The 57,671-nt window shown below is 39.1% G+C and carries 49 protein-coding genes and 1 pseudogene (2 of these 50 running past the window's edge); 43 read left to right on the top strand and 7 right to left on the bottom strand.

Annotated features, from left to right (window positions below; translation table 11 throughout):
- On the bottom strand, window positions 1–1,485 hold the 5' portion of the coding sequence (locus IGJ45_RS11000; RefSeq protein WP_138372155.1) for a response regulator transcription factor. It extends 33 nt beyond the left edge of the window; the window shows 1,485 of its 1,518 coding nt (coding positions 1–1,485); its start codon is at window positions 1,483–1,485; its stop codon lies beyond the left edge, outside the window.
- A 168-nt stretch (window positions 1,486–1,653) separates the two neighbouring features.
- Here IGJ45_RS11000 and IGJ45_RS10995 point away from each other — a divergent pair, with 168 nt between their 5' ends.
- The 6 genes and pseudogenes from IGJ45_RS10995 (at window position 1,654) to IGJ45_RS10970 (ending at window position 7,858) form a co-directional block, all read left to right on the top strand.
- Window positions 1,654–2,940: an ABC transporter substrate-binding protein gene (locus IGJ45_RS10995; RefSeq protein WP_138372154.1), complete on the top strand. Its 1,287-nt coding sequence runs from the start codon at window positions 1,654–1,656 to the stop codon at window positions 2,938–2,940.
- 154 nt (window positions 2,941–3,094) lie between these two features.
- Window positions 3,095–3,970: a carbohydrate ABC transporter permease gene (locus IGJ45_RS10990; RefSeq protein ID WP_349703868.1), complete on the top strand. Its 876-nt coding sequence runs from the start codon at window positions 3,095–3,097 to the stop codon at window positions 3,968–3,970.
- A complete protein-coding gene (locus IGJ45_RS10985; protein ID WP_138372152.1) occupies window positions 3,967–4,788 on the top strand; it encodes a carbohydrate ABC transporter permease in 822 nt (273 codons plus the stop codon). The genes IGJ45_RS10990 and IGJ45_RS10985 overlap by 4 nt, the downstream gene beginning before the upstream one ends.
- A 25-nt stretch (window positions 4,789–4,813) precedes the next feature.
- On the top strand, window positions 4,814–7,003 hold the full coding sequence (locus IGJ45_RS10980; protein ID WP_195957032.1) for an alpha-galactosidase: 2,190 nt from the start codon (window positions 4,814–4,816) through the stop codon (window positions 7,001–7,003).
- Window positions 7,004–7,358: 355 nt separating this feature from the next.
- Window positions 7,359–7,586 (top strand): annotated as a pseudogene (locus IGJ45_RS10975) ((4Fe-4S)-binding protein).
- Entirely contained in the window at window positions 7,586–7,858 is a 273-nt protein-coding gene (locus IGJ45_RS10970; protein ID WP_003126008.1) for a GNAT family N-acetyltransferase, read from the top strand. Before IGJ45_RS10975 ends, IGJ45_RS10970 begins: the two are co-directional and overlap by 1 nt.
- A gap of 78 nt (window positions 7,859–7,936) precedes the next feature.
- Here IGJ45_RS10970 and IGJ45_RS10965 read toward each other — a convergent pair whose 3' ends face one another.
- Window positions 7,937–9,691 carry an ABC transporter ATP-binding protein gene (locus tag IGJ45_RS10965; protein ID WP_103299508.1) on the bottom strand — a complete coding sequence of 585 codons (1,755 nt, stop codon included), beginning with the start codon at window positions 9,689–9,691 and terminating at the stop codon, window positions 7,937–7,939.
- Window positions 9,688–11,412, bottom strand: a complete 1,725-nt coding sequence (locus tag IGJ45_RS10960) for an ABC transporter ATP-binding protein (protein WP_349703867.1) — start codon at window positions 11,410–11,412, stop codon at window positions 9,688–9,690. Before IGJ45_RS10960 ends, IGJ45_RS10965 begins: the two co-directional genes overlap by 4 nt.
- Window positions 11,413–11,826: 414 nt before the next feature.
- On the opposite strand from IGJ45_RS10960, the gene IGJ45_RS10955 reads away from it, so the two are divergent.
- The 13 genes from IGJ45_RS10955 to IGJ45_RS10895 all read left to right on the top strand — a co-directional run bounded on the left by IGJ45_RS10955 (window position 11,827) and on the right by IGJ45_RS10895 (window position 27,076).
- A complete protein-coding gene (locus IGJ45_RS10955; RefSeq protein ID WP_081131461.1) occupies window positions 11,827–12,888 on the top strand; it encodes an LCP family protein in 1,062 nt (353 codons plus the stop codon).
- Between the two features lie 560 nt (window positions 12,889–13,448).
- Window positions 13,449–14,861: an arginine-ornithine antiporter gene (arcD, locus tag IGJ45_RS10950; RefSeq protein ID WP_156247929.1), complete on the top strand. Its 1,413-nt coding sequence runs from the start codon at window positions 13,449–13,451 to the stop codon at window positions 14,859–14,861.
- Between the two features lie 11 nt (window positions 14,862–14,872).
- Window positions 14,873–15,988 carry an aminotransferase gene (locus IGJ45_RS10945; RefSeq protein ID WP_021150069.1) on the top strand — a complete coding sequence of 372 codons (1,116 nt, stop codon included), beginning with the start codon at window positions 14,873–14,875 and terminating at the stop codon, window positions 15,986–15,988.
- A gap of 42 nt (window positions 15,989–16,030) precedes the next feature.
- Complete coding sequence (gene arcA, locus IGJ45_RS10940) at window positions 16,031–17,254, top strand: arginine deiminase (protein ID WP_029486596.1); 1,224 nt, start codon at window positions 16,031–16,033, stop codon at window positions 17,252–17,254.
- 51 nt (window positions 17,255–17,305) lie between these two features.
- On the top strand, window positions 17,306–18,328 hold the full coding sequence (gene argF / locus IGJ45_RS10935; RefSeq protein WP_349703888.1) for an ornithine carbamoyltransferase: 1,023 nt from the start codon (window positions 17,306–17,308) through the stop codon (window positions 18,326–18,328).
- Between the two features lie 16 nt (window positions 18,329–18,344).
- Entirely contained in the window at window positions 18,345–19,280 is a 936-nt protein-coding gene (gene arcC, locus IGJ45_RS10930; RefSeq protein WP_349703866.1) for a carbamate kinase, read from the top strand.
- A gap of 23 nt (window positions 19,281–19,303) precedes the next feature.
- On the top strand, window positions 19,304–19,993 hold the full coding sequence (locus tag IGJ45_RS10925) for a Crp/Fnr family transcriptional regulator (protein ID WP_156232261.1): 690 nt from the start codon (window positions 19,304–19,306) through the stop codon (window positions 19,991–19,993).
- A 184-nt stretch (window positions 19,994–20,177) separates the two neighbouring features.
- Window positions 20,178–20,639, top strand: coding sequence for an arginine repressor (locus tag IGJ45_RS10920; RefSeq protein WP_225585845.1), 462 nt, complete (start codon window positions 20,178–20,180; stop codon window positions 20,637–20,639).
- 346 nt (window positions 20,640–20,985) lie between these two features.
- A complete protein-coding gene (locus IGJ45_RS10915) occupies window positions 20,986–21,930 on the top strand; it encodes a cation diffusion facilitator family transporter (protein ID WP_349703865.1) in 945 nt (314 codons plus the stop codon).
- Between the two features lie 808 nt (window positions 21,931–22,738).
- A complete protein-coding gene (locus IGJ45_RS10910; protein ID WP_349703864.1) occupies window positions 22,739–25,393 on the top strand; it encodes a cation-translocating P-type ATPase in 2,655 nt (884 codons plus the stop codon).
- Between the two features lie 144 nt (window positions 25,394–25,537).
- Window positions 25,538–25,939, top strand: a complete 402-nt coding sequence (locus tag IGJ45_RS10905) for a MarR family winged helix-turn-helix transcriptional regulator (protein WP_060813924.1) — start codon at window positions 25,538–25,540, stop codon at window positions 25,937–25,939.
- Window positions 25,940–25,953: 14 nt separating this feature from the next.
- Window positions 25,954–26,592, top strand: a complete 639-nt coding sequence (locus IGJ45_RS10900) for a nitroreductase family protein (protein WP_034704225.1) — start codon at window positions 25,954–25,956, stop codon at window positions 26,590–26,592.
- A gap of 124 nt (window positions 26,593–26,716) precedes the next feature.
- On the top strand, window positions 26,717–27,076 hold the full coding sequence (locus IGJ45_RS10895; RefSeq protein ID WP_005470923.1) for a DUF1304 domain-containing protein: 360 nt from the start codon (window positions 26,717–26,719) through the stop codon (window positions 27,074–27,076).
- Window positions 27,077–27,257: 181 nt separating this feature from the next.
- On the opposite strand, the gene IGJ45_RS10890 is transcribed toward IGJ45_RS10895, so the two are convergent.
- On the bottom strand, window positions 27,258–27,860 hold the full coding sequence (locus IGJ45_RS10890; RefSeq protein WP_349703863.1) for an ECF transporter S component: 603 nt from the start codon (window positions 27,858–27,860) through the stop codon (window positions 27,258–27,260).
- Between the two features lie 103 nt (window positions 27,861–27,963).
- On the opposite strand from IGJ45_RS10890, the gene IGJ45_RS10885 reads away from it, so the two are divergent.
- From IGJ45_RS10885 to IGJ45_RS10875, 3 genes are all read left to right on the top strand, one after another.
- The gene (locus IGJ45_RS10885) at window positions 27,964–28,560 is read left to right on the top strand and encodes a TetR/AcrR family transcriptional regulator (RefSeq protein ID WP_003126028.1); all 597 of its coding nucleotides are present in this window, start codon (window positions 27,964–27,966) and stop codon (window positions 28,558–28,560) included.
- A gap of 415 nt (window positions 28,561–28,975) precedes the next feature.
- Entirely contained in the window at window positions 28,976–30,340 is a 1,365-nt protein-coding gene (locus IGJ45_RS10880; RefSeq protein WP_349703862.1) for a C40 family peptidase, read from the top strand.
- A gap of 92 nt (window positions 30,341–30,432) precedes the next feature.
- A complete protein-coding gene (locus tag IGJ45_RS10875) occupies window positions 30,433–32,511 on the top strand; it encodes an SH3 domain-containing protein (protein WP_349703861.1) in 2,079 nt (692 codons plus the stop codon).
- A gap of 218 nt (window positions 32,512–32,729) precedes the next feature.
- Here the strand turns inward: IGJ45_RS10875 and IGJ45_RS10870 are convergent, their stop codons facing one another.
- Complete coding sequence (locus tag IGJ45_RS10870) at window positions 32,730–33,353, bottom strand: hypothetical protein (RefSeq protein ID WP_103299520.1); 624 nt, start codon at window positions 33,351–33,353, stop codon at window positions 32,730–32,732.
- Window positions 33,354–33,721: 368 nt separating this feature from the next.
- Between IGJ45_RS10870 and IGJ45_RS10865 the strand changes: the two genes are divergently transcribed.
- The 3 genes from IGJ45_RS10865 to IGJ45_RS10855 all read left to right on the top strand — a co-directional run bounded on the left by IGJ45_RS10865 (window position 33,722) and on the right by IGJ45_RS10855 (window position 36,419).
- Window positions 33,722–34,108, top strand: coding sequence for a DUF7006 family protein (locus tag IGJ45_RS10865; RefSeq protein ID WP_225585844.1), 387 nt, complete (start codon window positions 33,722–33,724; stop codon window positions 34,106–34,108).
- Window positions 34,109–34,251: 143 nt separating this feature from the next.
- A complete protein-coding gene (locus IGJ45_RS10860) occupies window positions 34,252–35,022 on the top strand; it encodes a putative ABC transporter permease (RefSeq protein ID WP_081131452.1) in 771 nt (256 codons plus the stop codon).
- Window positions 35,023–35,225: 203 nt separating this feature from the next.
- Window positions 35,226–36,419: a 3D domain-containing protein gene (locus IGJ45_RS10855; protein ID WP_349703860.1), complete on the top strand. Its 1,194-nt coding sequence runs from the start codon at window positions 35,226–35,228 to the stop codon at window positions 36,417–36,419.
- 106 nt (window positions 36,420–36,525) lie between these two features.
- Here IGJ45_RS10855 and IGJ45_RS10850 read toward each other — a convergent pair whose 3' ends face one another.
- Together IGJ45_RS10850 and IGJ45_RS10845 are read right to left on the bottom strand one after the other, a co-directional pair.
- Window positions 36,526–37,458 (bottom strand): L-lactate dehydrogenase, encoded by a 933-nt coding sequence (locus IGJ45_RS10850; protein WP_349703859.1) that lies wholly within the window; start codon window positions 37,456–37,458, stop codon window positions 36,526–36,528.
- 159 nt (window positions 37,459–37,617) lie between these two features.
- Entirely contained in the window at window positions 37,618–39,087 is a 1,470-nt protein-coding gene (locus tag IGJ45_RS10845; RefSeq protein WP_195957042.1) for a helix-turn-helix domain-containing protein, read from the bottom strand.
- 730 nt (window positions 39,088–39,817) lie between these two features.
- Here IGJ45_RS10845 and IGJ45_RS10840 point away from each other — a divergent pair.
- From IGJ45_RS10840 to IGJ45_RS10755, 18 genes are all read left to right on the top strand, one after another.
- Complete coding sequence (locus tag IGJ45_RS10840; RefSeq protein ID WP_349703858.1) at window positions 39,818–40,681, top strand: hypothetical protein; 864 nt, start codon at window positions 39,818–39,820, stop codon at window positions 40,679–40,681.
- Between the two features lie 27 nt (window positions 40,682–40,708).
- On the top strand, window positions 40,709–41,641 hold the full coding sequence (locus IGJ45_RS10835; RefSeq protein ID WP_349703857.1) for an LCP family glycopolymer transferase: 933 nt from the start codon (window positions 40,709–40,711) through the stop codon (window positions 41,639–41,641).
- A gap of 15 nt (window positions 41,642–41,656) precedes the next feature.
- Entirely contained in the window at window positions 41,657–42,436 is a 780-nt protein-coding gene (locus tag IGJ45_RS10830; RefSeq protein ID WP_349703856.1) for a YveK family protein, read from the top strand.
- A gap of 11 nt (window positions 42,437–42,447) precedes the next feature.
- Complete coding sequence (locus IGJ45_RS10825) at window positions 42,448–43,152, top strand: CpsD/CapB family tyrosine-protein kinase (protein WP_409531456.1); 705 nt, start codon at window positions 42,448–42,450, stop codon at window positions 43,150–43,152.
- 20 nt (window positions 43,153–43,172) lie between these two features.
- Entirely contained in the window at window positions 43,173–43,937 is a 765-nt protein-coding gene (locus IGJ45_RS10820) for a tyrosine-protein phosphatase (RefSeq protein WP_349703854.1), read from the top strand.
- Between the two features lie 12 nt (window positions 43,938–43,949).
- Window positions 43,950–45,767 (top strand): polysaccharide biosynthesis protein, encoded by a 1,818-nt coding sequence (locus IGJ45_RS10815; RefSeq protein WP_349703853.1) that lies wholly within the window; start codon window positions 43,950–43,952, stop codon window positions 45,765–45,767.
- A gap of 11 nt (window positions 45,768–45,778) precedes the next feature.
- A complete protein-coding gene (locus IGJ45_RS10810) occupies window positions 45,779–46,393 on the top strand; it encodes a sugar transferase (protein ID WP_041118904.1) in 615 nt (204 codons plus the stop codon).
- Window positions 46,390–47,220, top strand: a complete 831-nt coding sequence (locus tag IGJ45_RS10805; protein WP_349703852.1) for an NAD-dependent epimerase/dehydratase family protein — start codon at window positions 46,390–46,392, stop codon at window positions 47,218–47,220. The genes IGJ45_RS10810 and IGJ45_RS10805 overlap by 4 nt, the downstream gene beginning before the upstream one ends.
- Window positions 47,221–47,223: 3 nt before the next feature.
- Window positions 47,224–48,369 (top strand): glycosyltransferase family 4 protein, encoded by a 1,146-nt coding sequence (locus IGJ45_RS10800; RefSeq protein ID WP_349703851.1) that lies wholly within the window; start codon window positions 47,224–47,226, stop codon window positions 48,367–48,369.
- A gap of 9 nt (window positions 48,370–48,378) precedes the next feature.
- Window positions 48,379–49,395 (top strand): glycosyltransferase, encoded by a 1,017-nt coding sequence (locus IGJ45_RS10795; RefSeq protein WP_349703850.1) that lies wholly within the window; start codon window positions 48,379–48,381, stop codon window positions 49,393–49,395.
- On the top strand, window positions 49,379–50,641 hold the full coding sequence (locus IGJ45_RS10790; RefSeq protein ID WP_349703849.1) for a hypothetical protein: 1,263 nt from the start codon (window positions 49,379–49,381) through the stop codon (window positions 50,639–50,641). The genes IGJ45_RS10795 and IGJ45_RS10790 overlap by 17 nt, the downstream gene beginning before the upstream one ends.
- Entirely contained in the window at window positions 50,631–51,668 is a 1,038-nt protein-coding gene (locus tag IGJ45_RS10785) for a glycosyltransferase (RefSeq protein WP_349703848.1), read from the top strand. Before IGJ45_RS10790 ends, IGJ45_RS10785 begins: the two co-directional genes overlap by 11 nt.
- Complete coding sequence (locus tag IGJ45_RS10780; protein WP_349703847.1) at window positions 51,622–52,695, top strand: polysaccharide pyruvyl transferase family protein; 1,074 nt, start codon at window positions 51,622–51,624, stop codon at window positions 52,693–52,695. Before IGJ45_RS10785 ends, IGJ45_RS10780 begins: the two co-directional genes overlap by 47 nt.
- 76 nt (window positions 52,696–52,771) lie before the next feature.
- A complete protein-coding gene (locus tag IGJ45_RS10775; RefSeq protein ID WP_349703846.1) occupies window positions 52,772–54,169 on the top strand; it encodes an oligosaccharide flippase family protein in 1,398 nt (465 codons plus the stop codon).
- A gap of 665 nt (window positions 54,170–54,834) precedes the next feature.
- Complete coding sequence (locus IGJ45_RS10770; protein ID WP_349703845.1) at window positions 54,835–55,596, top strand: PTS sugar transporter subunit IIC; 762 nt, start codon at window positions 54,835–54,837, stop codon at window positions 55,594–55,596.
- Entirely contained in the window at window positions 55,597–56,454 is an 858-nt protein-coding gene (locus IGJ45_RS10765; protein WP_005470996.1) for a PTS system mannose/fructose/sorbose family transporter subunit IID, read from the top strand. It abuts the gene before it with no gap.
- Window positions 56,455–56,475: 21 nt separating this feature from the next.
- Complete coding sequence (locus IGJ45_RS10760; protein ID WP_103299558.1) at window positions 56,476–56,946, top strand: PTS sugar transporter subunit IIB; 471 nt, start codon at window positions 56,476–56,478, stop codon at window positions 56,944–56,946.
- A gap of 11 nt (window positions 56,947–56,957) precedes the next feature.
- Window positions 56,958–57,671, top strand: partial view of a D-isomer specific 2-hydroxyacid dehydrogenase family protein gene (locus IGJ45_RS10755; protein ID WP_349703844.1) — the 5' portion only. The gene runs 276 nt beyond the window's last position; only the first 714 of its 990 coding nucleotides appear in the window; it begins with the start codon at window positions 56,958–56,960; its stop codon lies off the right edge, out of view.

The raw sequence follows: 57,671 nt of genomic DNA, 5'->3' as shown, positions 1-57,671 counted from the left end.
AGTGACTTGAAATTCTTTTTTAAAGATTCGAGAAAAATAGCTGATATCGGAATAACCAACTGCTTCACTGATTTCTGACAAATTCAACTCAGATTGGGTCAGCAACTCTTTGGCTTTTTCTAGACGTGTATTTTTTAGATAATCAGAGAAACTCATTTTTAATTTTGAAGAAAGGAAAGCTGACAAGTAGGTATAACTAAAGTGGAACGTTTCTGCCAACTCAGATAGTGAGAGGCTCTTCATATAATTGTCTTGAATGAAGCGCTGGATCGAGACCAGTAAGTCATCTTCATCCATAGGGGAAAGAGTCGTCAATTGCAGACGTATCTCATCGATCGTTGACAATAACAAATCGGAAAAATCTTCTAAATACAAGACATGACCGATCTCATGGAGAAATTCCGCTCGCAAGCGACTAAAGCGGGAAGCTGTTGGAAATTCTTCTTCTAAGCGGGACAACAGCGTATAAAAAATACTGCTGGCCTGCTGCTTCAGAAAGTTAGGATCGACATTTGATAGAATCATTTCATTGAAATAGTCTTCGATACGTGTAATCCCCAATAAAAAATTATTGTCTAATAATGCCCGTAAAAATTTTTTTGTATCAAAACGATCACTTTCCATATACAAAAAAAGCTCTTGTTCCAAGACAAGCCGCTGCTGCTTATAAAAAAAGGATTGTTCACGACTTTTATCTTTTAGAGTCAGAAAAGCCGAACGCAAGTCTTCAATCGATTCAAACGGGCATCCAAGGGTAAAAAAGGCATTCGGTTCGGTATAGTTCAACTGGTCCAAACAATTTTTCAAAGAAGCAAAAAAATCACTTTCTTCTGCGTAACTGATCAATAGTCCCGCATCATTATTACTGGTCTTGAACGCCAATGTTTTCAAGCGAGAATTCGATTGCGAAAATTCTGTCAATGCATGAAAAAGCTGTTCAGTGGAACGAAAATAACTGACATTCGTATAAAGAAAACATAGTTGCTGTTTCATAGCTATTTCAAGATAGTCAGCAAAAGGAGTAAGTGGTTCTTCATACCCAGCCAGATAGCGATTCAAAGATTCTTGCAATGGGACCTCAGCGGTTATTTGGCGGGTATCAGATATTTTTTCGCGGATGGTGTTTAGGGCTTTCATCAACAAAGCAGGCGTCAATGTTGGCTTTAGCAAGTAATCAATGGCACCGTTCTTAAAAGACTGACTGACATAGTGAAAATCATCATAACTGCTCAATACCAGAAAATGGATAGATGGGTATTGTTGTTGAATGATGGTTGTTAATTGGATGCCGTCCATTTGCGGCATTTTTAAATCTGTGATCACGATCTCTGGCTGTAATTGCTGGATCAGGGTTAGAGCCTCCTGTCCGTTTGCTGCATCTCCTAGCAAGCGAAAACCTTCTTGCTCCCAACGAATCATATGTTTTAAACCATCACGAATAGTGGTCTCGTCATCCACAAGCAAGACTGTATGTAAATGATGCATGGTATCCCCCCTATTTCTTTATTCTAGTATAAACGCTTTCATAAAAGAAAGGTATTGGTAAAAATTTTCTATTTTTGGACTATTTTAGTAAGCTCTTCCACGCGTATTGTATCCGTTTACAACTCCAGTGTATAGTAAAAATGTAATTAAAAGGAAAGAGGGAGAAAAATGAAAAAATTGCTTGTATCACTTGTGACTGCCGCTACTGTATTGACATTGACAGCTTGTGGCAGCAACAACGAAAGTACTGGTGACACTGGAGGTTCTTCTGATAAGGTTACAGTTTGGGCTTGGGATGAGACTTTCAATATCAAAGCTGTCAATGAAGCGAAAAAGGTTTACGAAAACAAGGATGTTGATGTGGAAGTAGTGACCATGTCACAGGATGACATCGTTCAAAAGTTGAACACTAGTCTAGCATCAGGCAATACGGATGGCTTGCCAAATATCGTTTTGATCGAAGACTATCGTATTCAAGGCTATTTATCTTCCTATCCGGATGCTTTCAGCGACTTAACTGATATTGTCAATGAAGATGACTTTTCCAGCTACAAATTCGCCGTCAACAAAATCGATGATGTGATCTACGGTGTACCTTTTGATAGTGGGGTAGCAGGGCTGTTTTATCGTACAGATTATTTAGCAGATGCAGGATATGAAGCTGCTGATCTCCAAGATATTACCTGGGATGACTTTATTCAAATTGCCAAAGATGTCAAGGAGAAAACGGGACATGCCATGATGTCTCTGGATCCAAGCGATTTGGGATTGGCACGGATCATCATGCAGTCAGCTGGTGAATGGTATACCGGTGAAGACGGCACTACAGTAACGATTAAAGACAACGAATCATTCAAAGCCGGCTTGAATGTATTGGCGACACTACTGAATGAAGGATTAGTTGAACAAGTCTCTGATTGGGATGGCGGCGTCAATGCAGTCCAATCCGGAAATGTTGCTGCAGCACCAACAGGTGCTTGGTATTCTAGTACGATTCAAGGGGCTGAAGATCAAAGCGGCAAATGGGCGATTGCACCGATTCCGGCACTAGCTGGTGGCAATTCAGTGAACGCATCAAGTATTGGCGGAGCAGGATGGTATGTCATTAAAGGCGTAGCTGGTGAAGAGAATGCGAAAGACTTTTTAGCGAAAACGTTTGCTTCAAATAAAGAATTGATGGGAACATTGGCAACTGAAATTGGGCTGGTTTCAACGATGAATGCTGCCGAAGAGACAAAAGAATATACTTCAGGACTTGATTTTTATGGAGGACAAAAAGTTTTCCAAGACTTCTCTCAATGGTCACAAGAGATCCCGGCCGTCAACTACGGCAATCATACTTATGCGATCGAATCTGTATTGACAGAAAGCTTGCAGCGAGTAATCAATGGGGAAGATATCGATAAAGTACTAGAAGATGCACAAACACAAGTAGAAGCACAAATCGCAAACTAAGCAAATCATTTAGCTATGGTTTCATAATCAACAAATCAGATACGAACGATAGCTGCTGGTACCAATAATTTCCCATTAGAGGAGATTGTTAAGCAGCAATCGTTCGTATAGTCATTAGATTGGTGCCATAGTGTCGTTTGAAGGAGGAATCACCATGAAAAATAAATCGAAAAATTGGTTTGCGAATGGAAACGCGTTTATTTCTTTGCCTGTGATCTTGATTACACTATTAGTATTTGTTCCTATGATTTCAGCTCTTTTTACGTCTTTCCAGTCGGGACCGCCGACAACGATGTCATTCAACGGTTTGGGAAACTATCAGCGGATGCTGAGTGACTCAACCTTTAAGAAAGCTTTTGGTAATACATTTTTATACTTATTGATCCAAGTACCGATCATGCTGTTTTTGGCTTTGATCGTCTCGAACATACTAAATGACAAAAAATTAAAATTCAAAGGTCTTTTCCGAACGGCCTTGTTTTTACCTTGTATCACTTCATTGGTCTCTTACTCGTTGATCATGAAAAGTTTATTCTCAGCGAATGGGTTAGTCAATAATTTATTAATGCAAATTCATTTGATTGAGGTGCCGATTCAATGGCTAACGGATCCTTTGTGGGCAAAAGTCTTGATTATTTTTGCCATTACTTGGCGCTGGACAGGCTATAATATGATTTTCTTTATTTCTGGTATGCAAAACATTGATCCTAGCATCTATGAAGCTGCTGAAATTGATGGTGCGACTAAATGGGATCAACTTTTCAAGATAACTATTCCTAATTTGCGGCCAATTATTTTATTCACGACAATTACTTCAACGATCGGAACATTGCAATTATTTGACGAAGTACAAAATATTACAGGTGGGGGACCTGCCAATGCAACCACCACGCTCTCGCAGTACATTTATAATTTAAGTTATAAATTCACCCCGAACTTTGGCTATGCGGCGGCAGTATCCTTTGTGATCGTGATCGCTATTGTGGTCTTATCCGTCATCCAAACAAAATTAGGAGGGAAAGAAAATTGAAAACACTCTCTTTAAGCTTAAAGTATCTTTTCTTAGGTCTTTTGGCCTTTATTTCCGTCTTTCCATTTGTCTGGATGGTATTGGGAATGACCAATCAAACCTTTGACATTGTGGCAGGAAAAATCATGATCGGTGATCAGCTGGTGATCAATTTCCAAAATTTATTTGCTTCTGAACTGAACTTTACTCGTGCTTTGGGCAACTCTGCAGTGATCGCGGTCATTACGACCGTCTTCGCGTTGCTGTTTTCTTCCATGGCGGGCTATGGGTTTGAGATCTATCGAACCAAAACAAAAGATCGCATTTTCAATATTTTACTCTTATCGATGATGGTTCCTTTTGCGGCTTTGATGATTCCGTTATACCGCATGTTTAGTCAGCTTAGCGGAACCCCAATCGGAATCAATACTTTTGCAGTGGTCATTTTACCTTCTGTTTGTACAGCGTTCCTGATTTTCTTTTTCCGCCAAAATATCAAAGCTTTCCCTAAAGAATTAGTAGAAGCAGCCCGCATTGATGGGCTAAATGAGTTAAGTATTTTCTTCCGAGTCTATATGCCTACTGCTAAAAATACTTATGCAGCAGCAGCGATCATTACCTTTATGAATAGCTGGAACAACTACTTGTGGCCATTAGTTGCCTTGCAATCACCGGATAAACGGACAGTTCCGTTGGTTTTATCTGCGATGGGGGCTTCCTATACACCGGATTACGGCATGATGATGTGCGGGATCGTGATCGCCACTTTGCCAACAGCGATTATCTTTTTCGTATTACAAAAACAATTCGTACAAGGCATGTTAGGTTCTGTGAAGTGAAGAAAAGAGAAAACGAGGAAATGAAATGATCCATTTTGATAAAAAAAACCATATTTTTCATTTAAGCAACAACAAAATCAGTTATGTGATGCAGATCGAAGAAGGTGGAAATTTAGCGCATATCTACTTTGGAAAGAAAATTACCCATTATTCTGGCCATTATCGTTACCCACGATTAGATCGTTCTTTTTCGCCGAATCCAGCAGGCAGCAAGGATCGCTTATTCTCGCTGGATACGCTGATGATGGAATTTCCTGGGAATGGGTTCGGTGATTTTCGTGAAGCGGCATATGATATCCAACTGCCAAATGGCAGTCATGTTGCGCATTTTATCTATCAAAGCCATGAAATCAGTCAAGGCAAACCAGCACTTGCGGGGTTGCCTCAAACTCACGGTGCTCCGCAAGAAATCGAAACGTTGCAAATCATATTGCGAGATGAAGTTGCCGCGCTTGAATTGATTTTGAACTATAGTATTTTTACTGATACATCAGCAATTATTCGTTCAAGTGCCTTAAAAAATGACGGTCTTGAACCAATCGTTATCCATCAACTAGCCAGTCAATCACTGGATTTTCCCAACCGACCGCTTGATTTGATCCAATTGAATGGTGCATGGGCGAAAGAACGGCAAATCAGTCGAGAACCAGTTCAGACAGGTATCAAGAAATTGGACAGCAAGCGAGGTTCCAGCAGCCATCAACAGAATCCTTTTGTTATTTTGGCAGATCCCGCTACAACAGAATTCTCGGGAGAATGTTATGGCGTTAGTTTACTGTATAGCGGCAATCACGAAACGATTATCGAAAAAGATCCTTATGATCAAACGCGGCTCATCATGGGCATCAGTAGTTATCGATTTGCCTGGACAGTACCACCTCAGGAAAGCTTCCAATCACCAGAAGTGGTTACAGTTTATAGTAATCAAGGGCTCAACCAAATGTCACAAACCTATCATCGCTTTTATAATAGTCATCTTATTCGTGGACAGTATCAGCTGACTGAACGTCCGACGTTGATCAATAACTGGGAAGCCACTTATTTTGATTTCGATGAAGAAAAACTGGAGCAGATCGTCGATGAAGCGAAGGCATTGGGAATTGAATTGTTTGTTTTGGATGACGGTTGGTTTGGTGCACGAGAAAATGATTTGACTTCTCTGGGTGACTGGTATGAGAATGAAGGAAAGTTAGCTTCTGGTCTGCGCGGGTTTGCGGAAAAAGTCCATCAGAAGGGTTTGAAATTCGGTCTCTGGTTAGAGCCGGAAATGATCTCAGAAGCGAGCGAGTTGTATCGTCAGCACCCCGAGTGGGCCTTAAAAGTACCTGGACGTTCTCCCGCATTAAGTCGCAGTCAGTTTGTACTGGACTTTTCTAGAGAAGATGTTCGGAAACATATTTTTGATCAGTTAGCCCTTCTATTTAACGAAGTACCCATTGATTATATTAAGTGGGACATGAATCGCAACATGACGGATGTCTATTCATTGTTGTTAGATCCTACCCAGCAAGGGGAGGTGTTCCATCGCTATATTTTAGGTCTGTATGACTTTTTAGAACGATTGACAGCTGCTCATCCCACTATTTTGTTTGAAGGATGTTCTGGCGGGGGTGGTCGTTTTGATGCAGGTTTCTTGTATTACATGCCGCAGATATGGACGAGTGATAATACCGATGCGATAGCCCGTTTGAAAATCCAATATGGAACCAGCCTGTCATACCCGGCTTCTAGCATGGGTTCGCATGTTTCAGCAGTGCCTAACCACCAAACACAGCGGATCACTGACTTAGCGATCCGCGGAAACGTTGCAATGTCTGGTGTCTTGGGCTATGAGCTGGATTTGACGACAGTGACCGATGAAGAAAAAGCAGCCATCAAAGAGCAAGTTGCCTTTTATAAAAAACATCGACAACTCTTCCAATATGGCACGTTTATTCGCTTGTTGAGTCCTTTTGCAGGAAATGATACTGCGTGGATGTACGTTTCTGAAGATAAACAAGAAGCGATTGTTTTCTATTTCCGTGTATTAGCCGAAGCATCTGCACCGCTAATCACTCTCAAATTGGCGGGATTAGCGGCAGATACAGTGTATCAAATGGGGGGATATAAAATCGGCGGCGATGAATTGATGCAGATCGGTTTCTATATTGATCCTGCTTTATCCGGCGACTATGCAACACAAATGGTTCATCTAACAGCGATCAACAATGACTAAGGTTCTTTTCAGTAATCACTATCAAATGAAATCAAACGAATTGAGCTGTAACAGAAGCAAAAGCAGACGAAGTGATCCAAACTGGACTTGAGAAAGAATTCTTCTCTCTGTGACTAGGGACGAGGATCGGATTGTAGAGAGGATTCGATGTGTCTTCGGATCGTTTGTTTGTTGAAGTGCTTATGTTGCAGTTTTTTCTAGTAGAGTTGTTTTTTCTGCTAAATCTTTTACGTATAAATGGCGATTGTTTTATTTTTTTGTTGATTTAGCTTATGATGAAGGGGGTCAATAAAAGTCAAGCAGTGACGGAGGGAAAACAACGACAGAGCACTCAAAAGAACACGCAGAGGAACAGTTGCTTGCTGATGGGTATCGCAAATATCATGGCTCAGCATTCGATGTTTATTCTCACAAAGACATTTGTATTCACAGTGGGAAGTGTGTTTGAGGTAATCCAACTGTTTTTGAGGTAGGACGTCGACCGTGGGTCATTCCCGATAATGCTCAAAAAGAACAAGTTGCTCAAGTGAACCAATCTTGTCCAAGCGGCGCATTAAAATTTATTCAAAGGGGAGAAAACTAATGGAAATCAAGGAAGAAAAAAATCGTTTTGCCTTATTAGACGGCGAGAAAGAGATCGGCGAAATGACTTGGTCGAATGCAGGAACAAAACGAATGATCATTGATCATACATTTGTCGATCCAGCCTATCGTGGTCAAGGACTGGCAGAAAAGTTAGTGGCAAAAGGGGTAGAAAAAGCGCGCGCAGAAAAGAAAACAATCATTCCACTCTGTCCATTTGCAAAAAAAGAGTTTGAACGTAAACCGGAATATAGCGATGTTTGGAGTAAATAACAATTCTCAATTTTAAAAAAAGAAGTGGTTCTTTTAGGGAACCACTTCTTTTAGCGTTAATCTATCAACATGTGACTGTTAATGTTGAAATTGAGCATGGTAGAGACGGTAATAATACCCTTTTTCCGCTAACAATTCTTCATGAGTACCTTGTTCGACGATTTGTCCGGCATCCATAACCAAAATTTTATCAGCCGCACGGATCGTTGATAAGCGGTGGGCAATGACGAAACTGGTTTTTCCTTCCATCATTTTCAAAAAGGCATCCTGAATTTTCTTTTCTGTCAGTGTATCGACTGAACTGGTGGCTTCATCGAGGATCAGCATCGGGGGATTACTGATCATAGTACGAGCAATGGTCAGTAATTGCCGCTGCCCATCGGAAATCTTGATGCCTTGTTGCCCAATCGGCGTATCCAATTTATCTGGTAACCGCATAACGTATTCATACATATATGCATTTTTTAAAGCATCGTATATTTCTTCATCGGTAGCCGTGTCATTGCCATATTGGAGATTCTCTCTTAAAGAAGCATCGAACAGCCACGTGTCTTGAAGGACCATACCAAAACTCTTTCGTAACGCTGTTCGCTGCAATTGACGAATATCGACGCCGTCTACTCGGATAGTTCCCTGATCAACATCGTAGAAACGCATCAGCAAATTGACTAGTGTCGATTTACCGGCACCAGTCTTTCCGACAATTGCCACCGTTTCACCTGGTTCAGCTGTAAAAGAAAAGTTTTCGATCAGTTTTTGTCCTGGATCATAAGCAAAAGCCACATTTTCAAAGTCGATTTTACCTTTGATTTCCTTCATCGTTTGTGTTGCTGTGTCATCCGCACTTTCTGGCACTTGATCCAATAACTGGAAGGTTCGTGCCAAACCAGCTAATGCAGTCTGAATCTGAGTGGTGATGCCTGACAGTTCAATAAATGGTTTTGAAAATTGGCTAGAATAGATCGTAAAGCTTGAAATCATCCCAACTGTTACCAGCCCCGAGCCTGAAAAGTACAATAAACCACCGACGAAGCCGACAGACAGATAGGAAAGATGGTCAACAAAACGGGAAAGCGGATTGGTCAACGAGGAAGAAAACTGTGCTTTTCGGCCACGAAGGTTTAATTCGTCATTGATCATTTCAAACTGTTCTTGGTTGATTGCTTCTCGTTCAAATGCTTTGACAATTTTTTGATTGCCGATCATTTCGGTAACGAATCCAGAAATTTCACCGACGATCTCTTGTTGACGCGCAAAATCTGCTTGTGATGTTCGTGCCACGATCCAATTGACTAAAAAGATGATCGGTGTTGAAACAAGAACGACGAGAGTCAGTGGCACACTCATCTTAACCATGACTACCAAGGCAATCAGCACGACAGAGATACCGGAGAATAATTGGTTGAAGACAGCAGCAACCGCAATTGAGATATTATCCATGTCATTGGTAAAACGACTGACGATATTCCCGTGAGACGTTTGATCGTAATAACGCAAGGGCAGTGTATTTAAATGAGCAAAACCTTCTTTGCGCAGATCAGCGACAGACAGATAGGCCACTCGATTCCCTAATCGTTGGATCAGCCATTGACTGACAACAGTAACGATCACTACACCGCCAAACAACGCGAGAATGCGATAAAGTTCTTCGAAATGAACCTTGCTAGGACCAATCATTTTATCGACAGCCTGACCTATTTCATAAGTCATAAAAACCGTTGAGATGCCAGCAGCGATCCCTAAAACGACAGCAGTCCAAGTTTCTTTGGCATACACAGCGAGATAGGGGAGGTAGCGGCGGAAGGCAGACCAATCAAATGATTTCTTTTTCATTCTTCTTCCTCCTCTTGAGATGCCACAATTTCTTGATAAGCTTTGGAAGTGATCATCAACTCGTCATGGGTGCCTTTGGCGACCAGATTTCCCTGATCTAACACTAAGATCTGCTGTGCGTCTTGAATCGAACGAACACGCTGAGAAATGATGATGATCGTTCCGCGAATTTTTTCTTTTAAAGCCATCCGCAGATCCAGATCTGTTTGGTAATCTAGCGCACTTAATGAATCATCCAAAATCAATATATCAGGTTTAGCAATAATTGCTCGAGCAATCGTTAAGCGTTGCTTTTGCCCACCAGAAAAGTTCTTGCCTCCTTCAAAAATCGGCGTATCCAACTTTTGCGGTAGTGCTTCGACGAAGTCGCGACTTTGGGCGATCTCTAATGCTTGCCAGCATTCCTCGTCTGTCGCATCTTTTTTTCCCCATTGTAAGTTTTCACGAATCGTACCAGTGAACAGAACCGCCGTTTGAGGAACCATGGCAATTTTTTGTCTTAATTGTTTCAGCGGCCACTTGCGTACATCCTGTCCATCAACGATCACTTTACCAGCAGCTGTGTCATAAAATCGCGGGATCAGTTGCGTTAATGTCGATTTCCCACTGCCAGTTGGACCAGTGATGCCCAAGGTTGTGCCAGAAGCAATCTCAAAATCGATATTTTTTAATGCTAAGCCATAGTTAGGTGAAAAGCGAAAGTCCACATGTTCGAAACGAAGGGCACCTGCCTGTTTTTGTTGATCCATAAAAACCTCAGATAAACTATCATCAATCGACGGTTCTGTATCAAGAACTTCATTGATCCGTGAAGCCGAAGCAGCAGCGCGAGTAAAAATGATGACGAGATTCGATACAACGATCAGTGCCAACAGCATTTGGTTCATATAATTGACCAACGCCAGTACTTCCCCCTGTTCCAAGTTTCCGATGTTCACTTTGAAACCGCCAAAGTAAAAGAGTGCAATAATTCCTAAATTCATAATCATGGTTGTAGCTGGGGTCAATAATGCAGAAAGATTGGTCACACGAATATAGACATTGGTCAAATCATCTGTGGCTTGGTCAAAACGTTTGGTCTCAGTTTTTGTTCGAGCAAAAGCACGAATCACACGAATACCGCTCAAATTTTGGCTGACTAGTTCATTTAGTTCGTCCAAGCGGATCTGGACTTTCTTATATAATGGCACTGTCTTGCTAATGATCCAAAATAAAATGATACAAAAAAGTGGCAGCACACATAAGAAAATTAAGCCCGCTTGCCAATCGATGACAAACGCCATGATCACTGAACCAATACTCAAAAAAGGTGCTCTGACGACTAAACGGATCAACATAGCCAATGCAACTTGCATTTGGTTGATATCATTGGTCATTCGAGTGATCAACGTATCTGTTCCAAATAGATTCAATTCATTGTGGGACAACAAATTGATTTTTTTCATTAATGTATTGCGTAATTCCGTGCCAAAACCTTGAGAAGCAGTGGCTGCATAGTATTGACAGATGACCGCACAGATCATCCCGATGACGGACATCGCAATCATCCAGAGGGTCATTTCAACTACTTTCGACCAATTGTTTTGGCGAATTCCATGGTCCACGAGTGCAGCCATTTGGAGTGGCAAAACCAGTTCAAACACAGCTTCTAAAAACTTAAAAAAAGGACCTAAGACGATCTGTTTACGATAGTCTTTGGCATAGCGTAATAATCCAATCATAAAAACCTCCTGTAAAAATAAAATAGTCAATGAAAGAAAAAATGCATCAGGAGAGGAATTCTCCACTGTGAATTTACGAATAAAAAATCTTTCGTTTCTAGCATATCTTACCATAGTTCCAAACTGAGGGGGAGCAATCAAGAAAGAAAAGAAAGTTTCATTTTTATTTCAGAAACAAACAATTAGTTTTCAATTTTTTTGATAATTATACGATAAATACTGCGTATGATACTTTACTTGGCTATGATCTTTTTAGATTTTTTCAAGGAAAAATCATAGGGAAATTTTTTCGAACAAATTTGCATTAGCATAAAAATTCACAGCAAAAATATAAAATATCTTAAAAAAATAGGCGCTGAAAACAAAATCTGGTACAATCGGGGAGAGTGAAGTAGGAAACATGAAGGAGGCACTATGGATAGAAAGTCGAAATTTAGCAAACAGCGGGCCCGCAAAGCTCGTAATAAGCGCCGAATCATAGGAGGCGTCGTACTTTTTGCGATTGCAGGAGTCTTTTTATTTGCAGGATATACGTATTATGCTGCAAAAAATTCTGTGGATAAAATGTTTAAAGAATCCGCTGTGATCAAATCCAATAAAGAAAAAGACAATTCATTGAAATCAGCAAATGTTGATTCTAAATTTGGGATCCTGTTAATGGGGGTCGACAATGATGCCGAACGAGAAAAGAAAGAGCATCTGGATACGACTCGAGCAGACAGTTTGATCTATATGGTCTATGATGGCGAAAATAAAAAGATCGACATGGTAAGTTTACCTCGAGATATTTGGACAAATATCTACGATGGTACCGGAAACGGGACGGTCGTCAACACGGCAAAAATCAATAGTGCATTTGCGATTGGTGAGGAAGATGCAACGATTGAAACGGTGCAAAACTATTTGAACTTGCCAATTGATTATTATGTCAATATCAATTTTACAAGTTTTGAGAAGATCATTGATGCAATCGGCGGTGTTACCGTAGATGTTCCTTATGACATTAATGAAAAGTATACTTCGGACAATTCTGGTAAAACACTGATTCCAAAGGGCCGACAGTCGTTGAATGGAGAGCAAGCATTGATTTTTGCTCGAATCCGTAAAATGGATACTGACGTGGATCGTGGCAATCGGCAGCAAGAAGTCATTGAAGCAGCCATTAGTCAAGCATTGAAAATCAATAATGTCACAAAATATCAGGAGATTCTTGACTCTGTCAGTGACAATGTCAATACCAACTTTAAGTTTGAAGACTTGGTTTCACTAGCTGGGAATATGCTTTCTGGTTTTACTATCGATAAACATACTTATGAATGGTATGATGGTGAATCTTATGATGGCCAGTCAATCGTTTATATTCAAGATTACTCCTATAATGAGATCCGTAATGATATGCTGAAAGCATTGGGTCAATTAGATGAGACGACATCAGAAAATCAAGGGACGACTACGGATACAAGTACAAACTATTAATGAAATGATGTTCTTTTATAATAGGAAATAATAAAAAAAAGAAACGCTGCGGCGTTTCTTTTTTTTGTTTCTAAAAGGGCCGTTTTTGGCGGTCGTATGCAATAAATTCATAGGTCTTTGAGAAGAGAGTGGTTTTGGACATGTAGTTAGAAAATGATTGATTTTCTTCAAAAAATAGACACTATTCAATTTTTCTAATGAAATTCTTAGAAAAAAATATCTGAATGATTATGAGCTAGAGGAGAAAAAAATGGGTAAAAAAAGAGGATAAAAGCGATTATTCATTACGGATGAATAATGCCAATTTTTTGGCATTGGAAATGATAACTGAGCCACAATGTAAGCGTTTTTAACTCGTTATCATATACATGTACCTGATAAATAATTGTTATTTCTCAGGAAGAAGAGTGATTGATTTCAGCTGAAAAAATCAATAAATAAAAGGAAAGAGGCGAGAGAGTATTTCATTTAGCTAGATTGGTTTTAATGCTTTTTGTGATTTTTTTTGCAAGTGGGATTTATGCAAGTTACTAAACAATACTAAAGAAAGTTGGAGAACAATGGAAAAGAAAAGAGGAATCAGTAAAGTCGGCTTGATTGCCTTAGTAGTCAGTTCATCCATTGGTAGTGGAATCTTCGGTATCACGAATGACTTAGCGATGTCCGCTGCTCCTGGACCTGCAATCATCGCATGGATCATCGTCGGAATTGGCATTCTTGCATTAGTTTTATCATTGAATAATTTAGGCGCCAAACGACCAGATTTAGACGGCGGTATTTTTGGGTATGCAGAAGCGGCATTTGGGAAATTAGGAGGTTTTATCAGTGGCTGGGGCTATTGGCTCTCTGCCTGGCTGGGAAACGTCGCCTTTGCGACAATGCTCATGAGTGCAATTGGTGAATTTATACCCGCATTCAAGGGAGGACAAAACATTCCGTCTATCTTACTAGCAAGTGTTTTTATTTGGGTATTGACCTTTCTGGTGAATAACGGAATTGAGAGCGCTTCATTTATCAACACAATTGTTACGATCTGTAAATTAGTTCCTTTGTTTTTATTTATGGTTATCGCACTGGTTAGTTTTCATGTCGATATTTTCTCAACAGATTTCTGGGGAAATGTCAGCAGCTCACTACAAAGTGGTGCTTCTGTCAGTCTCTGGTCACAGATCAAAGGTTGTCTAATGGTGATGATGTGGGTCTTTGTTGGGATTGAAGGGGCAAGTGTTTTAGCCAATCGTGCGGAAAAACGGTCAGATGCCCAAAAAGCATCAGTCATCGGTTTGCTTTCCTTGCTAGTCATCTATGTGCTAGCTTCCTTATTGCCATACGGCGTCATGTCGCAAGCTGAATTGATGGCGTTACCACAACCAGCAATGGCCAACATTTTGCGCTATATGGTTGGAGAGTGGGGTGCAGCCTTTATCAATATCGGTCTGATCATTTCCATCATTGGTTGCTGGCTGTCATGGACGATGTTACCAGTAGAAACAACCTTATTGATGTCCCGCGATGGGATGCTGCCAAAAAGTTGGGGCAAGGTCAATCGAAAACAAGCACCAAGTTATTCATTGTTTATCACTGCTGCATTGACGAACGTGTTCTTGTTAACGTTCCTTGTGACCGATTACGCGTATCAATTTGCTTATTCGATGTGTACCGCAGCGATTTTGATTTGTTACTTGCTCGTGGGGATCTATCAAATGATTTATTCCTATCAGCAAAAAGACAATAAACAATTGTTTATTGGTGCAGTCGCAACGGCCTTTCAGATCATTGGGATCACATTAGCAGGCTTTGCCTATGTTCTCTTATGCAGCATCGCCTATTTACCAGGATTCTATTTCTACTTACGGGCATGTAAAGAGAACAACTATCAAATCAGCAATAGGCAAAAAATTGTCATGGCTGTGGTCAGTTTAGCAGCAGTATTGTCGATCGTAGCAATCGCTACTGGAATGATCTCAGTATAAGGGGGTTGATTATGGATATTGCTAATTTTGGTGTCGAGGAATGGTTGAATATCTGGGAGAAAAAAGCAACCTATGACATTGCCCAAAGTTCTATCGAAGCACTGACGCTAGAGGAAATCATGGCCTTCAGTGGCAAAACGAGTACAGATTTTTTGAAACGTGTCGCGCAGCAGCCTTTAGATTATGGCTGGATCGAAGGATCGGATCGATTCAAAGAACTCGTCGCTTCATTATACCAACACATGACACCAGCGAATATTTTACAGACAAACGGAGCTACAGGAGCAAATTTCCTGGCACTATTCGCTTTGATCGAGAGCGGGGATCATGTTGTCTCCATGCGGCCAACGTATCAGCAACTCTATGATTTGCCAAAAGCATTTGGGGCAGAAGTAGACTTTGTTGAATTAAATCAAGCAAACTGGCAGCTTGATCTAGCAGTTTTGAAAGCCAAAGTGAAACCTGAAACAAAAATGATCTGCTTAAATAACGCGAATAACCCCACCGGTACGCTATTTGATCAAGAGCAATTACAGCAGATTGTCGCTATCGCTAAAGAAGCGGATGCCTACATTTTAGTAGACGAAGTCTATGCACCATTAACAGAAGAAGGCACATTTTGTTCCATCGTCGATTGCTATGAGAAGGGAATTGCCACCAACTCTTTGTCAAAAACCTACTCAACGCCAGGCATTCGTATCGGTTGGACTGCCGCTAGTGAAGAACTCACGGAACATTTTCGTAAATACCGAGATTATACGATGATTTGTGGCGGTGTTATCGCTGATGAAATAGCGATTCAAGTATTGGAAAACAAAGAGCAGATTATCGCACGAAACAAGAAAATCGTCGCAGAGAATCTTGCCATCGTCAAGCAGTGGGTAGACCAAGAACCGAAAGTGGAATTAATCGTTCCCCATTATGTTTCTACGGCATTTATCAAGTTGAAGATCCAACAAGAGGACTATCAATTCTGTGTGGATCTATTAGAAGAAACTGGGGTCTTGCTTGTTCCGGGAACAGCTTTTGGGGTACCAGGGCACGCCCGCTTAGGTTATTGCTGTAAGAAAGAGACGCTAGAAACTGGTTTGAGATTACTCTCAGACTATTTAAAAAAAGTTTCATAGAAAAAGGGAAACAAATTGTATAGGAATGAGGAGGATGAAAAAATGAATGAACCTATTCACGTTTTTTCAGAGATTGGACGATTAAAACAAGTGATGCTTCATCGTCCAGGAAAAGAATTGGAAAATTTAATGCCGGATTATTTGGAACAATTGCTGTTTGATGATATTCCTTTTTTACAGCAAGCGCAAAAAGAACATGATTTCTTTGCCGAAACATTGCGAAATAAAGGGGTTGATGTGCTTTATTTGGAAGATTTAGCAGCTGAATCTTTGACCTCTACAGGACTCAAGGAACAATTTGTTGCAGAGTACTTGCAGGAAGCAAACATCCAAAGTGAAAATACCCGCAAAGTGATTGAAGAATACTTACTATCGATCTCTGATAATCGTGAACTGATCGACCGAACGATGGCAGGATTGAGAAAAAATGAAATGAAGATCGCTGGTCATCAGAATCTGACCGATCTCGTAGACGATCAGTATCCGTTTCTGATCGATCCAATGCCGAACTTGTACTTTACCCGCGATCCATTTGCTACGATCGGAAATAGTGTTTCCTTGAACCGAATGTATTCAGAAACGAGACGAAGAGAAACATTGTACGGCAAGTATATCTTTAACTATCATCCGATTTTCAAAAAAGAAGCCGAACATCTTTTATACAATCGGGATGAATCCACACGAATCGAAGGTGGCGATGAATTAGTCTTGTCATCAAAAGTGTTAGCTGTTGGGATTTCACAACGTACAGATGTCGCTTCAATTGAAAAATTGGCGAAAAAATTATTTGAGAAAGAACCGACTTTTGAACATGTGCTAGCTTTCAATATCGGTGAAGAGCGTAAATTCATGCATTTGGATACGGTCTTTACAATGGTGGATTATGACAAGTTCACTATCCATCCGGAAATCGAAGGCGAGTTAACGGTTTATTCCATCTCCAAACAAAATGACCAAATCAAAATCTATGAAGAAAAAGAAACATTGGAACGGATTCTTTGCCGCTATCTTGATTTAGATGCAGTGGAACTCATTCGTTGCGGAGGTGGAGATATCACAGCAGCTGCCAGAGAACAATGGAATGATGGTTCGAACACGTTGACGATTGCACCAGGAGAAGTAGTCGTCTATGACCGGAACTTGATCACGAATGAAAAACTAGTCGAAGCAGGGGTCAAACTTAATTACATCCCAGGAAGTGAACTCGTTCGCGGACGTGGCGGCCCTCGTTGTATGAGCATGCCATTTATCAGAGAAGATCTTTGAGCAACCTGTAATTTACAAAAATAAAGACTAACGGTATCATAGGAGGAATGAATAATGGAACAAGTATTTCAAGGAAGAAGTTTATTAGCAGAAAAAGATTTTACGAAAGAAGAAATCGAGTATCTGATTGACTTTTCGATTCACTTAAAAAGGCTCAAGAAAAAAAATATCCCGCACCGCTATTTAGAAGGAAAAAATATTGCCTTGCTCTTTGAAAAAACATCGACTCGGACACGGGCGGCCTTTACGACAGCTGCCATCGATCTAGGTGCTCACCCAGAATTCTTGGGCGCCAATGACATTCAGCTAGGTAAAAAAGAATCTGTTGAAGACACAGCGAAAGTGTTAGGCAGTATGTTTGACGGAATCGAATTCCGCGGCTTCAGCCAGCAAGTCGTCGAAGATTTAGCGAAGTATTCTGGTGTTCCTGTATGGAACGGATTAACAGATGAATGGCATCCAACCCAAATGATCGCTGATTTCATGACGATCAAAGAGAACTTTGGCACGTTGAAAGACATCACGTTGGTGTATGTGGGAGATGGCCGTAACAATATGGCGAATAGCTTGTTAGTTACTGGTGCGATTCTTGGGGTCAATGTTCGAATCTGCGCACCTAAATCCTTATTCCCAGAAGACGATGTCGTTCGTTATGCCAATGAATTTGCCAAAGAATCTGGCAGCCAATTGATGATCACAGATGACACTGCTGAAGGTGTTCGTGGTGCGAATGTCCTTTATACGGACGTGTGGGTATCAATGGGTGAAGAAGACAAGTTCACCGAACGGGTCAATTTGCTAAAAGACTATCAAATCAATATGGATTTGATCAAAGCGACAGGTACACCAGACGACCGCTTGATTGTTTTACATTGCTTGCCTGCCTTCCATGATACGAATACTGTCTACGGAAAGAAAATCGAAGAAGAATTCGGGATCAAAGAAATGGAGATCACTGATGAAGTCTTCCGCAGCAAATATGGCCGTCAATTTGAAGAGGCTGAAAATCGGATGCATTCGATCAAAGCAATCATGGCCGCTACTTTAGGAAATCTATTTATTCCAAGAGTGTGAGAGGACGAGGGATACCATGACGAATAAAAGAACAGTAGTCATCGCATTAGGTGGAAATGCGATCTTGACCGATGATCCTAGCGCAAGAGGGCAGCAACAGGCGCTTAGACAAACAGCCAAACATTTAGTATCTTTGATCAAACAAGAGATCCAAGTAGTGATCACCCATGGAAATGGACCGCAAGTTGGGAATCTCTTATTACAGCAACAAGCAGCAAACTCTCCCAAAAATCCTGCGATGCCATTAGATACCTGTGTCGCTATGACTCAGGGAAGTATCGGTTATTGGTTGCAGAATGCATTAGAAGAAGAATTAGCAGCAGAAGGCTTATCAACAAAGGTAGCAACGCTGGTCACTCAAGTAGTAGTCAGTGAAAAGGATCCAGCATTTGCCGATCCGACAAAACCAGTAGGACCTTTCTTGACTGAAGAGCAAGCCCAGCAGATGATGACAGAAACCAATGCGATCTTTAAAGAAGATGCCGGTCGCGGTTGGCGCAAAGTCGTTGCCAGCCCGAAACCGATCACAATCCATGACCAAGCCAGCATTCGTGCATTGGTCGACAACGATTTTATTGTCATTTGTGCAGGTGGCGGAGGGATACCCGTTACTGAATCAGGACAAGGAGTCGAAGCCGTGATCGACAAAGATTTTGCTTCAGAGAAACTGGCAGAGGTCTTGGAGGCAGAAGAGTTGATTATTTTGACAGGTGTCTCTAAAATTGCCTTAAACTATGGAAAAGACAATGAGCAATGGTTAGACCAAGTCAATTTGACAGAACTGGAACAATACATCCAGGAAGGTCACTTTGCGCCAGGAAGTATGTTGCCAAAAGTTCAAGCAGCGATGGATTTTGTACAGGTTAGCAAAAACAATGTTGCGATCATTACCTCGTTAGAAGACCTAGCTGATTTTGATCACGAAACAGGGACTCGTATCATTTCTGATTAACTGGCAAACAAAGTATTGGAGTGATGGATATTAGTGGAAACATGCGAGAATACGTAAAAGACAATTTTGATTGTCTAAAAGTGCTGACGCAAGAAAACAGGGAACGATTGGAAGAAAATATGTATTACCGAACCTTTCCTAAAGGGCAGATTCTATTCAACGATGGAGATTTGCGTGATCGTATTTTTGTTCTATGTAGCGGACTGATTCGTATCGAAAAAAATGATCAAACCGATTCTTTCTTTTATACGGATTTCATCAGTGAAGGTGAACTGTTTCCGGTAAATGGCCTTTTTGAAGCAGCGTGTTATGACTTTTCTGCCATTGCGGTGACAGAGATCGAAGTCGCGTATGTGGCAACTGCTGTTTTGGAACAATTGATGGTAGCGGATCGAGAATTATTGAAAATGATCGTTAAGAAACAAGGTCGAGTACTGGAACAGCAAGTGACCAGAATGCAATACTGTATTACTTCCAGTGCCCATGATCGTGTCATCAATACACTAGCGATCCTTATGAAAAAGCATGGAAAGCTAGATGAGTCTTGGTATATTCCTTATCCGATCATGATCAACGATCTTGCGAAATTCAGCGGTACGACGAGAGAAACGGTTAGTCAAGTGCTGAAACAATTGATCAAACAGAAAAAAATTTCCTACCAATATAAAGAATTGATATTTATCGATGATGCGTTTTTCCAATTAGATGAATAATAAAAGCACTGTGACGACAATCATTAAAGGGTGGGATCGATTTTCCAAACAACTACTGTGGCAAGCAGCTGATTTACGGATGATCGATCTCGCTTACTTTTAAATGACTCGAGTGTCCATCAGTGATAATTTTTTGAATGCGGATACATGATGTATCCGCAGATAATGGATAGAGTAGAAGCAGGTGATCATTTTGAAGAAAAACCAGCGACAAGCGATTATCAAGCGTTTGATCCTCAACCAAGAAGTAGAGACACAAGAAGAATTGATGCGCTTATTGAACGAACAAGGCGTGTGTTCCACACAAGCGACCATTTCAAGAGATATGCGGGAGTTGAATATCGCAAAAACTTATACGAAAGAAGGCAAAACGAAGTATACGATGATTGCTACGGCGGAAGCAGATGTGACCGAAAAGCTGAAGCTATCGATGAATGAATACTTGAAATCAATTGAACAAGTGGAGTTCATCACAGTGATCCATACTGTCAGCAATGGGGCAGATGTTATTGCGAATTATCTAGATGAAATGGATCTTGAAGGGATTGTTGCCACGATGGCTGGCTTTGATGTATTATTGATTCTCTCGCCATCTAAAGAGCAAGCCACACAGTTGATTCATCATTTAGAAAAATATATCGACTAGCGGCGACGATGCCCATCACCAATGCTTGACCACCATTGCCTCTCGGCACGAACAAGCATGGAACAAATGAATACAGAATCAACCAGAGACAAAAAAGCAACGCGATTCACTCGGAACGACAAGCCAGAGAATGACAGTTACTGTCGCAATCCTCTCACTTGTAGCCAGCTTTCGAAGGAGAATGCAACGCTCACTTGTCTCTTTTTTTGTATTAAAAAAGTTAAATTCTATTTCTGGGCCTCGTCAGCGCTAAGCGCAATTGTTTTCCTCCTCTATTGGAAGGTGCTATTCTTAAATAAGCAGAAGGAAACACTTGATAAAAGTGGACAGAACGGAGACATAGAAAATGAAAGAGGCCGATCAAGAAAAACGACAGGCACGAGGGATTGTCTTAGTCACGCATATTATTGCAGCAGTGGTCAAAATCATTGGATTTCTTTTCAGCGGCAGTGCGGTGTTGATGAATGAAAGTATTCATAGTGTCATTGATTGTCTCAATCAGGGATTACTAGCAATCGGCGAAAAACGAGCACGGCGCGGCCGAAGTGAACTTTACCAATTTGGTGAGGGGCGCGCGACTTATTTTTTTAGTACGGTTGTGGCAATGACGGTCTTTTTCGGTGGCGGCCTGTTGGCAATCATGGAGGCAAGTCAGGATCTTTTGGATCCTACCCACGAAGTGGAGAACATCCAACTAGTTGCAGCCATTCTTTTTGCTGGTTTTTTTATTGAAAGTTCAGCAGTCCAAAGTGGATGGCAAGAAATCAAAGAGCAAAATACGGATAAACAGCCGTTGATCGCTTTTTTGAAAGAAAGCCGAGAGAGCGAGATCCTTTTAGGCTTTACAGAAGACTTGTTTGCATTGATCAGTGTGAGCATTGCATTGGTGGGTATTTTATTGACAGCAATCACCAACAACCCCATCTTTGATTCTTTAGGGGGTGTCATTGGTGGGGTCCTTCTAGTGATCGTAGCTGGTTTTTTAGGGAAAGAATTTTATAGTTTATTGATCGGAGAGAGTGCTTCGAAAAGTGATCTGAAAAAAATTCGTCAAGTATTATCATCTAGGGAAGTAGCTGAAGTGATTGACCTGCGTACTCTGCATTTAGGTCCAGATGAATTACTGATCGTTGCTGAATTGACGATTTCTCCTAAAACAACTTCGAGTGACTATGAGGTGATCGATCAATTGGAACAAGAAATTCGCACGGTATTAGCTCCGAAAAAAACATATATTTACTTAGAGACAGAAAGACAGCAGCAAGAACAGGTAAAAAAACCGATTCCATGAGGGGAAGAAGACCTCAAAGGAATTGGTTTTTTTACTAAGCAGTGGTTAGTTTTCCTCTAGATGATAAATATCTGGGGTTAAATGATCTTCTGCTACTCTCAAACCCGTTCGTAGTATTTCAAATGAATACTTGCGGCAAGCTGATTTCTTCAAGAGGATCACTTCTTTTTCTGGGTTGACTTGGATTGAATTGGGTTGACTTAAAACGAATAAATTCAGGTGGAAAAGCGCGAGCGAAAGAAATTTCTTATTAAAAAAAGTTGTTATTTTTTTATTTATTTCACAAGGAAAGGGATTGCTCTATCAGATTTATTTGTGAAAAGAAATCGGAAATCTTGATTCTCTTTATTTTAAATTCAAATTTACATAAATTTTGTTCTTTATCTTAATGATATTGATATTTTTCAAGCAAAATAATTTACCTGCCTTTTATTCCATGATAACTTAAAGATAGAAAGATAGTTTTTTTCACAAAGTAAACATCCTTATCTGCAGACACCCTTTTACGAAGTACCCAGATCTCCCTTTCTAAAACCAATGATTTTCAATTGCTGTGTTCCAATCAACTCGTAAAAAACTTGTGGAGGCGTTTTCCCATCTGTATTCGCATTCGATCAAGATTACAGACACCCTCACAACATACGAAAGAAGCAATCCTTGCTTGATTTTTCCGTTTTGTCAATCATACGCCCTGACTCCAAGCACAAGTGACACAACTTTACTTGAAGCCATAATTTGTCATGGACAAAATCTCACTATAAAAACAGAGCTATAGACATAGAAGATACTTATACAAGGAGGAGAATAGATGGAAAATTTTTATCAACGAACACCGACAGAAACACTTGAATACTTTCATTCAGATCAGACGAAAGGGCTTAGTAAGCAAGGCGCAAAAGAGGCGCTAGATACATATGGTGAAAATACGATTCAGCAACAAGAATCGACCTCCCCTTGGAAATTGTTATGGCACAATTTAAATAATCTGATCGTTTATTTATTACTAGCCGCCGCATTGCTCTCTTTTGCGATGGGAGAAAGGATAGAAGGAATTGCTGTGTTGATTGCGGTGGTAATTGCCGTGATGACTGGTTTTGTGACAGAGTTGCGTGCACAGAAGTCAATTGATTCCCTTCAGGAAATGATTTACACTACCGCAAAAGTGATTCGTGATGGGCAAGTGATGGAAGTCGAATCTGCTGCGATCGTTCCAGGGGATATTCTCGTTTTGGCAGAAGGTGATGCGATCGCTGCCGATGCACGTTTGCTGGAAAGCCGCAATTTAGCCTGTATTGAGTCCGCATTGACGGGCGAGTCCGAAGCTGTCGAAAAAAATGCGGCAGAACAATATGATGAAGACGTCCCTTTAGGTGATCGCCGCAATGTTGTTTTTGCAGGAACAGCAGTGACAAGAGGAAATGGCTATGCCGTCGTTACAGCCACCGGGATGAAAACGGAAGTCGGAAAAATCAGCGATATGCTGACTGGAAACAAAAGCGCGAAAACGCCTTTGGATATCGAGCTGGATAAATTAGGGAAAGCCATCATTATTGCGGCACTCTTTGCCGCCGTGACGGTCCTAATTGCAGGTCTTCTAACGGATCAGCCTTTGGTAGAAATGCTGCATATCTCGATCATCCTTGCAGTAGCAGCCATTCCAGAAGCAATGCCCGCTGTCTCAACCATTACTCTTTCTCGCGGCATGCGGATCATGGCTGAACACAAAGCATTAGTCAAAACCCTCTCAGCGGTTGAGACTTTGGGCGCTACGAGTATCATTGCCAGTGATAAAACCGGGACATTGACAGAAAATCAGATGACGATCGCTGAGATCATTCTAAGTAATGGAGAGCAATACACTGTGACCGGTAATGGGTACGAACCGACGGGGAGCTTCCATAAAGAAGGACAAGAAATCTCAGTCAATGAAGAGCCAGCACTTCAAGCGATGATTGAAAACGGTGCACTATGTACGTCCGCTTCTTTGAAAGAAACGGATGGCCAGTTTGAGGTCCTAGGAGATCCAACCGATGGAGCGTTTGTTGTATTAGGAAAAAAAGAAGGCATCGATCGTCAAACACTGATGGATCAAGGCATTGAAAAAATCGCTGAGCTTCCTTTTGATTCAGAAAACAAATTTATGATCACCGTCTATGAAAAAGAACAGCGAACGTTGATCATGAAAGGTGCACCGGATGTTTTGATCGAGAAAGCTGCCGTCGATCCGTCTGTGAAAGAGCAGTTGAACGACATCAATCATACACTAGCTTCCAATGGGCAACGAGTGATTGCGGTGGCACAAATCAGTAACTATCAGGGTGGTTTGTCGGAGTCTGAGCTGACAGAATCATTGGATAATTTAGAGATCCAAGGTTTTGTTGGCATCATTGATCCCCCACGAACAGATGTTAAAGAAGCTGTCAAAATCGCTCAAGAAGCGGGGATTCGTGTCAAAATGATCACAGGTGATCACCCGCAAACAGCCTCCATGATCGCACAAGAAATTGGTTTGATCGATTTTGATAAGACGATGACGGGAAAAGAGATCGACGCCTTGGCAGATAAAGAAGCGTTTAATGAACGGATCGAAGAAGTGGCTGTATTTGCTCGGGTTTCGCCGGAAAATAAACTTCAACTAGTCAAAGCACTGCGGGAAGAAGGAGAGATCGTGTCAATGACCGGTGATGGCGTGAATGACGCTCCTGCTCTTAATGGTGCCGATATTGGGATCGCGATGGGCATTCGCGGCACGGAAGTAGCTAAGGAATCTTCTGATATGATCTTGACTGATGATCGCTTTGGGACGATCGTCGACGCAATCAAAGAAGGAAGAATCATCTTTGACAATATCAAAAAATACGTTTCTTTCCTTTTTTCTTGTAATATGGTCGAAATCGTGACAATCTTTCTAAGTGTCATTTTTCTTCTTCCCATGCCGATTCAACCGCTGCATATTTTGTTCTTGAATCTAGTGATCGATATCGCTCCTGCGATGGCGTTGGCCTTTGAACCTGCAGAAGAGGACCTGATGAAACGTCAGCCTCGTTCCAAAGAAGACAGTTTGGTCAATAAACGATTCTTAGGTCGAATTATTTTAAGCGGGATAGTGATCGGATTGACGGCATTTGGTTTTTTTAGTTTTTTGATACAAACAAATCATGAATTAGCTTATGCCCAGACCGCTACGTTTACCTTTATGGCGATCGCACAACTGATGCATATTTTTAATGTTCGCAAGCAAAGCGGATTTGGATTAGACAAGTCTTTCTTTAAGAATAAACCGTTGATCGGCGCACTGATCCTTTCGATGGGATTGCAGTTGTCAGCTGTTTATCTCCCTTTCATGAATGAATTATTAGGGACTTCACCATTGCAAGCTGGCACATGGGGAATCATTTTCTTAGCGGCTAGTCTTTCCACACTGGTTGTAATGGGATTAAAAAAAGCCTTTCAGTTGAAGTGAAAAAAACAGCAAGAAAACCAACGATGATGTTGGTTTTTTTGTTTGCTTTTTGTCTATCGCAGGAAATTATTTACAAAAGCAAGAAAAAAAGTTATTATTGACGAGTCAACGATTGATGAGTCAATTATTAGAGAGGAGTATTCCATGCAGCTAAGAGAAATCAGCCGCCTGCTTTATCAGTTGAAAATTGCCAATCAAGAATTGACGGCAACTTTTGAAAAAAGCACCGGATTCAGTCTGACCCGATATGAATTAATGATGTTCATCAAAGAAAATGGACGTTGTTCGCAATCTGACTTACAGACTGAATTGAAGATCGATAGTGCAGCAGTTACAAGACATCTAAAAATTTTAGAACAAAAGAATTATGTAGTGCGGGAAAGGAACAAAGACAACAATCGTGAAGTCTTTGTGGAAATAACACCTAAAGCCAAACAAGAGCTGTCTGCTTGCGAGAATCACCAAGAGAAGGAAGCATTCGCCCTATCGCTGACCGAAGAAGAAGCAGCTGCGTTTTTGCAGTTGTTGAATAAATTAATGAAATGAAAGAGGCTACTAATATGTCAACCAATAGAGTAAACAACGATTTTTCAGATATCACTTTTGGAAGAAAATCCGTCCGTGTCTATGATGAGACGGTCAAAATCTCTCATGAGGAAATGTTAACGATGATTCAAGAAGCAACGACTGCCCCCTCATCTGTTAACATGCAACCATGGCGTTTCGTTGTCGTTGAAAGTGCTGAGCAAAAAGCAAAACTAAAACCACTGATCCGCTTCAACACACGCCAAAACGACACATCGGCAGCCATGATCTTGATTTTTGGTGATTTAGCTTGTTATGAATACGGGGAAGAAATTTACAATCAAGCAGTTGAAGCAGGAAAAATGCCGGCAGAAGTCAGAGACCAACAATTGGCAACGATCATTCCTTACTACAAGAGCTTCACGAAAGATCAAATGACCTCCATCGTAAAAGTTGACGCCAGCTTAGCGGCAATGCAGCTGATGTTAGTCGCGCGTGCCCATGGCTACGAAACGAATCCAATTGGTGGCTTTGAAGCAGACCAATTAGCAGAGGCTTTTGATGTCGATCCAGAACGCTACGTTCCAGTTATGATTCTATCAATTGGTAAAGCTGAAGAATTAGGCTATGAATCCATTCGTTTGGATGCAGAAAAAATCACGACATTTAAATAAATCTACTCTTACTTTCTATGTGGTCTTCCGTTTGTCTTTGTGTTCGCTAGAAGCATGAAGGACGGAAGATTGCTTGGTTTACTTTATAATAAAGAAAACCAGATTTAAAAAAGGAGGAAGCAAAATGTCCACTATTACTATAGGTTTAATCATGTTCGTTGCACTTGAATTTCTATTTATCATGTATTTGGAAACTTTTGCGACTACTTCAAAGAGAACACAACGGGTTTTCAATTTATCAAAAGAAGAATTAGAACGCCCTTCACTGAATACATTGTTCAAAAATCAAGGAATCTATAATGGGTTAATCGGCATCGGCTTGCTCTATAGCGTGTTTCTTTCCGCTTCTCCTGTCGAATTGAGTCGCCTGCTTTTGATTTATATCATTTTAGTTGCTCTGTATGGCAGCATCACTAGTGACAAAAAAATTATATTGACACAAGGCGGCTTAGCAATCCTTGCATTGATAGCAACTTTTTTCTGATTTTTGAAAGATAATCAAAATGACCTCTCACAGTTATGTGTTCCATTAAATGATGGAACCGTTGCTAGTGAGAGGTTTTTTTGTTGATTTCATTTGTTAAATGAGAGGACAAGTTTGCACTTGTCGTAAAAAATGATAGGATAAAGCTAACGATACAAACCTAAAAGAATCGGACTTTTACTCAGCGGTTTTCTGGACGTAAACTGGTGGCCGCGAAAAGCGCTTTGACTAATATTGGTGTCAGGATCACTGCTGTGATCACTTCAGAAACGCCGTTAGTCACTGCAATAGCTCCTAATGTGACAAACAAAGCGGAAGCATCAACACCATAGGTAGTTGCCACCAAACTAGTGTACAGGGTTCCCATCAACGTTAACACGAGAACCGTGTTGGTAAGGGTACCAAAGATGGCTGCAACAATAGAAGCAAGGACGACTTTCTTTGTTTTACGATAGAGCCAAGTAAACAATATACCAGCGACGAGACCTACTAAGACCCTTGGCAGGACTGAGATGATCGGATTAGTGAATACTGTGATATCCAAAGGGGTCGTAGGGGAAGTGAATGCCCGAATAATCGTGAAAATCCCCCAAACCAAGCCGATAAACATCCCATCTTTCGTTCCTAAAACAATGGCAGCAACAATGACCGTGATATGAATGATCGTCAGACTAGTGATGCCGATAGGAATAAAGCCAAGGAAAGGTATCATAGTTTGTAAGATAATGATTGCGGTTAGAATTGCACGGATCACTAAACGATACGTTTTGTTTTTTGTGTTCATGAGAAAACACCCTTTCTTATAGAATGACAGTCGTGTCATTTTTATGTTAGGATGATTATACAATAAAATGACACAGGTGTCATTAATAAAGTGAGGTGGAAGCATGAAAAAGCCGATCGAAGAAAAAAAACGGCAAAAACGAGAAGCGATTTTGGAAAGTGCCAAAGTAGTATTCAGCAAGAAAGGATTGATCGATGCGACGATGCAAGACATCATCGAAGAATGCGGCATTAGTCGCGGCGGGATCTATCTGTACTTTCAATCGGTGGATGCGATTTTCTTAGAAGTGCTGCAACAACGTTCGCAACGACGGTTTAATGAAGTTCGAGCAATGATCAAAGCGAATGCTTCTTTCGAGACTATCTTGACGAAATATTTTGAGGATCATAAATACCGATTGCTTCATAGCATATCCGACAGCATGCTGCGAGCGACGTATGAGTATTATTATACGCATAAGTCAGTTGAGACGAGTTCGTTGCAGCAAACGCAGTTGACTGAGACGAAACGCACGATCCAAGAGATTTTTCAAGTTGGGGTCGCGCAAGGTGTGATTGCCGATCGGAATCTGGAAGCAATCGCGGAAAACTATATGTTTGTTATAGAAGGTCTGGGTATTTTAGCTTTGACGGGTCATATTCAAGAAGAACAAATCGATCATCAAATTCAAGTGATGCGAACACTGTTGCCGTACCAATAAAAGATTTTAGAAGCTGTGATAGAAGATAATACAAAAAATGGAGAAATAGCCTTTCTCAAGTTCGATTGAGATCGAACGATCTCTGGACTTTTTTGTAGTGAATTCTTTTGTTACGGCTTTTTTCTACGGCTTTTTTTCTACGGCTTTGTAATCTTTTTGAAATCAAGAACGGTTTGTATCTTACAGATACTGCTTGATTTCATAAACTCACCAACTTAGATGTCTTTTCGAAAAGTGATCATAATGGAAGGTTGAGTGTTTTTTAAGAAACTATCGAGAATTAAAAAACAAGTGATTTCACTTGTAATGAAAATGTAAACGGAAAATCAATTGGGTTGTGAATAGGAGTATGTTAAAATGATAAATGTCAAATAAATGTAATTTGATGATCAAAATTGACGAATTGGAGGAGAAAATGAAAAAGAAACTTGCATCATCTTTGTGCATTTGTGCAATAGCGCTGACAAGTCCTGTCATCCCAACCGCCGTGTTCGCCGATGATTACGATCAATTGATTCAGCAAAAAAATAACGAAGTAGCTGAATTGAAACAACAGCATCAATCGGTGCAGACACAAATAGATCAGTTAACAAATGAAGTGTCTGACATCAATGAACAAGCAGCTGAATTAATCGCTCAGCAGAAAAAACTAGGGAATGAAATCAATGATTTAGAAAAAGAAGTGACTGATTTGGAAGCACGGATCGAGAAACGACAAGTAGCGATCCAGAATCAAGCACGAGACACTCAAGTCAATGGGAAAAGTGATCGCTTTATTTCCGTGCTTTTGGATTCCGAATCTTTCGGTGACTTTGTTCAGCGGTTCCACGGAATGACGACGATCGTCAATGCCAATAATCAGATGATCCAACAGCAACAAGCGGACCAAGCAGCTGTTAAGACAAAGAAAAATGAAGCAGAAACCAAAATGGCGGAAATGCAGCAAATGCAAGGCCAGCTGGAAGCCCAAAAAGGGAAGCTGGCGTCCAAGCAAGCAGATCTGAATGTCTTGCAGACAAACCTTGCTTTACGGCAAGCAAATAAAGAAAGTGAAAAGGAAGCATTGCTCGCTCAAAAAGAAGCCTATGAGGCAGAACAAACTCGAATAAGAGAAGAATCAGAGCGGGTCGCAGCAAGACAGCAGGCAGCAGCTGAAGATCAGCTCATACCAACGACTACCGAGTCTTCTGAAAATTCTTCGATTTCTGAAGCTGATTCTTCTGAAACCGAACGTTCTGCTCAAGGAGAATCCACTGATGTTCAAGGGGATATCCAAGAAACACCACCAAATAATGAAATAAGCCCCGTAACTACTCCAGATTCTTCTTCGACGGCAGCAAGTACGGAAAGCAGCAGAAATCCTGCTCCTCAGCCTGCTCCTAGCTCTAAGCCTGCACCTCCGACACCATCTGCGCCAATTGGGAACGTTGGAGCTGCGATCGTAGCAGAAGCTTACAATCATCTCAATAAGCCGTATGTCTGGGGAGCAAAAGGACCAGATAGTTTTGACTGTTCAGGATTTACCCGTTATGTCTATTTACAAGTAACCGGAAAAGATATCGGTGGCTGGACAGTACCGCAAGAAACTGCTGGTACAATGATTTCTGTTAGTCAAGCGCAAGCTGGTGACTTACTGTTCTGGGGTGCTGCCGGCAGTACCCACCATGTAGCCATCTCTTTAGGAGGCAACCAGTACATTCATGCCCCTCGTCCAGGACAGACAGTTTCTGTGGGGAATACAGCATACTACACTCCGAGCTTTGCAGTTAGAGTCAATTAATTATTTTATCTTTATAAATACTTGATCCAGTGGACTGATTCTCATTGAACCCAATGCGCAGAATGAATCAGTGCTAGTAGAAGGAGAGAAAAATGAAAAGCAGAAAACAGATCCGCAAAGAGTTGCAACGGCAAAAACGCAGTCAATTGTACCGAAAAGGAGCAGCTACCACTACTGCTCTCGTTAGTTCGCTGAATTTAGTACCGGTTAGTGTGCTCGCAACTTCTGTTGAAGAATCGAATGACACAGGTGTACAAGTGGTTGAACAGCCTACGGTAGCTTCGTCGGATGATACAGCCGATTTACACGATTTAGTAAATGAATCACAAGCGAGTCAAGCAACAACCACCGAGGATACTGGAACCGAAACACCGTTGACTGAGGACACAGATTCCACAGTATCATCAAGTGAGTCAGCAACCAGCGAGTCTTTAGAAGAACCTCTAGGAACGGAGCCTGCCAGTGACGCTGATTCTGCAGAATCGACAAGTGAGATCCCAATGTTGTCAGAGGCAGAGCGAATTGCATTAGAAACAAAGATTATGCCTTATATCGATCGTGTGATGGCAAGATCTAATACACAACAAGCCTTCATCCAGCAAGTAGGACCAATGGCGCAACAAGTAGCAAGTGTCAACGATCTTTATGCCTCCGTCATGATAGCACAAGCGATCCTTGAATCAGGATGGGGACAATCCACACTTACGACACAAGCAAACAATATGTTTGGGATCAAAGGTTCATACAATGGTCAATATGTTGAGATGCGAACAATGGAAGATGATGGCAACGGCAATCTTTATGAGATCGTTGCAAAATTCCGCAAATATCCGTCTTTAAAGGAATCATTTGAAGATAATGCCCATGTCTTAAAAACGACTTCTTTTTCACCAGGCGTTTATTTTTACAGTGGGGCTTGGAAATCCAATACCTCTTCCTATCGTGATGCCACACAATGGCTTCAAGGAAGGTATGCGACAGATACGACTTATGCCAGCAAGCTGAATAATTTGATCGAAACCTACAATTTGACACAATTTGATTCCGCGACCGGTGGCGGCAGCGGGAATGGCAACAACACCAATAATTCAGAACAAACCATCAACAAGCAATTCAAAACCACGGCAGCGCTGAATATTCGTTCAGATGCTTCAACCAGTGCCAGTGTAGTGGGGTCATTAGCCAACAATACGACCTTCAAAGCAGTGGCCCAAAAACAAGGAACCAGTGTTAATGGCAACAGTACTTGGTATCGGGTGGAAGGCAAAGGCTGGGTCAGTGCCGCGTATGTTACTGAGGCAGGGTCCAACAATAACAGCAATAATTCAGAACAAACCATCAACAAGCAATTCAAAACCACGGCAGCGCTGAATATTCGTTCAGATGCTTCAACCAGTGCCAGTGTAGTGGGGTCATTAGCCAATAATACGACCTTCAAAGCAGTAGCCCAAAAACAAGGAACCAGTGTTAATGGCAACAGTACTTGGTATCGGGTGGAAGGCAAAGGCTGGGTCAGCGCTGCGTATGTGACGGAAGTAGGATCCAACAATAACAGCAATAATTCAGAGCAAACCATCAACAAGCAATTCAAAACCACCGCAGCGCTGAATATTCGTTCAGATGCTTCAACCAGTGCCAGTGTAGTGGGGTCATTAGCCAACAATACGACCTTCAAAGCAGTGGCCCAAAAACAAGGAACCAGTGTTAATGGCAACAGTACCTGGTATCGGGTGGAAGGCAAAGGCTGGGTCAGTGCCGCGTATGTTACTGAGGCAGGGTCCAACAATAACAGTAATAATTCAGAGCAAACCATCAACAAGCAATTCAAAACCACCGCAGTTTTGAATATCCGTTCCAATCCATCAACTAGTGCTAGTGTCGTAGGGTCATTAGCGAACAATGCGACTTTTAAGGCAGTGGCCCAAAAACAAGGAACCAGTGTTAATGGCAACAGTACCTGGTACCGGGTGGAAGGCAAAGGCTGGGTCAGTGGTGCCTATGTGAAAGAAGTCAGCAGTACCTCTAGTTCTAAGACATATACCGTAAAATCAGGAGATACCTTATGGGGAATTGCACAGAGCTATGGGGTCTCAATCAATCAGCTGATGCAATGGAACAATATCAGCGGCTCATTGATTTTTGTGGGACAACGATTGATCGTCAGCAAATGACCCTAATAATAGGCAATAGATAGAAACATTGAGATGAAAGTACAATGATAAAGGCACAAGAGGGCAATATTCGAATAGCTGCCAGATAAAAGAAATATGAGAAAAAAATCAGATGTAAAAAATTTCCAAACGAAGGAAGGAGACCGCACAATTTTTGTGTTGGTCTCCTTCTTTTGTTCGTTTGAGTTTAAAGCAACGGCTGTTCTGCATTCATGCCTTTATTGAGGGAGCTCCTGGAAACTATCCATGATCTTTGTTAGTTCATCTTTTGAGGAATCAAAAAGACTTGCTAAGGTCCAACCATACAATTGAACATAATTATTATCGGTTTCTGTTACATAATATAAGTAATGTATGTTCAACCCTTCTACAGTTGCAGCAAAATCAACCATTTGGGTTTGAGTACCAGGAACCGGTAAAAATGTCGCGTTGGTACCAAAATTCGATGCTAAACTGTCTTGAACCAATGCAAGATAACTGTCGAAATCTGCAAAGTCTTGTTTAGACTCCACAACAGCCGCCAGAAATTTTGTTTGTAACGAATCAGAAAGCATAAAATCATTATCTGGATTTAGTGACTCAAAATCGGCTACAGTTTGCCAATTTGTCGGCAGTTCCAGCGAATAGGAATAACCGCTTACACCAGTGATCGTCTGCTTCTCAACAGGAATCACATTTTCTGAAGTGCCAGTGCTGGCTGTTTCAGAAGATCCTACAGTGGAAGAAAATTGTGTACGCTCTTTTTCTTTTGTGGAAGAATCAACCGATCCCGATGGTTTTTCTGTACATCCTGCTAAAAATAACCCAAACCCAACTAAACCTAAAACCATGTGCTTTTTCATTTTTTTACTCCTTCTAGTTTTTTTAAAAAACTTATTTTATTTATCCTATAATAAGCTCGTAAATAAGGCAATAGAAGAATCTTTCTAAATAAGCACTATTGAAAGTAGTTTATCGAATTTTAAAAATTCAAGTTTCGTTTATCTGCTGGCTAAGTCTGGATAGTATAGGAGATTGTACACATTTTTCCTTACATGATGCAAAAATTGATTATAAAACCCACAAATCATTTGCTATGCTATATAAAAAGTGAATGCATCCCTCGCTGCTCAGGATGATTATTGTCGGAAAGGTACACTTGTGCTGTCATCGGCAATCAGAACTTTTTGTTAGCTGTCGATTATCCATTGATAGTCTCCTAAGCAGGGAAATGCTAGAAAACAGAGGTGAGTGGATGTTTTATCCAGATGTCAAAGAGTATTTGCGAAAGATGCGTGGGAATATTGATTTTGCAGTGATGAAGGAACGTCTGCCATTGGTCCATAGATACTGGCAAGTGACGGAAGCAGAAGTAGAAAGAATTGTTCGCGAAGAATCTGAGGAAGATTTCTGGACAAGTGTACAACAAATCATCTTACTCGATGCCAAATTGGTCCTTTTGCGAAGCTATATCAGCGAATTTGATTTCCAAGGTTTTTCAGAGGAAGAAATCATCGAGAATATCGAACTAGATCATAGCACCTATACAAAAGAATTGTGCGGTTACAATTTAACAGATACAGGACATCCCTCGATCCTTTTTGGAAAGGGCAGATGACTCGATCAGATTAACGCAAATCTTTTCTTTAACGACAAACGAAGCGTATACTGGAATAAGAAAGAAAAGTTTTCTACTATTATATTGCTCTTTTATAATGCTTTTCCAAAAAAGATATTTACCATTCGTTAGGAGAGATTTCCATGACTGAATTTACTCAGATCGTTTTGCTGTTTTTCTTGTATTCTTTTGTGGGGTGGCTGTGGGAAACGGTTTACTGCTCGATAAAAGCCAGACATTTTGTTTATCGAGGATTTTTGGTAGGACCGATCACTCCTATTTATGGCTTTGGAATTTTAGGTGTCTTGTATTTACTGCGACCGTTACATAACCAATTGCTGCTGCTCTTTTTTGCAGCAGCTGTTTTAGTGACCTTATTAGAGTACGTGACGAGCTTTTTATTAGAAAAACTGTTTCATGCTTCATGGTGGGATTACCACAATGTTTTTTTGAATATCAATGGTCGCGTGGCTGTCCCAATTTCAATCTTTTGGGGCATTTGCTGTGTCTTGATCGTCCGCATCGTTCATCCGCAAATGTTGATCATTGTCCAAATGTTGGCTGAAAGATTCAGCTTTTATCTACCTGTTGGATTGTTGATGGTGATGTCGTTGGATATGGGCTATACATTGGCTAATCTTGCTGCTTTTCAACGAACGGTTCAACGACTGGACCGTGCTATTGAACAGCAGAAAGCCACTTTATCAGAAAGTTTGGAACAAAAGAAAAACAATTGGCAGGAACGTATTTCTGAACTGCCAATCGATTGGCAGCAATTGCGTGAAACGTTACCGAAGCTGAATTTTCATCAGCGAAGACTTTTAAAAAACTTTCAAAAACTGCAAATCAATGAGATTACCAATGTTCAAGACTTACGGCGGTTTGTGGAAGAATTACGTAAGAAGAGAGAGTAATATTACAAAAGTGTTACAATAAAAAAAGCCTTTTCAAGGCTCTGATTTCCCACTTTCACGTGAATTATTTTTTAATAGACTCTTATTTCTCCCACTTTGGCTAAAAATTGTAATAAATTGTAAAAGAGTTGCAATATATCTTGCCCCCAGAATTTGTATAATAATAAGCGTTGGAAACCATAGTGAGAAGTGAGGGAATTTTTTTGAAGGCAAAGAAATTACGTACCATGGTCGTCGCAGTCTTTGCGGCAGGTATCGTTTCGCCGATCTTTGCGCAGGCTGAATCTCTGGAATCATTGAAAGAGAAAGAAAGTGCCGTTATGCAGCAAAGTCAGCAAATCAGTACAGAAGTACAAATCGCTTTGACCGATGTCAATAATAAATACAGCGAGGTTGAAGCATTAAAAGCACAAATCGCTAACAATGAAGAAACGTTGGCACAAACCAAAGAAGAAATAAAGGCAACTCAAGAAACGATTGAAAAACGTGAAGCTGTAGTTGCAGAACGAATGAAAGACATTCAGGTCAACGGTGGAGTAACCAGAGATTGGACAGTCTTGTTGGAATCTTCCAATATCCAAGATTTCATCAACCGGGCTTACGCCATGACAATGCTCCAAAATCTAGAAAAAGAAAAAATCGACTCGTTGACATCTGAAAAAGAAAAATTAGAGTCTCTGCAAGAAAAAGCCGAGTCTACCAAAGAATCCTTACAGCAGGATCAATCCTCTTTGGAAGCACAGGCGCAAGAGTTGGATAGTAAGATCGCCAACTTGCAGACACAGTTGAAAGAAAACGAATCGACCTTAGCAAAGATTGCTTCCAGCAAAGAAGCAGAAGAAGCTCGGATAGCTGCTGAAAAAGCAGCCAAAGAAAGAGCAGCCAAAGAAGCGGCCGAACAAGAAGCTAAAGAAAAAGAAGCGAAGGCAGCGGAAAAAGCAGCGAGTGAAAGCTCAAGTCAAGAGTCGTCATCTTCAAGTGAGAGCGCGCAATCAAACAGCAGTTCAAGCAGCAATTCAGCTTCAAGCAATACGAGCAGCAGTTCGACGAATAATAGTTCAAACAACTCGAATAACAGCTCCAACAATTCGGGTAGCAGCACACCTTCCAGCGGCAAGACAATGATCATGGAATCAACCGCATATTCTTATGCAGAGAAAGGTGCTAGCCACCTGACTGCCAGCGGAACAGATCTTCGCAGCAATCCAATGGCGGTCGCAGTCGATCCAAGTGTGATCCCATTAGGTACCTTGGTGAATGTTGAAGGATATGGCGTGGCGCTAGCGCTAGATACAGGAGGCGCGATCAAAGGAAATATCATTGATGTCCACTTTGATAATGTAGCCAAATGTCTGCAATGGGGCCGACGTCAAGTAAAAGTAACGATTCTAGACTAATAAACGAAAAAGCGTATCTTGTAACCCTACCATCATTCATGATTGATGGTGGACAAGATACGCTTTTTTATTTAGTGGGTAAAAGCATCATCTAGAAAAGCTCGTTTCATTCCTGCAGCTGTGCCTGCATCGTTTTCAATGTTTGGATGGAATCGTACATTTGTTGTTGCTCGGACTCATTGAGAGGCATTTCAATAATTTCGCGAATGCCTTGACTATTGACGATTGCAGGGGAACTAATACAGACATCGGTTGCTTGATACTGTCCCTCTAAGTGTACAGAAACCGGCAGTACTGCATGTTCATCTTTTAAAATACTGCGGGTGATCCTAGCCAGCGAGATTGCTATCCCATAATGTGTCGAACCTTTGGCAGCAATGATGTCATAAGCGGCATTTTTCACTTTTTCTGCAATCAGGCTGAGATCCTGCTCCGAAAAATTTGGGTGTTTTTCCAACCACTCGTGAACACTTAAGCCACCAATATTGCCATGGGACCAGACTGGAAATTGGGTGTCACCATGTTCCCCTAAGACGTAAATCTGAATATCCCGTGGATCAATGGTCAACTGCTCGCCAATCGCATTACGTAAGCGCGCACTATCGAGAGAAGTCCCAGAGCCAATCACTTTGTGAGAGGGAAAGCCAGTGATTTTTTTGACATAGTGAGTCAAAACATCTACTGGATTACTAGCAATCAAGAAGATCCCTTGAAAACCGCTAGCAATAACAGATTTCACGATCTTTTTCATGATCTGAGCATTCTTTTTCGTCAAATCCAGTCGTGTTTCATGGGGCAGCTGTGCTGCACCAGCGGTGATCACTACAAGATCTGCATCTCGACAATCCTCATAATCAGCAACATATAGTGTTTTGGGACCAACATATGCCAAGCCATGATTTAAATCCTGAATGTCACCCGCTACTTTTGCCTTATCTAAATCAATAATACCAATTTCATTGCCAATTCCTTGAGCGACTAATGCAAAACTGTAACTCGAACCTACATCCCCATTTCCGATCAGAATGATTTTTTCCATGAAAGATCCTCCCAAATTTGATTCGACTTAAATACACCTAAACTGTACCAAAGAACCAGAAAAAAGAGTATTGATACGTTCTCAGGGGCGTTGCTGTCTTATAATTAGGGAAGCAATAGACGCTTAAGAGCACTTCCACTGTCATAGTCGGAAGTGCTCTTAAGCATTCATATGAGGATTGAGACATTTGGCTAGCTTATTCCAGTCATTTTTGTCAGGGAAAGTTTTAAAAATCAAACAATCAATGTCATTAGCATAATCGGAAACATATTCTGTGTAATTTGTTACCACGAGATCAATGTGATTCATCATTAAATAATCAGGTGACAATTCATTTGAATCAGGAAAGAAAAAGTTTTTTGAGCTATGCAAGTAATGCATCGATTTGCTTTTTAAATACTGACAGAGAATATATGAGCCTTCAAATAAGAAAGCAACATTTTTTTTGGTATGCCAATAAAGCGATTTGATAGATTCCAAATAGATCGTCAGACTGGCGCTTAAATGGGATAAACTCTTTTTATTCCAAGTAGCAACAGCTAATGGATTTTCTGTGAGAAAATTCCGACATTTTTGATAAGACTCAGGAAACAAGCGCTGGGCGTAAAGATTGACATCGGCAATATTATGATTCAACAAAGGGGAGAGCAACTGCTTGATTTTGGCTACGGTAAAGAAAGATTCGATCAAGATATGATCGCGGGAGGAATTTTTGGTTTCAGGAATACAGGTAGCTACAAAATCACTGGCCAGCTGAGTGATTTCTGCCCACTGATTGTATTTTTGGCAGAAGACTTCCTCACCAGTAACGTCACTAATCGAACGCCGGCTCCAAACCAAAAGAAAGAGATAGAGAATCTCTTCTTGGGGCAGTCTTTGTTGGTAGTGTTCAAAGATATGCTGATTGATTTCCGCAAATTCTTTGAAATCTTCTTTAGTTGAAAACAGTTTGCTGATTTTTTTTGGTAGTTTCACTGTGTGTCCCCCGCAATAGCGCTCAAGGGTTATGTACAAATAATAATTGAGCTCTCCAAATGAGCAGGCTTGCTTGTTGGTTCGCTGGCAGTCAGAAAAAGCTTTGACGGTGATGTCGTGAATCGCAATAGGGGGAAAGATCGTGTGTGCCGTGATTTCTGATTCATAATAAAAATCATGAAAAAATTTACGGATATCCATTTCATCGCCAATGAATGTGATTGGGTTATAATCCAGCTGCAAGTGGTAGTCGCGAAGAACAGGTTGTACTTTTCTCAAGTAACGAAGAACCGTACTCTCCGAGATATGATACCTTTCTGCCCATTCTGAAGAACGCATTTCTTCATGCTGAAAAATACTCTCGACAATATGGAAAAGAATCTCGTCAGTAATGAGTGCTCGTTTCGCTGCGAGGTACTTCGCCGGGTTCAATACGGTGAAAATATAACCCTTGTGGGACGAATCGATATGGAGGGCATCCTTGAAATGGGACTTCATGTCTGTGATATCAGTCACAATCGTTCGCGTTGTACTTGAGGAAGCCTTTGCCAGTGCACGAGTAGAGCAAAGCGGCTCTAACTCAAATAAGTCGAGAATGCGCATCCAACGGATCGTTGCAGTATTCGTAACGAATTTCATCTGAAGCTCTCTCACTGGTGTGCTCCTCTCATTTTCCAATTAAAGAATTGAATCTGTCTATAGCTATCTTAATGAAGTTACAATCGCAATAACAAATCACGTATTTCATCAAACGGTGAAAAAAATGACATGAATTGCCAATAAACCATTCTTTTGCAGTCACTTATTGGCAAAAAAACCAGATGAAAAAGAACAGACACCTTCCCATTTCAAAGAATAGAATATTGAAAAATAATTTAGTTTATCAGAACAGATCAAAGCGAGCACTTAAAAATAGAAAATTAAATGAGTAAAAAATGGTTTTTTCAACTATTTAAATTATTTAATTACTAGATTGAAAAAAGACTCAAAAATAATTGCAAACATCCAAGAATCCTTTAAGAAACAAAATCGTGATTTTTCTCGCTGTTCATGATGCTAGTTTTATTACAAGGGATACACCTTAACGAATTCCTGAAGAAAGATGAAAAAGAGAATGAAATTCTTTTAATGGAAAAATTGATCGTCAGAAATTAAATAACAAAATATATAGTTTTTAATGTTTTTTTATATAAAAGAGATCGCTGTTTTATTCAAGTTAAATCACAATTTTTGCAAAAACATTGTTCTTAATGATGTAAAAACTTGGTAAATTACCTTTATTTAATTTCAATTTTCTCTTATAATTAACTAGAATTGAGCAAATTTGCTTTTCTTGATTGAAAAGATAAATTTATAAAGCACAAATAATTTAGGGAGTGTGTTCATGGGAAAGCCGTTACTTAAGACTTTGACCGTTGTGGCAGTCGGTGTTGGATCCGTTGCCATCTGTTTGGTTGGATATCGCCAGAACAATCAGCGACAATACCAGCAGCGGGTAGAATATGCGCAAACTGCGATCGCCAGTGAGACCGACAGTATTGCATCATTGAAGAAGGAGGTCGCAAGCCTTTATCTCAATGAGGATCGAACATTCTTAAAAGCGGGCATCACCGCTGATGATATCAGCCAGCTCGTTGGAAAGTTGTCCATGATCAAAGTATCTGGTGAAGAATACGGCATCGAAGAGAATGCATTGCCAGCAGATGCAAAAGAGATCCAAAAGCAGAAACAAGCCATTGACGATGAATTGAAGGATATCGAAGCAAAGCAAAAAATCCAAGAAGCAACCGATAAGCTCTTCACGAAAGGCGTCTCCAACTGGCAGAAAGCCGAAAATGACGTCATCATCAAAAAAGATCTGAAAGAGACTGACGTTGGCAGCATTCGTGAAAACTTGAATTTTTTTGAGGATGACAAATGGACAGCGTTAGTGAAAGAATACCTTGGTTTTGCAGATGCTCAACTTGATCGCGTGACAAAACTGCAAAAAGACTTTGATCGTATGCTGAAAGACGATAAAGTGACGGATGCAGTGACCTACGAGAACTACTTATCAGCCGTTGACAGCATCAGCAAAATTCGCAATAAAGACTTGAAAGAAAAATATACCAAGCTTGCAGAAACCGTTGCTTCACAAATGGGCTATGCTGGTTATTACGGCAATACAACAGATACGGCAACGACTGGTGATGGCTATTCAGATAGTATGACGGATAGTTCAGAAACAGATTCAGAATCCTATTACTGATAGGAAGAGCCAACTGGAGGAATAATTATGTCAAAAGGAAAAAAGATTTTTTTGATTATTTTTGGAATCGTTGCTGTACTCGTGATCGGTGTGGTAGGAATCGGCGCCAAGTTATACATGGATCTTTCCGGTTCGATCCAAAAGACCTATGAGTCGGTGGAGCGTTCACAAGATGAAAAGAAACGGGAAAATCCTGTTGATTTAGAAAAACAAGAGTCCTTTTCAGTTCTATTGATGGGGATCGATACTGGGGACTTGGGACGTGTCGATCAAGGCCGTTCAGATACGATGATGGTAGCGACGGTTAGTCCAGAAGATCAACAAACAACGATCGTTAGTATTGCTCGGGATACTTATGTGGACATTGTCGGTCATGGTACGAAAGACAAAATCAATCATGCCTATGCATTTGGTGGTCCTGCAATGTCGATGGATACCGTGCAAAAATATTTAGATATTCCCGTGGATCATTATATCTCAATCAATATGGCCGGTCTGAAAGAATTGGTAGATGCCGTGGGAGGCATTGAGGTCAATAATGACCTGACTTTTAGTCAAGACAATTATGATTTCACGATTGGAAAAATCACTCTAGATGGCGATCAAGCATTGGCGTATTCCCGTATGCGGCATGAAGATCCCAATGGCGATTATGGCCGTCAAGAACGACAACGCAAAATCGTTGAGGGAATTGCTAAGAAAGTGTTGAGCTTTGATGGCGTCAGCAAATACCAAGATATCTTGAGTGCTGTCGAAAGCAATATGAAGACAGATATGAGTTTTGATAATATGCGGACGATTGCATTGGATTATCGGGATGCTTTCAAAACGATCAAACAAGATCAACTTAAAGGGGAAGGCTTCATGCAAGATGGCATTTCCTACCAACGGGTTAGTGAGGAAGAACTGAATCGAGTTCAAACAGAACTGAAAGAACAATTAAATCTAGAGAATGAATAAGAAAGTGGAGAAGAAATGGAAGAAACAATTAGCTTAAAAGAGATATTTGAAGTCTTGCGAAAACACTTGGCTTCAATCATAATTGCCATGTTTGCCGGCTTGGCACTTGCGGGAATTGCAACCTTCTTTGTGATCACACCAAAGTATAGTTCACAAGCCCAATTGATCGTGACACTGCCGCAATCGGAAACCGCAAATGTCAATGATGTCAATACCAATCTGCAAATGATCAATACGTATAAAGACATGATCGTCAGTGACTTAGTATTGAACGAAGTCAAAGATCGTCTGGAATCAGAAAGCAATGTCAAAATGACGGCTGGAGAAATCAAAGACGCGATTTCAGTCAATCAATCTCAAAATTCCCAAATGTTTTCGATTCAAGCAACCAATCCGAATGCTGTGACCGCACAAAAAATTGCTAATACCACAGCACTAGTCTTTCAGGAAAACGCCAAAGATGTCATGAATGTGGACAAAATTTCCATCATTTCAAGTGCTGTTGCCAGCACATCGCCGGTATCGCCAAACAACAAATTAAATCTAGTGATTGGCTTAGTTTTAGGACTGATGGTCGGTGTCGGACTTGCTTTCTTATTTGAATTATTAGATCGTACCGTAAAAGACGACAAATTTGTTACCGATACGATTGGTTATACAATTTTAGGGACAGTACCGCAAATGTCGCAAAAAGAATTGAATGCGACGATCCAAAAGAAACCAACAAGACCAACTTTGAAGAAACCAACGAATGACAAAACGACGGAATCTCGTCGCAGCCGTTCGAGAGTATAGGAGGAAGAGACATGGCTAAACAACAAGAACGTAAAGGGACCCAAACCCATGCAGTAAGTCTGATCACTTTAGTGGATCCTTCTTCTCCTATTTCAGAGCAATATCGGACGATTCGAACCAATATTCAATTTGCGTCTTCAGCGGATCAACAAATAAAAACATTAGTCGTCACTTCTTCGGGACCAGGCGAAGGCAAATCGACCACATCTGCGAACCTAGCAGTGGTCTTTGCAAAATCAGGTCAACGAGTATTGTTAGTGGATGCAGATATGCGGAAACCCACCGTCCACAAAACGTTTAATTTACTGAATAATGTGGGCGTTAGTACAGTTTTGAGCACTTCAACGAATCTAGCTGAGGCAGCCCAACAAACAGTGATCGACAATCTCTCCATTTTACCAAGTGGTCCTAAACCACCAAACCCATCGGAATTATTGGGATCATCTAGAATGAACCAAGTGATGGTGGAAGCAAAGAAACTCTATGACATCGTGATTTTTGATATGCCGCCAGTAGTGGCAGTAACGGACGCCCAGATCATGGCGTCCAAAGCGGATGGGACGATTCTCGTTGTGCGCGAAAATGTTTCCCGCAAAGAGCCATTAACAAAAGCAAAGGAATTATTGAATATGGTGCAAGCTCGCGTATTAGGGGTAGTCTACAACGGGGCAGAAAACAGCAAAGATGCTGGCTATTACTATTATTACGGGAATTAATGAATTAGGAGACGAACGAAATGATTGATTTACATTGTCATATTTTACCTGGTATCGATGATGGTGCCGAAACGATGGAAGCAAGTATTGCGATGGCAGAAAAAGCCATTAGTCAAGGAATCACTCACATCCTGTGTACGCCACATCACAACAACGGGAAATATCACAATCCAAAATCTGACGTTATTTCGTTGGTCTCTTCTTTGCAATCAGAATTAGACCAGCGAAATTTGCCGTTGACCGTATTAGAAGGACAAGAGGTACGGATAACAGGAGATTTAATTGAGGATATTCGTAATGATGAGATTTTATTTACGGATCTGGACGATACGTATATTTTGATAGAATTTCCTACAATGGAAGTACCAACTTATTCCGAACAAGTCTTTTTTGAGTTGAAGAGTCTTGGAAAGACACCAGTTATCGTGCATCCAGAGCGAAACGCCTATTTTAGAAAAGATCCAAATAATTTGCTTCCATTCCTAGAAATGGGGTGCTTAGCACAATTGACAGCTCCAAGCTATATGGGAGTTTTTGGGAAAGATATTCAAAAAACAGCGAAAATAATGGTTGAACACAATTTGGTTCAGATGGTAGCGTCAGATGCTCATGGAGTCAATAAACGGACTTTTTATATGAAGGAAGCGTATGAGCAGATCGCCAAAGATATTGAACCAAACAAAGTAACTTTAATGAAACAAGTGGCGAAAGATTTGATAAATGGGGATCAGATCGATTATCCAGAATACACAATGATAAAAAAGAAAAAGTTTGGGTTATTTTAGGGGGCTTTTGGGTTGTTTGAATTAACAAGAAGAAGAAAAATAGCCACGTTGATTCTAGTGGACAGCATCTTATTGGTTTTTGCCAATATTGCTTCGTATTATTTTATGAAACCATTTGTTAGTATTCCAATGGATTTCATGCAAATTTCAATTATCCTTTCAATTGTCTTATACTGGCTATTTGGTTGGATTTTCCGCGTTTTTTCCAGAATCAATCGTTACACGAATCTGCGAGAAATGATCGCTATCTTTTTAGCGTTGACATTAAGTTCATTTGCAACGATCATTATTCTTTTTTTTAGTAAAGAAAATTATAGTATGCGACTAGTAGTCTCAACATACTTTCTTTCGATGTTCTTTATTATTGCTAGCCGATTAGTTTGGCGATTGTACATTGAGAAGAAAAACAGCCGCTGCATACCTAGTGAAGAAGTAAAGAATACCTTGATTCTAGGAGCTGGCGAGGGTGGTCGAATTCTCTATAATAGTTTGTTAGGATCAAAGACTGCCGGGGATATCAATGTCGTTGGGTTCATTGATGATGATCCGAACAAAAGACACACCTATCTTTCTGGCAAGAAAGTACTTGGCTCTATCAAAGACTTACCTGAACTAGTTGAAAAATATGAAATTGCTATGATCACTATAGCGATTCCATCTCTTTCCCGGAAAAAGCTTCGTGAAATTTTTGAATTGATCGAGCCGTTACATGTAAAAGTAAATAGTATGCCGTCAATGGAAGAAGTCGCTTCAGGAAAAATCAATCTTTCTCGCTTAAAAGAAATCGATGTGGTTGACTTATTAGGACGAGATGAAGTCCAGTTGGACATTGATGCCATCAAAGATCAAATCACAGGAAAAACGATCCTAGTAACAGGTGCCGGGGGATCAATCGGTTCAGAGATTTGTCGTCAAGTAATCCGCTTCAACCCTCGTAGGCTATTGTTACTGGGTCACGGAGAAAACTCGATCTATTTAATTGATCGCGAATTAAGGAACAACTACTCAGAGTGTGTTACGGAAATCGTTCCTATCATTGCAGACATCCAAGACCGTAAGAAAATCTTTGCGATCATGGAAGATTATCAACCGGAAATTGTTTATCATGCTGCGGCCCATAAACATGTGCCATTGATGGAGTACAATCCAAGAGAAGCCGTTAAAAACAACGTCTACGGAACTAAAAATGTGGCAGAAGCTGCTAAAGCAGCCAAAGTAAAAAACTTCGTTATGGTTTCTACAGACAAAGCAAATAATCCTCCGAATGTCATGGGAGCGACGAAACGAATCGCCGAAATGATCGTTACCGGATTAAATGAAGCAGGATGTACGAAATTTTCGGCTGTCCGTTTTGGGAATGTGTTAGGCTCTCGAGGAAGTGTGATTCCCGTGTTTCGGGAACAAATCGCAAATGGCGGACCAATTACCATCACGGATTTTCGCATGACGCGCTATTTTATGACGATTCCGGAAGCCAGCCGATTAGTGATTCAATCAGGAGCTTTAGCTAAAGGTGGAGAAATCTTTATTCTAGATATGAGTGAGCCAGTCAAAATCATTGATTTAGCAAAAAATATGATTCGATTGAGCGGGTATAGTGAAGATGAAATAGAGATTATTGAGACAGGGATCCGTCCCGGGGAAAAACTCTATGAAGAACTGCTTTTAGATAAAGAACGAAACGATGAAGCCGTGTTTGAGAAAATTTTTGTTGGCAATATCACTGGCTATTCAATAGCAGAAGTGATGGAATTTGTTGAACAATTATCTGATGATGACAAACAGCTAGCAAAAGATGTTGTTGCTTTTGCCAATGCTTCAAATAAATAGGAGTGGATCAAGTGTACAAAGATAGGGTAAAGCGAGGGATCGACTTTTTGCTGTCCTTAGCAGGGATAATCATTCTTTCCCCGATTTTTTTGATCTTGTGTCTAGCAATTAAAGTAGATTCAAAAGGACCGATTATTTTCAAACAAAAGCGAGTTGGTAAAGACAAAAGTCATTTTAATATCTACAAGTTTCGCACGATGAAAGTTGATACTCCAAAAGAAATGCCGACTCATTTGTTAGAGAATCCTGATTTTTTTATCACAAAAGTTGGGAAATTCTTGCGAAAAACTAGTTTAGATGAACTGCCGCAGCTTTTTAATATTCTAAAAGGTGATATGGCAGTGATTGGTCCGCGTCCGGCATTATGGAATCAATACGATTTGATTGAAGAACGAGATAAATATGGGGCAAATGACATTCGTCCAGGATTGACTGGACTGGCTCAAATCAGTGGACGTGATGAGCTAGAGATACAGGAAAAAGCTAAGCTTGATGGGTATTATACAGAACACATTAGTTTTGGAATGGATGTTAAATGTTTCTTTGGAACGATTACCTCTGTATTTAAAAGTGATGGTGTCGTCGAAGGTGGTACCGGAACGATGAAGAAGGAGGATGTGGAATGAAACGGATTTTAATAACTGGCGCGAACAGTTACATTGGCACCTCTTTCGAGAATTGGATGAAGCAGTTTGGTGACGAGTACCAAATCGATACATTGGATATGCATGGCGACCTTTGGAAAGCAAAAGATTTTTCTCATTATGAGTCTGTTTTTCATGTAGCTGGGATAGCCCATGCCGATGTTTCAAAAGTAAGTGAAGAAACCAAACAACTTTATTATAAAGTAAATTGTGATTTAGCTGTTGAAACAGCTAAAAAGTATAAGAATGATTTAAATGGAAGAATTGGACAGTTTATTTATATGAGTTCAATTATCATCTATGGTGAAGAAACAAATATCAATAAAAAAAGGGTAATAACACCCGAAACTGAACCAAATCCATCTAATTTTTATGGGGACAGTAAATGGCAGGCTGAAAAACAATTAACATTACTTCAAAGCGAAAATTTTTATCTCGCAATTATTCGTCCACCAATGATTTATGGTGAGGGTAGTAAAGGAAATTATCAGCAATTAATAAAAATAGCTAATAAACTTCCACTTTTTCCAAACATAAAAAATGAACGTTCAATGCTAAACATTGATAGATTATGTGAATTTATCAAATTTAGAGTCGACTCCTCAGATAACGGGGTATTTTTCCCCCAGGATGAAAATTATGTTAGGACAAGTTATATGGTTAGAGATCTTGCACTTGAAAGTGGAAAAAAGATTTACTTGTTTTCATGGTTGAATTGGTTCATTTATCTTTTAGGATATTTTCCTGGGAAAATTGGGAAATTAGTTAATAAAGCTTTTGGTAATTTAGTATATGAAAAGGATTGTTAAAAAATGAAAAAAGTGCTGATGGTAGCATCTGTAGCGTCTATGATTGATTTGTTCAATATGAATAACATACAAATTTTACAAGACTTGGGATATACGGTGGAGGTTGCTTGTAATTTTCAAAATGGGAGTATCACTTCTAGTAATAGAGTAAATAAATTTAAAGAAGAATTAGAAGATAAAAATATTAAGTATTACGATATACCAATTCCAAGAAATATAACGAAATTGAAAGATATATACATATCTTACTCAATTTTAAAAAACATTATTGATGAGAATCAGTACAAGTTGATTCACTGTCATTCCCCCATAGGTGGGGTTATAGCAAGAATTTCTGCAGCAAAATACAGACATAAAGGACTCAAAGTTATCTACACAGCACATGGATTTCACTTTTTTAAAGGTGCCAGCAAAGAAAAATGGTTTATCTATTATCCAATTGAGAGATATTTGTCTAAAATTACCGATTGTATTATAACAATTAATGAAGAAGACTATAACATTTCTAGAAGCAAAATGAAGACAAAAAGAGTGGAATATGTGCCAGGTATCGGTATTGATGTTGATAAAATAAGTTCTGTACCCAAAAGTGACTATCACGGGAAATTTAATCTTATAAGTATTGGGCAATTATCACACCGTAAAAACCATAGGTTAGTGATAGAAAGTTTAGCATTATTAAAAACGAGAATAAATATTGATGATATTCAATATTTGATATGCGGTTTAGGTGAGTTAGAAAATCAGCTGAAAGATCTTGCAAACAAACTTAAAGTTTCAGAAAATATTGTTTTTTTAGGGTTTCAAGAAAATGTTGTTAAATATTTAAAACAAGCAGATTGCTTTGTATTTCCATCGTATCAGGAAGGACTTCCTGTATCACTCATGGAAGCTATGGCTGTCCCATTGCCTGTTATATGTAGTAATGTAAGGGGAAATACTGATTTGATAGATGACAACAAAGGCGGAATACTTATTAATCCCGACGATACTGAAGGTATGGCAAGAGCTATCGAGTTGATTGTAAAAGATAGAAATTTAAGAGAAAAGTACGAAGAATATAATTTGGACAAAGTTAAAAAATATGATACGTCTATCGTAAATCAAAATATGAAAAAGATTTACAAAACAATAATTGAAGAAAGGTAAGAGAAAATAGTGAATATATTACATTTACTTACCAGTAATAAATTAGGAGGTGCAGAAAAAGTTGCAATAAACATTATTGAATTTTCAAATAAAACGAATAAATGCTTTTATTGCTCTCCAAGTGGTGATATAGAAAATTATCTGAGTCTAAAAAATGTTGATTTCATCCAATTTTCAAAGATATCATACTTTGAGTTGAGTAAGATTATTAAGTCTTACAAAATTGATATTATACATGCACATGATTTTAAAGCCAGTATTTTATCCTCTTTTTTCTCAAATAAGTGTAGGATAATATCGCACTTACACCAATCGCCAAATTGGATATATAAAGATAATCTTAAAACTATTGTTTACAGAAATAGAACAAAACATTTCAATAAGATTATTGTAACTTCAAAGGAAATAAAAAATAGCAAACTTTTTACATTAGGAACACTTAATCAAGTGAAAATTATTGATAATTACGTTGAAATTCCCAAAAAAATCAAAGATGAAAAAAAAGTATATGATTTTTTATTTTTAGGTAGGCTAGAGAACGAGAAAAATCCATTTTTATTCTTAGACTTTATTGAAAAGTTTAATAAATTTTTTACTTGTGATGCAGCAATTTGTGGAGATGGATCTTTAAAAAATATTTTAGAAAAAGAAGTTGAGGAAAGAAAACTTAACATAAAATTTTTAGGATTTAATACGGATCCTTTTAATATAATTGTGAAAAGTAAGTTTTTAGTCATTACCTCAAATTACGAAGGCTTTAGTTTAGCCGCTATAGAGTCAATGTCGCAAGGAGTTCCAATAATTACTCGCCGAATAGGAGGAGTCACAGACTTACTTCAAGTGAATCAAGGTATAGTAGTAAAGGATTTTCTTTCAACTGAATTTATTTATGAATTGAAGAATATTATAGATTCTGATTATTATTCGTATTCCGACAATGCAAGAAAATTTTCGGAGCAATACACAGATGAAACAAAATGGCAAACAATAGTAAAGGAGATGTATAAATATGATAAAGAAGTCTAGACTAACAAATTTTCTGATATCAATGCTGATTTTTTATTTTATTTATACACCAGAATTCTTTTTAATGTTTGGATTACCAATACGGAGTCAATACATTACTCTAGTAGCATTTATTTTGATGTTATTTTATAACTTAATGTTATTATCTTTAGAAAAAAAAACAAGTCTCATTATAGATAAGGATACATATAGTTTATTTGCTTTTATTTTTATTGCGAGTGCGTATTTTGCTTTTGTCGCAATTCTGAATTCAGAAGATACAAGATTTGCCCAGAATACTTACATTATTGCTCAAGTTTGTGTAATATTTTTCTTGTTACAGCAGTTAAAAAAAACTAGTAAATATGATATCCAGTTGGTAACTATATTTCGGTTGGCAGCAGCGCAAGGTGTAATAAGTATTTTCATGCTATTATTTCCACCTCTAAAAGAGATAGCTTTGAGATTATACTATTTAGGTGCTGAGGAAAATTATTTTATATCAGCAATGAGAATATTTGGATTGAGTTCTGATTATACTTTTTTTACACCGATTTATCATGGTTTTCTTGTTTCTATAGGAGTTTACTTATCATTATTTAAAAAGATAAATTTATATAGATTTTTGCCATTAATTTTAGTAGCAATTGTATTAAATGGAAGAACTGGACTTATTTTATCAATTGTTTTAACTTTTTTTGTTTTTTTCGCTTATAACTTAAGTAACTATTCGAAAATTTATGATTCTATTAAAGTCATTATTATTGTCTTCTTGAGTGGGTTTATAATGATTAACGTTTTGAAGACTTTAAATCCTAAGACTTATGATTGGATATATTCTTCTTTTGAAGAAATATATTATCTCTTTTTCAAAAAAGAGGCAACTGGTACATTTTCTACTCTTGATATGATGTTTCAGCTTCCTGTGGGAGTACATTTGATTTTTGGAGAAGGTTTTAGACTGTATGGAAATACTAAAGGACTTCCACATTCAGATATAGGATTTGTTAATGATTTATATCTTGGGGGGATAATTTATTGTGTCATCCTCTATGTATCTCAATTTTGTTACTTTGCCAAATTATCTTTTGTTACTAAAAAAAATGAACGTTTTGTTTTACTCATAATATTCATTGTTACGTGGTGCATAGCTAACTATAAGGGAGAAGCGAGTCGAGGTGGTTTAATATTACTTGGTTTAATTGTCTTAAAGAAAATAATAAAGGACTTGTATACGACTAAGGAGGCATATGGAATTGGAGAATAAATATGAAATTTCAGTAATTATGTCTACTTACAATGAAACAGAAGATCAAATTGATTTAGCAATTAACTCAATACTTAATCAGTCGTTTGCTAATTTTGAGTTAATTTTAATAAATGATAACCCTGATAATAATAAATTGGACAATCAATTGAGAGATTATAAAAGAAAAGATCAAAGAATAAAATATATAAAAAACTTGGAGAATATGGGACTAGCTTCTTCACTAAATATTGGTCTAAAAAATGCATCTAGTAAATATATTGCTAGAATGGATGCTGATGATATTAGCATGCCAGATAGACTAAAAGTAGAAATCGATTTCTTAAAAAAAAATCCAGAAATTTCTTTGGTGAGTTCAAACTGTATATATATTGATGAAGAAAATGAAATAATTAAAAAGAAGCCATCCATACCTATAACTCCACAAGCTTGCAAAAAAATTCTCCCTAAGGGTTCATTTATTATCCATCCAAGTGTTCTTTTTGTAAAGAAAGATATCGTTTCTGTTGGTGGTTACAGAAAAATTGATACTGCTGAAGACTATGATTTATGGCTGAGGCTGATATCCAATAATCTTAACATCGCTACAATTGATGTGCCTTTAATTTATTATAGGATTAGAGGTAATAGTATGACTAATTCAAATCACTATAGAAAGATATTTACCGATTTTTATATTAGAAAATTATTTAAAGAGAGAGTACTTGGTAATGACGATCAATATTCTCATGAGAATTATCTTATAGAGTTGAGTGATGAAGATAACTTGTTGAAATATGAAGAAAGCATGAAAATGCTCAATATATCAAAAGAATATCTTTCTAAAAGAAATTTTATTATGTCTTTGAGATATTTCATGAAATCTCTTTCGATTTCTGAAATAGTACGAAAAAACTATAATTCTATTATTATTTATAAAATACTTAAAGAATATTACTTATTTAAGGAAAAAATTTTTTTTAGTAAGGAAAGGAAATATAATGAATCAATTAGAGTTAATATTAGAAATATTGAAACAAAATCGTAGAAATTTAAAAAACAAAATAGATTATTTAATTGGAGATAAGAATTCTTTTCACCCAGAAACACCGGTTGTTCTTCTTGATGAAGTTTCACATGGAAATCTTGGAGACCAAGCCATTGCTTATGCTGAACATCAATTTATAAAAAAACATACAGGTTATAATCTATCTTCGTTATTGGATTTTGAGGCAACAAAATGCTTAAAAGCTTTACATCATGACGTTGAAAATCATTCGACTATCCTTTTTTTTCATGGCGGTGGTAACTTCGGTACACTATATCCTTCAGCTGAATCTTTTAGGAGAACAGTTTTGAAGAAATTTCCAGATGTAAAAATTATTATGTTTCCTCAATCAATTTTTTTTTCAAATGACAAGAAAGGAAATTACGAATTAGAATTAAGCAGTAAAATATATTCAAATAGAAAAAATCTGTTGATATTTGCAAGAGAACCAAGAAGCTATGAAATAATTAAGAACAATTTTAAAAATAAAGTGTTTTTAGTTCCAGATATAGTTTTTTCACTTGATATTACTGAAAGGCTAAAAGGTAACAGGAGAGAAGGCGTCATCACTCTTTTCAGAAACGATCAAGAAAAAAAGATATCTGCCCAAATTTTAACTGAGATTAACAAGTATTTGACAATAAATTTTAAAAAAATAACAGACTCTGATACTCATATTGGACCAAAATATAATAATAAGATTGATTCCTCTAACAGAGAAGAATTTTTATTTGAAAAATGGAATGAAATTGCTGCTCATGAACTTGCGATAACTGATAGGTTACATGGAATGATATTTTCTTATATAACTAAAACTCCTTGTATTGTTTTCGAAAATAATAATCATAAAATTCGTGAGACATATGATTATTGGTTAAAAGATTGTAATTACATTGAGATGGTTAGTAGTTTTGAGGACTTTAAAAGTGCCTCTGAGAAACTAAGTAAAATTAAACCTAAAATGAAAGATTTTTCGAAAGATTTTAGTACTTTAGCTAACGAGATTAGCATTAGATTCACAAGCTGATACTCATGCTTACTTTAAATATAAAACAATGGAATTTCTTAACAAGTAAATTATTCAGATTACGAAAGGCAAAAAAATGGTACAGAATAAGTATAGAAAATTAATTAACAATTCGTTGATTTTCGCAATTGGAAATATAGGAAGCAAATTGATTACATTTTTATTGCTTCCACTATACACTTACGTTTTATCAAATAGTGAATATGGTACAGTTGATTTGGTTACGACAATTTCTACAATGCTTGTACCTATTATTAGTTTAAGTATATATGAATCTACCCTTAGGTTCTCTATGGAAAATATAGATAGCCACAAAGTATTGAACTTATCGGTATGGATCTCACTAATTGGATCTTTAATTACAATAAGCCTTTCAATAGTATTGTATTTATTTACGAGAAATATTATCTTAATCTATTTGAGTTTAATTTTAATTTCTCAAATATTTCAGACACTTTTTGCTCAATATATTCGTGGAATAGGTAAAGTAAAGATATTTTCATTAAATGGTATATTAATGACAATTATCTTAACAGTAAGCAATGTTGTATTATTAGTTATTTTTAAGTATGGCATATCAGGCTATTTAAGTTCCATTATTATTTCTAATGTTTTCTCTATAATTTTTTTAAGTTATAATAGTAAACTCGATTTGTCAATATTCTCAATAAGTTTAAAAAAAGAGAAAAATCTTTTTCTGGAAATGTTGAAATTTAGTGTTCCTTTAATTCCTAACTCTATAATGTGGTGGATAATGAATGCTTCTAGTAAACTTTTTATTGTTTACTTTTTAGGAAATGCAGCTAATGGAATATTTGCGGTTTCATCTAAGATACCCGGGATACTTAATATTTTATATACAATATTTTTTCAAGCTTGGCAATTATCTGCAATAGAAGAGTATAATTCTGAAAATAAAGAAAAATACTATTCTTTAATTTTTAAGTATCTTTCAATTTTTATGATTTTGGTTGCATCATTGATTACACTTTCTATAAGACCTTTAATGAGTATAATTGTTTCAAACGAGTTTTATGAAGCCTGGCGGTTTATCCCTATACTTCTGTTGTCAACAGTTTTTGCATCTTTCTCTGGTTTTGTTGGTACAACATATACAGCGTCTATGAATACTACTGGGGTATTTACAACATCATTTTTTGGAGCACTGATTTCTTTTATTATAAACTTACTTCTGATTCCAACATTAGGCTTATATGGGGCAGTAATTTCTCAAGTAATAAGCTTTCTTTATATTTGGATTCATAGACAACTCCAAACAAAGAAAATGGTGCCAATTACAATAAACAAAAGTACTATTATTTTAATTGTTCTTCTATCTATTCAAATTATTTTGTCACAATTATTTGTAGATCATTCATCTTATTATATTTTACAAATAATATTTTTTCTTGTAATAATAATAGTAGCATTAAAGAATTTTGATTTAAAAATGATATTAAAAAAAATCCTTTAGGAGTATATTTTGGAACATCTTTTCTTACTAGTTAATAGAAACGACTAGCTAAAATAATGTATACGGCTAAGCTACACTCATTCGTATTTTCTTTTAACTCGAAAATCTATACCACCCCAAAGAAGATACCCCGTATCTTCTTTTTCTTTCCCAAAAAAATCCCCTCAAAAAAACTCCACGAAAACGTATGTTCCCTCTTGCCAAAAGGTAACGCTTTCTATATGATGAAATGGAATAGAAACCAAATAAAAAAGGCACTTTCTACGGGTGTTGGCGCACCTGTAGAAAGCCCTGATCAGTCACCACGTTTACACAGCTGACCAATCAAGTTGCCATAGTTGTTTCCCGAAGGAACCAACGTGTTTATTTTACCGAAAGTTGATAGCGATTACTAGTCGCTTTGTGCAATTTTTTGAAATTTTCACGTTTTTCCTGAGGTTTATTTCGCTATGTCAAAGGCATTGGACACGCTGGTCTGATGCCTTTTTTGCTGTTTCTTGATCGAGGGGTTTTCATGGGAATGGGACGCTGTTTCGTTATTGGAAGCTGCTTTTGTTGGCGGATCAAGAAATGCTTTCATCCTAGGTAAAAAGCAAGATTTGGTTTCTATTCGCCTTTCATCTTTCACTGTTGGTATTGATAGAATTAGAAACGGAGGAAAAAATATGTCAGTGATCCAGGCGTTGATCATCTCAATTTGGGTGGCGTTGATTCAAGCCCGCTTCTTCGGGTATGCCGGCTTGAATTTGCGGTTTAGTCCGCTTATGACGAGTTTATTTGTCGGTGTCGTTCTGGGAGATGTTGCCCAAGGGGTAACGGTTGGTGCAGCTATCCAATTGATTTCTATGGGTCAGATTGCGCCAGGCGGCCAGATGGCAACAGAACCGGCTGTCTCGGGAACTGTGGCTACAGCAGTCGCTATCTTGGGTAATCTAGAGCCGACAGCGGCAGTAGCAATCGCGATTCCCGTCGGAATTCTAGGAAGTTATTTATATACATTAAAAATTATCGTGAATTCTTTTGTGACCAAATACATTGATCGGGTGGTCAATAATCTGGAGGATAAGAAATTTACTTTTGCAATCGGTCTGTTGCCAACCCTATTGACGATGCTGACTCATGTGCCGGTATTGTTTATCGCTTTATATTTTGGGGCAGATTCGATAGCTAATGTTGTGACACAATTGGAAGGCAAGGTTGTCTTTCATATACTGGATGTTGTCGCCAGTGCGTTAGCAGCTGTTGGGATCGCGATTTTGATTCGGATCATTGGTCAAAAGACCGATATGTTCTTTTTCTTTTTGGCATTCTTCTTAACGATTATTTTGAAAGATTTAGGAATCACCATGGTTACTTGGGCTGTACTGGGTATCGTGACTGCAGGCATTTACACCATGATTATGATCAATGCAAAGGAGGCAGCCTAGATGGATGCAGAGAATACTTCGACTGAAAACAATGGACTGACTAAAAAGGAACTGAACCAGATTTGGAATCGCTGGTACTGGATGAACGAGATCCCTCGCACCTATGAGCGACAAGTCGCACCAGCGTTGATGTATGCATTGACGCCTCTGCTTAAAAAAATCTATAAAGATCCTGAAGACTTGCGGGATGCCTACAATCGGCACTTGACCTTTTGGAACACTGATGCGATCTGGGGCGGCAGTACCATTTCTGGGATTACTGCATCTCTGGAAGAACAGCGGGCCAAAGAGTTGGCAGAAACAGGTTCTGAGCAGACCGTTTCAACAGAATTGATCGAAGCAACGAAAGTCGGATTGATGGGACCAATGGCAGGGATCGGGGATTCCATTAATAATGGCACGTTGCAGTATCTATTGATTGCGATTGCACTGCCTTGGGCTGCAGATGGTTTATGGTTCGGTGCGGTTATTCCCTGGATCGTCTTTTCTGTTGTAACGTATCTCTATGGCCGTGCATTTGTCCACTTTAGTTATCGGTTAGGGAGGCAAGCGGCTCGAGAACTGATTGCCGGAACAAGAGCCAATTTAATCATGAAAGCGTTGACGATTCTTGGTATGTTCATGATGGGAGTGACGGCGGCACGGTTTGTGACGATTCAATCTTCATTATCTTTTGTCCTGTCAGAAAGAGAATTTGCTTTACAGAGTATTCTGGACTCTATCTTGCCAGGCATCTTACCACTTTCACTGGTCATGGGCTTGTACTTCTACTTTGAAAAGAAGGGTCTGAATGTACTAAAAGGGATGTTATTGTTGACTGTTATCGTTGGATTGCTGGCAGCGATCGGAATTTTATAAATCAGAAAGAGGGTGTCACAAATGGGGAAAATTACTTTTGCTCGAGTAGATAGTCGCTTGATTCATGGTCAGATCGTGACAAAGTGGGCCAAGTCTTCGGGTGCGAATACGATTTATATTATCGATGACGCGGTGCGTTCCGATGATTTTTCGATGGATATTTATATGGCTTCAGGAAAACGTTACGGTTTTCAAGTGAAGGTATACAGCATAGCGGAAGCGCTGGCAGCTTGGGAAGTCAATCAGTTCGGTGCAGATAAAGTATTTGCTTTGTTCAAAACGGTAGCAACAGCGATCAAGTGTTTGGAGTTGGGGTTACCGTTACCTTGTTTGAATCTAGGCGGCACGCCAAAAAGACAAGCGGCCGAGTTCTTCATCAAAAATGTTGCCCTAACCGAGACAGAGTTGGAACAATTGCGTCAATTATCAGCTGAAAAGGACATCAAGATTTATGCGCAAACGGTTCCTGAAGCAGCGAAGAAATCGATCTAGGGGGGACGTCGATGAAAAAAATTGCAGTAGTCAATTCAAAAAGTTTTGGTAAGTTTTTTCCGGAACATATCCAACGACTGCAAGCATTTGGCGAAGTGGACTTTCATCTGTTTGAACCAACGATTAAAGGGGCACAACTAGCTGAGGCACTCAGCGACTATCAGTGCATTATCGCTAGTGTCACGCCAACTTTCGATCGTACGTTTTTTCAGAATACACCAAAGCTTGGGCTGCTTTGCCGTCATGGTCTAGGGGTCGATAATGTAGACCTTAGTGCTGCAACCGAAAATCAGGTACTGGTGACCAAAGTTTTAGGACCAATCGAACGGCAAGCGGTAGCAGAACATGCGATTGCTTTGTTAATGAACGAACTTCGTAAGATCAATAAAGGGCAGCGGCTGATCAAAAATGATGAGTGGCACTTGCGGTCGAGCTGCAATAGTTTTGAACTCAAGCACGCAACGGTCGGTGTGATCGGCTATGGCAATATCGGCTCCCAGGTTGGCCAGATTCTGCATGAAGGCTTTGGTGCTGAAGTGCTAGTCTATGATCCTTATAAGTCTGCTGAAGACATTCACAAAGCAAAAGGAAAAAAAGTATCTTTGCCGGAATTATTGTCAGAAGCGGATGTCATCACACTTCACTGCAATCTTTCAGATGAAAACCAGCGGATGCTTTCTGATGCAGCTTTTGATCAAATGAAGCAGCATGTCTTGCTGATCAAT

Source organism: Enterococcus sp. DIV0574 (genome assembly GCF_051711125.1).
Classification (GTDB): Bacteria; Bacillota; Bacilli; order Lactobacillales; family Enterococcaceae; genus Enterococcus_D; species Enterococcus_D gallinarum.
The sequence above is the reverse complement of the archived record's forward strand: the minus strand, read 5'-3'. Positions and strand labels throughout refer to the sequence as shown.

Excerpts from the sequence above, each read along its gene's own strand:
- arcA (WP_029486596.1), top strand. The coding sequence starts at position 16,031 with ATGAATGAACCTATTCACGTTTTTTCAGAGATTGGACGATTAAAACAA.
- arcD (WP_156247929.1), top strand. The coding sequence starts at position 13,449 with ATGGAAAAGAAAAGAGGAATCAGTAAAGTCGGCTTGATTGCCTTAGTA.
- IGJ45_RS10780 (WP_349703847.1), top strand. The coding sequence starts at position 51,622 with ATGAATCAATTAGAGTTAATATTAGAAATATTGAAACAAAATCGTAGA.
- IGJ45_RS10880 (WP_349703862.1), top strand. The coding sequence starts at position 28,976 with ATGAAAAAGAAACTTGCATCATCTTTGTGCATTTGTGCAATAGCGCTG.
- IGJ45_RS10805 (WP_349703852.1), top strand. The coding sequence starts at position 46,390 with ATGAAACGGATTTTAATAACTGGCGCGAACAGTTACATTGGCACCTCT.
- IGJ45_RS10970 (WP_003126008.1), top strand. The coding sequence starts at position 7,586 with ATGGAAATCAAGGAAGAAAAAAATCGTTTTGCCTTATTAGACGGCGAG.
- IGJ45_RS10860 (WP_081131452.1), top strand. The coding sequence starts at position 34,252 with ATGACTGAATTTACTCAGATCGTTTTGCTGTTTTTCTTGTATTCTTTT.
- IGJ45_RS10775 (WP_349703846.1), top strand. The coding sequence starts at position 52,772 with ATGGTACAGAATAAGTATAGAAAATTAATTAACAATTCGTTGATTTTC.
- IGJ45_RS10990 (WP_349703868.1), top strand. The coding sequence starts at position 3,095 with ATGAAAAATAAATCGAAAAATTGGTTTGCGAATGGAAACGCGTTTATT.
- IGJ45_RS10960 (WP_349703867.1), bottom strand. The coding sequence starts at position 11,412 with ATGATTGGATTATTACGCTATGCCAAAGACTATCGTAAACAGATCGTC.
- IGJ45_RS10800 (WP_349703851.1), top strand. The coding sequence starts at position 47,224 with ATGAAAAAAGTGCTGATGGTAGCATCTGTAGCGTCTATGATTGATTTG.
- IGJ45_RS10790 (WP_349703849.1), top strand. The coding sequence starts at position 49,379 with ATGATAAAGAAGTCTAGACTAACAAATTTTCTGATATCAATGCTGATT.
- IGJ45_RS10900 (WP_034704225.1), top strand. The coding sequence starts at position 25,954 with ATGTCAACCAATAGAGTAAACAACGATTTTTCAGATATCACTTTTGGA.
- IGJ45_RS10890 (WP_349703863.1), bottom strand. The coding sequence starts at position 27,860 with ATGAACACAAAAAACAAAACGTATCGTTTAGTGATCCGTGCAATTCTA.
- IGJ45_RS10945 (WP_021150069.1), top strand. The coding sequence starts at position 14,873 with ATGGATATTGCTAATTTTGGTGTCGAGGAATGGTTGAATATCTGGGAG.
- IGJ45_RS10895 (WP_005470923.1), top strand. The coding sequence starts at position 26,717 with ATGTCCACTATTACTATAGGTTTAATCATGTTCGTTGCACTTGAATTT.
- IGJ45_RS10770 (WP_349703845.1), top strand. The coding sequence starts at position 54,835 with ATGTCAGTGATCCAGGCGTTGATCATCTCAATTTGGGTGGCGTTGATT.
- IGJ45_RS10865 (WP_225585844.1), top strand. The coding sequence starts at position 33,722 with ATGCTAGAAAACAGAGGTGAGTGGATGTTTTATCCAGATGTCAAAGAG.
- IGJ45_RS10765 (WP_005470996.1), top strand. The coding sequence starts at position 55,597 with ATGGATGCAGAGAATACTTCGACTGAAAACAATGGACTGACTAAAAAG.
- IGJ45_RS10955 (WP_081131461.1), top strand. The coding sequence starts at position 11,827 with ATGGATAGAAAGTCGAAATTTAGCAAACAGCGGGCCCGCAAAGCTCGT.
- IGJ45_RS10870 (WP_103299520.1), bottom strand. The coding sequence starts at position 33,353 with ATGAAAAAGCACATGGTTTTAGGTTTAGTTGGGTTTGGGTTATTTTTA.
- IGJ45_RS10835 (WP_349703857.1), top strand. The coding sequence starts at position 40,709 with ATGTCAAAAGGAAAAAAGATTTTTTTGATTATTTTTGGAATCGTTGCT.
- IGJ45_RS10820 (WP_349703854.1), top strand. The coding sequence starts at position 43,173 with ATGATTGATTTACATTGTCATATTTTACCTGGTATCGATGATGGTGCC.
- IGJ45_RS10885 (WP_003126028.1), top strand. The coding sequence starts at position 27,964 with ATGAAAAAGCCGATCGAAGAAAAAAAACGGCAAAAACGAGAAGCGATT.
- IGJ45_RS10925 (WP_156232261.1), top strand. The coding sequence starts at position 19,304 with ATGGATATTAGTGGAAACATGCGAGAATACGTAAAAGACAATTTTGAT.
- IGJ45_RS10840 (WP_349703858.1), top strand. The coding sequence starts at position 39,818 with ATGGGAAAGCCGTTACTTAAGACTTTGACCGTTGTGGCAGTCGGTGTT.
- IGJ45_RS10915 (WP_349703865.1), top strand. The coding sequence starts at position 20,986 with ATGAAAGAGGCCGATCAAGAAAAACGACAGGCACGAGGGATTGTCTTA.
- arcC (WP_349703866.1), top strand. The coding sequence starts at position 18,345 with ATGACGAATAAAAGAACAGTAGTCATCGCATTAGGTGGAAATGCGATC.
- IGJ45_RS10905 (WP_060813924.1), top strand. The coding sequence starts at position 25,538 with ATGCAGCTAAGAGAAATCAGCCGCCTGCTTTATCAGTTGAAAATTGCC.
- IGJ45_RS10875 (WP_349703861.1), top strand. The coding sequence starts at position 30,433 with ATGAAAAGCAGAAAACAGATCCGCAAAGAGTTGCAACGGCAAAAACGC.
- IGJ45_RS10850 (WP_349703859.1), bottom strand. The coding sequence starts at position 37,458 with ATGGAAAAAATCATTCTGATCGGAAATGGGGATGTAGGTTCGAGTTAC.
- IGJ45_RS10980 (WP_195957032.1), top strand. The coding sequence starts at position 4,814 with ATGATCCATTTTGATAAAAAAAACCATATTTTTCATTTAAGCAACAAC.
- IGJ45_RS10995 (WP_138372154.1), top strand. The coding sequence starts at position 1,654 with ATGAAAAAATTGCTTGTATCACTTGTGACTGCCGCTACTGTATTGACA.
- IGJ45_RS10825 (WP_409531456.1), top strand. The coding sequence starts at position 42,448 with ATGGCTAAACAACAAGAACGTAAAGGGACCCAAACCCATGCAGTAAGT.
- IGJ45_RS10910 (WP_349703864.1), top strand. The coding sequence starts at position 22,739 with ATGGAAAATTTTTATCAACGAACACCGACAGAAACACTTGAATACTTT.
- IGJ45_RS10965 (WP_103299508.1), bottom strand. The coding sequence starts at position 9,691 with ATGAAAAAGAAATCATTTGATTGGTCTGCCTTCCGCCGCTACCTCCCC.
- IGJ45_RS10830 (WP_349703856.1), top strand. The coding sequence starts at position 41,657 with ATGGAAGAAACAATTAGCTTAAAAGAGATATTTGAAGTCTTGCGAAAA.
- IGJ45_RS10760 (WP_103299558.1), top strand. The coding sequence starts at position 56,476 with ATGGGGAAAATTACTTTTGCTCGAGTAGATAGTCGCTTGATTCATGGT.